The organism is Streptomyces alanosinicus (assembly GCF_014650595.1).
GTDB lineage: Bacteria > Actinomycetota > Actinomycetes > Streptomycetales > Streptomycetaceae > Streptomyces > Streptomyces alanosinicus.
The window spans coordinates 1-54,111 of the sequence record NZ_BMVG01000046.1 but is presented as its reverse complement, the minus strand read 5'-3'; the positions used below and the strand labels follow the sequence as shown (position 1 = coordinate 54,111).

Here is a 54,111-nt window from a genome sequence, read left to right as displayed (position 1 = left end):
CCGCCGACAATGTCCGCACCGTGGGTTTTCCCCCGCGAGAGCTCCACGACCTGCAACTTCGCGTCCGCACGGAACAACAGACGCCCGAGTGGAAGGCCCGCTACGCGGTCCGCTCAGGAGTGGAGAGCACGGTCAACGAGTTCGCCCACGGACACGGCATGCGCCGCTGCCGCGACCGAGGACAGGGAAGGGCCCACATCCAGCACGTCCTGACGGCCATCGCCGTGAACATCGAGCGCCTCAGCGGACTGTCACCGACCGAGGAACCCCCGACACCCCGCCGGCCGACTGCCTTCCAGGACTACCTCGACCAGCGTGAGATCCCCCGGCTGAAGTCCTGGCGAACCCTGGGCAGCCGACCCCGGCGACTCCAAGATCCCCGACAGAGTCAAGCTAGGGCATGTTGCGAAAGTCGATCTTGGTGATGGAGCTGCACTACTTCAGAGGTAATGGTCTCAGCCTGCCTGTGTCGGCAGGATTCGTGATCTCTCCGCGTCGACAGGATGCGGGCCAAACGGAGGGGTCAGCCATGTCCATAGCCGCACCTACGAACACGCGAACCGTGATTGAAGAGCTGCTGCGCAGGATCGGTGAGGGCGACCCCGAGCGCATTGCCGAGCTGTATGCCGAGCAGGGCGACTGGAAGCTGGACTGGCCGGAGGCCGAGCATGGTCGTGCTGCCACGCCGTGGATCCGTCACCGATCAACCCGGGCCGACGCGGCCGCTCACTATCGCGAGCTTGCCGAGCACCACATGCCGGAGCATGTGGCGACCGAGGTCGAGCGCATCCTCGTCGACGGAAACGACGCGGTCGTGCTCGGCGAGATCCGCCAGACCGCCCGGCCCACCAGACGTTCGTATCGCGCGCGGTTCGCCCTGCACCTCACCGTTGAAGACGGCCTTGTTACCCGGCACCATGTCTACGAGGACAGCCTCGCCGTCGCCCAGGCCTTCGAGGCGGAGGATCAGTGAAGGGTCACAGGCCGATCGCGAAGGTGCTGGTCACAGCCACTCGTCGATGGCTGCGATGAGGACGGTGGCTTCGTAGCGGACGGCGAGTTTGTCGGAGCGAGTGGCCACGGCCCGATGCTGCTTGAGGCCATTGATCCCGCACTCCACCGCGTGGCGCTCGCGGTAGTCGGTCTTGTCGAACTTCGGCGGCCGGCCGCCGCAGGAGCCGAGCTTCTTGCGGTTGCGGATCTGGTCCTTCTTCTCGGGGATCGTGCAGCGGATCCCGCGTCGGCGCAGGTAGGCGCGGTTCTTGCGGGAGCCGTACGCTTTGTCAGGCTCTGAACCTCGCCCACCGCGCCCGCCGGGTCCTCGGCAAACAGCGCCTGGCCGTCGCCGACGCATGGCTGTCCAGCGTCGAAGCCCTCGGGCATGCGGCAGCCGGGGACCAGCACAGAGCCGACCGGCCCTGACTACTTCCGGCACAGCAGCACAGGCGCTGACGGCCGACCAGGAACCGCCACCGTGGCCATGGGTGTTCTCCTTCACCCCGGACAAGGCGGCCGCCTGCCGCGTCACCTGTGGCGCACGCCTCGAACTGCCCGAGTGGGTGCTTGATCAGGACGTGGAGGCCTTGACCGGCTTTCGGCGCTGGTCGTCGAGGAGGTGACGGAAGACAGAGGCGAGGTCATCCGGGTCTCGGCCCGGACCCGGGACACGTCGGTGTCGTGCCCGGCGTGCGGGAAGCCGACGCAGCGGATACACGGCTTCCACCGGCGTGTGCTCGCGGACGTGCCTGCGGATGGTCGCCGGGTCGTGGTGTCGGTGCGGGTCCGGCGCCTGGTTTGCACAGTTCTTGGCTGCCCGCGGCAGACGTTCCGTGAACAGGTCCCCGGCCTGATCGAACGCTACCAGCGGCGGACGCGCCGACTTGCTGACCAGCTCGGCTCGGTAGTCAAGGAGTCAGCGGGCCGGGCGGGCGCCTCTCCCGCGCCCTGGCCGCGGGGATCTCCCGCTCGACCGCCCTGCGACTGCTGACCCGGCTACCGCTGCCCGCACCACGAGTACCAAAGATCCTCGGCGTCGACGACTTCGCGCTCAAGCGCCGCCACCGGTATGCCACCGTTCTGACGGATGCCGAGACCGGCGAGCGGATCGACGTGCTGCCCGGCCGGAGCGCGGACAAGCTCGAATGCCGGCTGCGCGAGCACCCCGGCGCTGAGATCGTCTGCCGGGATGGCTCAGGCGCCTACGGTGAGGCGGTCCGCCGGGCCCTGCCCGGCGCGGTGCAGGTCAGCGACCGCTGGCACCTGTGGAAGAACCTGTGCGACAAGACGCTGGCCGAGGTCCGCTCCCACAGCTCATGCCGGGCCACCGTAAACCCCTCCCGTCCCGCGCGCGCACGAGCAGACCACCCGCGAGCGCTGGCACCAGGTCCACGACCTCCTCGGCAAGGGCGTCGGCCTGCTCGAATGCGCCCGCCGCCTGAACCTGTCCCTCAACACCATCAGGCGGTATGCACGCACCCGCGAGCCCGAGGCCCTGCGCCGGGCACCACGCTACCGGCCCACCCTGGTCGACCCCAACCGCGACCACCTGCGCGAACGCCGGGCCGCCGACCCCGCGGTCCCTGTGCTCCAGCTCTTCCGCGAGATCAAGGAGCTGGGCCACAGCGGCAGCCTCAACCTCCTCTACCGCTACATCACGCACGGCAGGGCCGAGGGCGACCGCCCCGTGACCACCCCGCGCCGGCTCGCCCGCCTACTCCTCACCCGCCCCGACAACCTGCGGGACAAGGACAGCGCCCTCCTGCTGGAACTCACCGCCGTCTGCCCTGAAATGACCGAACTTGCAAGGCTGGTTCGGAAGTTCGCCGAACCACTCACTCCCGCCGTCGGCAACGACACCAGGCTCACAGAGTGGATCACAGCCGTCCTAAGCTCGGTCTTCCCCACCTGCACGCCTTCGTCAACGGCCTCGAACTCGACCGCGCCGCCGTCGAGGCCGGCCTCACCCTGCCCCACCACAACGGCCGCACCGAGGGTGTCAACACCCGAACCAAGAGGATCATGCGGCAGATGCATGACCGGGCCGGGTTCGCCCTGCTCCGCCACCGCATCCTCCTCCGATGACCACTCAGCTCCGATGACCACTCAGCGCTACCACCGAATACGTGACAGAGCCAAACGAGTGGTGTAACTGGGGTGGTTGGGCTACTGGCGGGCTGCTGAGAGCCGGCCGTCGAAGGTGATGTCGAAGGCGTTCAGTGCAGTCTTCCAACGCATGGTCCAGCGGGCCTGCCCCTTGCCAGTGGGATCGAGCGACATGATCGCCATGTAGACGCACTTCAGGGCGGCTTGCTCGTTCGGGAAGTGTCCCCGGGCCTTGACCGCTCGCCGGATCTGCGCGTTGACCGACTCGATCGCGTTGGTGGTGCAGACGATGCGGCGGATCTCAGTGTCGAACCGCAGGAACGGGGTGAACTCCTCCCACGCGTTCCAGGGCTGATGCGTTCTCAGTCGGCGAGATGAGCTGATCGCCTGCGTCATCTCCCCTGTTGGGTCGACGTGTGAAGCGGGGCGACCAGGGGTGGAGGCGTGCCGGGTTGGCGTACGTTCTGGGTGCCGGAGGATCGTCGGTTGGCGAAGACGGTGCCAGTTCTGGCCGGGTGGGAGGACCTGGCTGTTCGGCCGGGCTCTCTCCTGCGGCTTCGGCGGGTAGCTTCAGCGCACCAGGAGATCGATGGCGACCGACAGTCGTTCGAGGTAGAACTCCCGCGATGCGGCCTGATGTTTGAGGCCGATCGATGCGCTGATCATCGTCTGTGCGACAAGGGGGGCCGCGTCTTGTCCTGACTCGACGGCGATCGCTTCTGTGATCAGTTCCTCGAAACGTCGCGGCGTGGTCTCGGCGATCTCTCCGAGGAGGTCGGGGTTGTCCTCGATGACCGCCGTGATGTCGCGCGTCAGCGGGCCGATGTAGCGGCCCGCCCACTGGTCGAATGCTTCGACGAGGCGCTCTGGAAGTGGTCGGCTGGGGTCGGCCAGGACGTGTTCGACCGCTGTGATGTCCCGCTCCAGGGCCTGGGTGACCGCGGCACGGAACAGAGTCTCCTTCGAGGAGAAGAGAAAGTAGAGCCCGGGCCGGGAGATGTGCGCCGCCCGCGCCACCTCCTCCATCGAGGTCTTCCGGTAACCGAATCGCGCGAACGTGACCATGGCGGAGTCCAGAACCATGGTCCGACGGTCGGTATCGGCGACGGTCGACGGTGAGTGGCCGGCATCGGGACTGCTCATGGAACGAGCATACGATCGTGAGTCGCACTATACAAATTAAGTCTAGTGCGTATAGTCACCGCCATGGCTACCCGCGAACCCATCTCCACGCCCTTCACCTCTTCGAGTACCGCGGACGAGGTCCTGCGGGGCGTCGCCCTCACCGGCGTCCGCGCGATCGTGACAGGCGCTTCCTCCGGAATCGGGATCGAGACGGCTCGTGTGTTGACCGCTGCCGGGGCGGAGGTGACGCTCGCTGTCCGCAACACGACTGCGGGTGACGCCGTCGCTGAGGCGATCGCGAAGTCGACCGGAGGGATACGGCCCCGGGTCGTCCGGCTCGACCTTGCCGACAGGACCACTGTCACGCGATTCGTTGACGCGTGGGGCGGCCCGCTTCATCTGCTGATCAACAACGCAGGTGTGGTCACCGGTGGCCTCGAACGAACACGTGAGGGCTGGGAGCTGCAATTCGCGACGAATCATCTTGGCCACTTCGCGCTCGCCACCGGCCTCCATGACGCCCTGGCCCTGGGAGCGGCCGACCGCGGCGGAGCACGGATCGTCTCTGTCAGTTCGACGGCGCACATGCGTTCCGGCATCGTCTTCGACGACCTCCACTTCGAGCGTCGCAGCTACGACCCGCAGATTGCCTACGCCCAGTCGAAGACGGCGAACTCTCTCTTCGCCGTCGAGGCGACCCGCCTCTGGGCATCTGACGGCATCGTGGCCAATGCGGTGAACCCCGGCGGTGTCGCGACGGGACTGCAGCGGAACTTCACAACGCAACAGAAGGAGTCGCTCGACGCGGCCGAAGCCGCTGGAGTGTTCACGTACAAAACGGTCGAGCAGGGGGCTGCCACCAGCATCGTCGCGGCCGTCGCCCCGGAGTTCGCGCACTCCGGAGGCCACTACCTCGACGATTCACAAGAGGCCTACACCGTGCCGAACGACGCCGACCTCGCGCAGCACCCGCACGGGGTCAAGGAATGGGCGCTCGATCCCGCCACCGCCAAGCGCCTCTGGACGGTCTCGACCGACCTGCTCCGCGCCTGACCTCTCGACGCCACAGCAAGCGGCACCGCCGCCTTCTCGGTTGGTCACCGCATCGACCCACCAGGCCGGTAACACGTGGCCTGCGAAGACGGCCACGTCCGATGCGCCCAGCCAAAACCCGGTCGGTTCCTCTCCGAGAGCCCGGTGCGGGACCCCGCCTTCGACGCGACCGAGACGCTGATGAGCGCGGCTCAGCACACCGAACTTGGCAGAGAAGTAAGCGCAGGCGTGGTGGGTTCTTCACCCGGTTCGGCAACGAGAGACGCGACCCCTGATGATCAAGGTTGTCGAAGCCTTTGATCACGAACAGGGGTCGCGTTCGCGTGCCGTCCTCCCTGATCCATGTCCTGCAGCGCCACTGCGCGGACACTGATTCCACCTGCCCGGAACCGGAACCGTCACAGCTCGCCTGTTTGGCGGACGTGTTGGGCCCCGGCTACCCGATCCCCGCCGTGTCCCGGGCCGCCGCTACCGTCTGGGCTCCCTCCTCGCGCTGTGCCTGGTCGCCGTCCTCGGCGGAGCCACGTCCCTGGCCGCCATCGCCCGCTTCGCCGCCGATACCGACTCCGGCCTGCTCGAACAACTCGGACTGACCTCCAGTACACCCAACGCCTCCACGCTGGGAAGGCTCCTGGCCCGCCTGGACGGTGACGCCCTCGACGACGCCGTGGGTGCCTGGCTCGCCCGCTACGTCGCTGATCCGGTCGACGAACCCGGCGACACCCTGGTCGGTCTGGCCGTCGACGGCAAGACCATGCGCGGATCCCGCACCGACGGCACCGCTGTCCACCTGCTCGCCGCCGCGCTCCACGCATGCCAGGCCGTGATCGCCCAGCGTCAGATTGCCGCGAAGAGCAACGAAATCTCTGCCTTCGCCCCGCTGCTGAACCAGATAGACCTGCGCGGCGTCGTCGTCAACGCCGATGCGATGCACACGCAGCGCGCTCACGCGAGCACGTCATCACCGCTGGCGGCCACTACCTCCTGGTCGTGAAGGGCAACCAGAAGAACCTGAGCAAGCAGCTGCGGCGCCTGCCCTGGAAGCAGATTCCGCTGCAGGCCCGCACTACCGGGGCCGGACACGGCCGCCGTGAGATCCGCCGTCTGAAGGTCTGCACCGTCCGGCCAGGTCTGCTCTTCCCGCACGCGGTCCAGGCCATCGAGATCAAGCGCCGCCGCACCCATCGCAAGACCGGCAAGGTCGAGACGAAGACCGTCTACGCGATCACCAGCCTGCCGCCCGAGCAGGCCGGCCCGCCACAACTCGCCGAACTCGCCCAGAATCACTGGTCGGTTGAGGCCCTGCACCACATCCGAGACGTCACCTACGGCGAGGACGCCTCACGCATATGCACCGGCACCACACCCCGAGCCATGACCACCCTGCGCAACCTCGCCATCGGACTCATGCGCCAAGCAGGCTGGACCAACACTGCCGCCGCGGCCGATCGCTACGGGTCACGACCACAGCACGCTGCCGCCATGCTCCGACTCACAGCCTGAGAACACATCGCCCCTGCTCTCTAGGGCCGACCAGAAGAACCCCCTGACCAGGCCGATCAGCCATCACTGGCACGAACCGATGAATCGGCACTCGCCGATGACGGCTGTTCCGGCACACGTAACTGCAACCACAGCATGGCGTTGAACAGATCATGAAGAAGATGAACGTCTCATCGAACAGGAACATCGCAGTGATCACGAAGGCTCTGGTCGGCGCGGCTTTCGCGATTTCCGCCACGACGGCCGTCGCTGCACCCGCATCGGCCACGGACTTCGGAGCCGGCAACGGCGACACTGCCATCACGGGCGACGCAGGCGGCATCCTCAACGCCTATGGCGCTCCGCTCATCAACGTCGACCTCCGCTGCGCGGTGCCGCTGCCGGAGGGCGAGGGCATCGGGGGGCACGGCCTCGGCGGGCCCAAGGCCGCGTGCAACATCGCTCCCGTCGACCATTTCCAGGCACCGCAGAAGCTGCTCTGACAGCAGCACCACGGGCAACGCCTCCCGCGCCGGCCCAGCGGGTCTGCCAAGGTCGCAGGCGGCTTGGGTATGCCGCAATGGACCGGTCAACGGAGGCAACTCAGGGAATTCCCGGTGGACGGGCTTCCAACCGTCCACCGGGCCGTGAGTGACTCCCGAACTCGGTTCTGGCACAGATCTTGGGGAGCGATCGCGGAGGGTCGCTGAGGAGAGTGGGACCAATGCGGTTGGTGAGGATCTCACCGAAGTCGCGGATGTGCTGGGCGGTGGGGTCGAGTTCGGGACAGCGCGCCAGGACATCCTTCAAGGCGGCGCGTTCTTCGTCGCTCAGGGCACCGAGATCTCCGGCGAAGCGGACCGCCGACGCACCTGGGCGCTCCTCGGCGAACTCGCCGGCTGAGTGAGCCCATCGGGCCGTCGGCCCGGCGGGTGCCCCGCATCCCTGTGCGAGGCGGCGAGGCGCGAGCCTCGTGTGACGAAGAAGGGTATGGAACTCATGACCACAGAGGCGACCACAACAGACCTCCAGGCCTTCACCGAGAACGGGCTGGACTGGCACCGTGCTCAGGAGACCCGGCTCGCCGACCCGCACGGGTTCCTGGCGATCAGCGGCCTGCACTGGCTGGACGGCCGGCCGCAGCGTTTCCCCGACGCGCCGGGTGCAGGGCACACCGGCCCCGACGGGGTCGTCGTCATCCTCGACGACGGAGAGGAACTGGTCGTCGACGGAACGCCGGTGCGGGGTGAACACCGCTTCGGCGTCCTTCCCGAGCGCAGTGGCGTCGCCGCGGCCTGGGGAGGCGCCGTCATCGAGGTCGCCAAGCGCGGCGGCCACGGCATCGTGCGCCCCCGGCACCCGGACGCGCCGCTGCGCACCGCCTTCACCGGAACACCCGCCTACGCGCCCGATCCGCGCTGGGCGGTGACAGGCCGGTACGTCCCCTTCGACGAGCCGCGGCCGACCACCGTGGGCGCAGCCGTCGAGGGCCTTGAGCATGTCTACGACGCTCCGGGCAGGATCGAGTTCGAGCTGGACGGGCGCCGGCTGTCCCTGACCGCCTTCCCCGGACACGGTGAGGGCCGGTTGACGGTGCTCTTCACCGACGTGACCTCCGGGTCACCACCTACGCCGCCAACCGGGTCCGGCTCTCGAACCGCCCGCGGCCGACGGCACGGTCGTCCTGGACTTCAACCGCGCCGCGAACCTGCCGTGCGCCTACACGGACCTGGCCACCTGCCCGCTGCCACCAACCGAGAACCAGCTGCCCGTGGCGATCGTGGCGGGTCAGAAGATCCCCCACGAGCGCGGCGGGTCCTGAGCCAGGCTGTCGGCCGAGGGGACGGGTTCCCTCCTGTCCTTGTGCCTGCCGTACAGCTCTGTCCCGCGTGGTGGTTACTTCTCCCAACCGATCGTTTCCGGGAGCGGGTTGTAGAAGATGGTCGCGCCGACGTTGGCAAGGCCCTTCTTCACGCCGTAGGTCGAGGGGCCGCTGAACAGCGGGAGGAAGGCGTACTCCTGGAGCGCCTTCCGCTCGACCTCGTTGGCCGCCGTGACCTGCTTACCGAGATCCGCGATCTTGCTGGTGGCACGGATCTCCGTGTCCAGCGCGGGCGAACCCGCACCGGTGATATTGGAGTCGCGGTCGGAGCAGTAGAAGTCGCACAGGTAGCGGGCACCGAACGGGTCCATCGAGCGGTTTCCCGACAGGAACAGATCGAACTTGCGGTCGCTGAGGATCTTGGAGAAGTCCGCCTCGTCGGCCTTGTTGATGTCCAGGCGAATGCCCACCGATTTCAGCATCGCCGCGAAGGCGCCGGCGGTCGCCTTGTCCAGCGGGTCGTCGCCGAGAAGTGTGTATCCGACTTCGAGCTTCTTGCCGTTCCTGACCCGAATGCCGTCGCCCCCAGGCTTCCAGCCGGCCGCGTCGAGTGCCTTCCTGGCGTCGTCCGGCGCGTACTTCAGCACGGCTGAGAGGTTGTTCTCGTAGCCCTTCTGGAAGCTGTAGAGGATGGCGGAACCTGGCAGCGGCTCCTTGTAGTCCAGGCCCTGGAACCGGATCTTCGCGATCTGTGTGCGGTCGATGCTCTCCTCGAAGGCCTTGCGCACGGCTTTGTCGGCGAGGACGGAGGACTTGGTGTTGAAGTAGAGCGAGTACTCGAAGGGGCTTCCGCCACTGCGGATCTCCGTGCCCTTGAGCCCCTTGATCTGCTTGAGGCTCTCGGCGTCGACCGCGGAGACGTAGTCGAGCTGCCCGTTCTTGAAGGCGTTGACCGCCGCGGTCGATTCCAGGTTGACGTAGACGCGCTTGTCGAGCTTGCCCTGCCTGCCCCACCACTTCGGGTTGCGGACGAACGTGATGTCCCCCGAGTGGGCGTCCCACGTGCCGACGGTGTACGGCCCCGCCCCCCACTCCGGGTGCGCCTTCTTGACGTATGCCTTGTTGAAGTTCTCGACCGTCGCGGCCTTGGGGTGCAGGAAGGTAGTGAACAGGCTCGACCAGGAAGGGTTCACGCCCTTGAAGGTGATCACGGCCTGCTTGGCGTTCCTGCCCTTCTCGACCGAGGTGATCTGGTCGTAGCCGTCCGTGGAGGAGGCGGCGTACGCCTTGTCGGAACCGTTGTCGGCCTTCCACGTGGCCTTGATGGCGGTCCAGTCGATCGGTGTGCCGTCGTTGAAGACAGCCCTGGGGTTGATGGTGAGCGTGACCTTCTGGTTGCCGCCTTCCACGGAGACCTTCACGTCGCTGAAGTAGTCCGGGTTGTACTGCACCTCGCCGGTCGGCGAGTAGGTGATCGCGTCGGCGTTGTACCAGGCCCAGACACGGGACGCGGTCAGCGTGGCATTGACGTTGAACGGGTTGCCCTGGTCGTCGAAGGTCCCGACCGTGGTGTACGTGCCGCCCTCCTTGATCCGGTCGTACGGCGTGGGGTTGTAGTCGGCGACGGACGATGCGGTCGAAGGAGCGTTCTTCGCGTCCGGCTGCGCGGAGTCCTGCCCTGATGAGGACTGGCACGCGGTGGCGGTGACGGAGATGGCAGCGATCAGAGCGACGGGCAGGGCCAGTCTCGTGCGCATGGTGGAGGGTTCCTTAGAGGTCAGTGAGGGACAACATCGCCGGAATCGGTGTCAGACGCCGTGGCAGGCGTACTGATGGCCGGGGAGTTCGGCTGCTGACGTCGGCATGGGGGGCTGCGTGCGACAGCGGTGCCGCAGTTCCTCGTCGGCAAGGCGGTACAGCGGGCAGCGGTCGACGAAGACACATCCCGTGGGCATGCGCGCGGCGTTCGGCTGCTCGCCCTTCAGCACGACGCGTTCGCGGGTGCGTTCCCGCTCGGGGTCGGGTATCGGGATCGCCGACAGCAGCGCACGGGTGTAGGGGTGCTTGGGATCGGAGAAGATCGCCTCGGTGTCCCCGGTCTCGACGATGTGCCCCAGGTACATCACCGCGATGCGATCGGAGATGTACCGGACGACGGCCAGATCGTGGGCGACTACGAGATAGGCGAGTCCGAGTTCACGCTTGAGCCGTGCCAGCAGGTTGATGACTCCGGCCTGTACCGAGACGTCCAGGGCGGAGAGCGGTTCGTCGAGAGCGAGCAGCTTCGGCTCCGTCGCCAGGGCGCGGGCGATACCGACCCGTTGGCGTTGGCCTCCGGAGAGTGCGGCCGGGAAGCGGTCACTGACCGAGTCGTCCAGACCCACCAGGGTGAGCAGTTCGCGGACCCGTGCGCGGGTCGACTCGCGATCACGCCCGATCGCCCGTAGGGGTTCGGCCAGCAGGTGGAAGACGGTCATGCGGGGGTCGAGAGCGCCCAGGGGGTCCTGCATGACGAGCTGTACGTCCTGGCGCAGCTCGCGTACGCGCGCGCTGGACGCGATCGTGCCGACGTCGGTGCCGGAGATCTCTATCCGGCCGCCTTCGGGCTGTCTGAGCCGCAGTATCTCCAAAAGCGTCGTGGTCTTGCCACTGCCGGACTCGCCCACCAGGCCGAGCGTCTCACCGGCGCGCAGGTCGAAACTGACGCGGTTGACGGCGTGCAGCGTGCCGACCCGGCGCTTGAGAAGGGCGCCCTTGGTCAGCGGAAAGGTCTTGACGAGGTCCTCGACGCGGAGCACCACCTCGCCGGCCTCGGCCCGGCCCGAGGGCGCCGGTAGGCCGACGGGTGCGGCATCGCCCGTCGGGTCCAGGGATCCGTTGACGATCTCGGTGGCGCGCAGGCAGGCCACATGCCCGTGCCCGGTGAGGTGACGCGGCTCCGGTTCGTCCGAGCGACATGCGTCGAGGGCGACGGCACAGCGGGGTGCGAAGGGGCAGCCGTCCGGGAGTCCCACGAGGGCGGGTGGTTCGCCACCGATCGGGACCAGGGGACGGCGAGTTCCGCCGTCTACGGTCGGTACGACGGCGAGCAGCCGGGCGGTGTACGGCATCGTGGGTCGGTGAAAAAGTTCCTCGACGCCCGCGTGTTCCACGATCCGGCCTGCGTACATGACGGCAACGTCGTCCGCGTGGCCCGCGACGACCCCGAGGTCGTGCGTGATCAGGACGAGACCGGCGCCGGTCTCCTGCTGTGCCAGCCGCAGCACGTCGAGTATCTGGGCCTGCACGGTGACGTCGAGTGCGGTGGTGGGTTCGTCGGCCACGAGCACGGATGGTCTGTTGGCCATGGCCATGGCGATGACCACGCGCTGGCGCATGCCTCCGGAGAACTCGTGCGGGAAGGCGGTGGCCCGGCCGCGCGGGTCCGGGATGCCGACGAGATCGAGGAGTTCCACGGCTTGTTCCCAGGCCGCGCGCTTCGTCAGGTCCTGATGGACCCGCAGGGCGTCGGAGAGCAGCCTGCCCACCGAGAAGATCGGCGTGAGGGCGGACAAGGGGTCCTGGAAGACCATGCCGATGGAGTTGCCGCGGATCTTCGACAGCGCCCGGTCGTCGAGGCCGATGAGGCCCTGTCCGCCGAGCAGCACCTGGCCGCGCAGGTCGGCGGTGGGCGGCAGCAGGCCCATGATGCCCATCGCGGTGGCCGACTTGCCCGAGCCGGACTCGCCGACGATGCAGAGGGTCCGGCCGGGCAGCAGGTCGAAGCTCACGCCGCGCACCGCCTCGACGGTGCCTGCCTCGGAGGGGAAGGAGATCCGCAGGTCCCGCACGGAAAGGACAGGCTCGGCATCGGCGGGTGGTACCGGCACGGGCAGCGGGGTCGCCAGGGTCATCGTCGGCCTCCTGCCGAGCCTGTCGCCGACGTGGGGTCCAGGGCGTCGCGCAAACCGTCGCCGATGAAGGTCATCGACACGGTGAGCAGGACGACCAACCCGGCAGGGAAGGCGAAGAGCCAGGGAGCGCTCGTGACGGTGCTCGCGCCGTCCGCGAGCATCGTGCCGAGGGAGACGTCCGGGGTCTGCACGCCGAACCCCAGGAACGAAAGGGCGGTTTCGCTGAGCACGGTCGCCACGACTCCGAGCGTCAGGTTGACGATCAGCAGGGAGCCGAGGTTGGGGATGATGTGGCGGAAGATGATCCGCAGTGGACGGACTCCCATGAACTCGGCCGCCTTCACGTAGTCCCGCTCGCGCAGCGAGGTCGAGACGGACCAGATCACCCGCGCGGTGGACATCCAGCCGAACACGGTCAGCACGATGATGAGGACGCGCCAGTCGCCGGCCAGCCGGTGGGAGACCAGAGCGAGGATGAGGAACGAGGGGACGATCAGGAGGAAATGGATGGCGGCAAGGGTCACCCGCTCGACTCGGCCACCGAAGTACGCGGCGCCCGAGCCGATGATCGCGGCCAGGACGATCGTCAGTACCGACACGCTCACGGCGATCATCAGGGAGCGCTGGAGCCCGTGCACGGCACAGGCGTAGATGTCGTTGCCACCCTGGTTGGTGCCGAACCAGTGACGGCTGCTCGGCGGCTGGGTGAGTGCGGTGAAGTCGGCGTCGGTGTACGCGTAGGAGGTGAATCGGCCGCCGAAGGCGCCGAACAGCACCAGCAGTACGAAGATCACCACTCCGCCGACGGCGGGGTGGTTGCGCAGGAATCGCCGCAGATAGAGCCGGCCAAGGCCGAGGTTCGAGTGCGCCCTCGCGGTGCCCGCCGCTTCCGGCGCCTGCTCCGCGGTCGGGCTGGCGGGCGCGTCGGTCGTCGCGTCGGTGGTCATGTCAGCTCACCCGTACTCTCGGGTCGAGGAAGACCGTGGCGATGTCCGCGAGGATCGCGCCGATCGCGGTCAGAGCTGCGGCGAAGGCGGCCGTCGCGACCGCGCCGTGCACGTCGTTCTTGCTGATGGTCTGGATGAAGTAGCGACCCATGCCGTTCCAGCCGAAGATCGTCTCCGTGATGACGGCACCGGTGAAGACGGCCGGGACGCTGAACGCCACGGAAGCCGCCGTCGGGATGAGCGCGGCCCTGAGGGCGTGCCTGCGGATGGCCTGACTGCGGGTGAGCCCGGTGGCCTGGGCGGTTCGTACGAAGTCGGCGTGGAGCGTGTCGAGCAGCAGCGAACGCTGCGTCAGGTGGTAGCCGACGTAGCCCATCAGCGTGAGCGTCAGGGTCGGCAGGATCAGATGCAGAAGGCGGTCACCGATCATGGGGAGCAGCCCTTCGACGCCTGGCGAGTTCTCCCCGGCGACATAGAGGAAGTGCAGCCCGGCGTGCTGGTTCAGCCAGATGGCAACGAAGACCACCGCGAGGGCGGCGACGGACGTGGGGAGGTTGAACACCACGATGGACACGGCCTGTGACACCCGGTCGGCCCAGCCGTACTGCCGTGCGGCGGTGTAGACACCGAGCGCGACGCCGATCACGACGGACAGCACGGTCGCGACGACGACCAACTCCGCGCTGACCAAGGCCCGGTAGCCCACTTCGCCGTTGACGGAGACTCCGGTAGGGGACTTTCCCCAGTCGAAGTGCAGGGACACCGAGGTCAGCCAGTCCCACCAGCGGTGCACCAAGGGCACCCTGGGGTCCAGGTTGTACGGCGCGAGGGCCCGGTCGATCTGTGACTCGCTGCGGACGGGCCGCAGTTCCTTGAAGTTCGACCGCGGGTCCAGGAACCAACTGGCCAGGAAATAGGTCGCGTTCGTCGCGACCACGATCATCAGAAGCCAGCCGACAGCCTTGCGTGTCACATAGCGCACCACGCGCGGCACCCCCTCACCGCACACAAGATGTGCGCCTCTCGAGCACCGGGGAGACAGGTCGAATGCATGCGGGGGAAGCTTTCTGCGGGTACGGAACGGAGAGATTGAGATGCGCACGTCAGCCTGGTCCGAACTGTGCCGCGGCACCAGGTTTTGCCCGGCGGTGCCATGAGGTCGACATGTTGCCGTAGCACACGGTCCGGAATACCGTGCAATTCGGATGATCTTGGCGTGCCCGGCTGTCACGTTCTGGCCGGCTCGCGAAGGTACGTGAGGGTGCGCCGCCGCTCCGCTCCTGATCGCCACGCCACGTGAATCCACCTCCGTCGCCCCGGGGACGAGCAGCGCCAGTGGTCCCCCCGTCACCCCAGGACGCGGCAGGAGCAATGTGCGGGTCAGCCGTGGAACTGGCTCCATGCTGTCCCGCGCTCTCTCGCCCGCATCATGCGCCTGACTGGCGCCCGCGGCCTGTTCGCCGTCGAGCCCGCCCCACCGCCTCGAGCGGCACTGTCGGTGCGTCAGCTGGCTGGCTTCCTGTGGTGGGGGCGGTGAGCTGGGGCACGTGCACTTGTTCCCGAACCGGCACTCGTCGCGGGAGTCCCCGATCCCTGCCCGGGACGCCGTGCTGTGTGGGCGGAATCTTGGATTGACGCTCCGCCAGGCAGGCCGTTAGGTTCTCGGACATGCAGCAGCGACTTGCCCTGACGACTCGCGGTCACATTGACCACATGCGGGTGTGCTCTGCTGCCTGTCGCCCCTGTTGAGAGCTCCTAGCGCCTCCCAGGGCCTTCACCTCGTGTCCGACGCCTCTTTGGGCTGTTCGCGGACTTCTGTGTGAAGCTGACGCGTCTCCCTGCGCGCGGCGCCTTCCTGTAGTTGGCCTCCCCCGCTGCGTACGTCCAGCTGGCGTGCGCCTTCCGTGCATGCCCGGAGTCGACCCGTTCGGCTTCGGGCTGCCAGACAAGGACCCCTTGATGCGTAGGAACACCCTGCCCGCCCGCGCTGTGGCTGTTGCGGCGACTGCCGTGGTTGCCGGCCTGCCGCCCGTGACCAGCGCCGCAGCCGCAGACCCCGGAGCCGCGCCGCTGCCGCCGGTCACCGTCCTGATCGACAAGGCCGGAACCGGCAGCGGGGACATCTTCATCTCGCCGAACTCGGCGACCAGCCACTACTCCAGCGGCGTGGAGATCCTGAGCCGGGACGGCAAGCGAGTCGTCTGGTCACACAAGGTGCCCGCCGGGCAGGAAGCCGCCGACTTCCGCACCCAGACCTACCACGGCAGGCGAGTGCTGACCTGGTGGCAGGGCACCGGCCTCGGCTCCCTCGCGAGCGGCACCGACTACATCTACAACGACAACTACCAGAAGATCGCCGAGGTCAAGGCCGGGAACGGCTACACCGCCGACGGCCACGAGTTCCTGATCACCCCACGCGGAACGGCACTGATCCTGGCCTACAAGCAGACCACGGCAGACCTGACGTCCATAGGCGGCTCCGCGCACCAGAAGATCATCGACGGCGTGGCGCAGGAGATCGACATCCGCACCGGCCGGGTGCTGTTCCAGTGGAGCGCCGCCGACCACGTTTCCTACGCGCAGAGCGAGCAGTCGCTGCCATCCTCGCCGGACACCCCATGGGACTGGTTCCACATCAACGCCGTCAAGCTCGACACCGACAGCAACCTGCTCATCGACGCCCGCAACACCTGGACCACCTACAAGGTGAGCCACCGCAGCGGCAAGGTCCTCTGGCAGCTCGGCGGCAAGGCGAGCACCTTCAAGGAGCAGGCTGCGCCCGGCCAGTACCTGAACACAGCGGGGCGGATCTTCTCCTGGCAGCACGACCCCGAGCCGCTGGGCGGCGGCCTGTACCGGTGGTTCGACAACGAGTCCGCCGGTGCCGCCAACACCGGCACCGGCGCCGTGGAGGAGTTGCCGTTCAGCCGTGTGGTCACCGTCCGCCTGGACGAGCACACCCACACCGCGACCCTGGTCGGCTCCGTCGACCAGCCGGACTACCTCAGCGCATCCTCGCAGGGCAACGCGCAGACGCTCCCGGGCGGCAACACCTTCGTCGGGTGGGGCTCGCTTCCGTACGTCTCCGAGTTCAGCCCGTCCGGCAAGCTGCTGCTCAAGGCACAGCTCCCCGCCGGCGTGAACACCTACCGCGCCTACCGCTCCACCTGGAAGTAGCGCGAGACTGCCGACCGAGGACGAACGCCGCTGCACCCCGTCCCTGCCCGGCACCGGGGCCGGGGTGTGTCGCGAGCGCGCCTACGACCGGTTCCCATCGCCTCAGCACGAGGGATTCACACAGTGCGGTCAACGTTTAACCCGCATAGGCCACTCCTTTCGGATCACGACCGCTGCGGTCGCGGTAATGGTTCCGGGTGACTGGACGAACTCGGCAAGACGCAACCCGTGTGGGCCGATCCCCAGATCGGCGCCCTGAAGGGGCCCCAGGCCGACACCGCGTCCATGGCGCGCTCCGGCGGGGCGGCGTGCCGCCCTGCCCTTGGTGTGCAGCAGTGCGGAGCGGGTGAGCGTCACCGCGACCGCCATGAAGATCATGGTGTCGGTGAGTGACTATGACGTGACCTGATGGGTCGCCATCCAGCGACCCACTTGGGCGGCATACAGATGGACGCTGCCGTACGAGCACAGCATCCGTGCGGCGACCACGGTGATCCATCCCACGGCATATCACGCCCCGCGCGAGATGGCGCAGCGTCGCCCCTTGGCGTGTCCCGCCTGCACTGGCATCAGGGCGCTGGCCAGCAGGCCCAGCAGAAAGAAGTCCGGTGGCCGTGCCACCGATCTCCAGCATCAGCACGTAGCCGTGTGTGGCGCCCCGGCCGACGAAGAACGGCATCGCCGCTGCGGCGGTGACGACCGGGCGCAGCACGCGGAACCGGGTGACCCTGCGCCTTCCCAGGTCGGATTCCAGTACCACCGCCAACACGACGATGTTGACGATCCACACGCTCGCGTCCATGGCGTGGCCTGCCTCCTTGATCTCCTGTGCGCTTCCCGGCACACGCCGGGAGCGCCACCGACCGTAGGAAGGCGCCGCCTCCGCATGCGTCGGCCGGGGAGTGGGTCCGGGTGGAGACGGGCCCTCTCCACCCCGTCTCCACCCACGCGTTGTTCGGGGCGCTCACGGGTTGGTTCACGGGCTCCTACGATGGGCGCATGCCTCTGCATGACCTGCCGGTTCCACGTCGGATGGCATGGTTCGAGCTGGTGCAGGGGCTGGCGCTGACTGCTGCCACGGCCCCCGTACGGTCGGCCGACCTGATCGTCGCACCGGCCAACGGCCAGATCGCCGAACAGGGAACCCACAGGCAGCTGATGGCACAAGACGGCCGCTACGCCGAGCTGTACCAGCTCCAGCAGCATGCGCGCGGGCCCTGACGATTTCTGGGTCTGGGATCCGCGAGTTGGAATGCGTAATGTCGGCTGAAGATGCGCACTCGATGCGCAACCCGGGTTTGAGTGCGCAGTGGATCAGGCGACCTGCGGTGACCCCGAAGACGCTCCTTCTCGGAATCTCGTCGGGACGGAGGGAGCTCGCACTCCCGACCGGCCAGGCGACTGCATCAACGGGCACGAGCGTGAAACAGTCGAAAGGGCATCTGTCCAGGCCAACGCCCCGTGGCCGCTCATCGCCGCAGGTCGCGACGCTCAGCGGTCTCTTCCGGAACACCTGACCAGCAGGACTCAGTAGGTCCGCGCTCAGCATCGCCTGCCCTCGGTGCCTCAACGATGCTCGCCGCCTTGAAGGGGTCTGACCTGCCCGGACAGCTCGCCGGGCCGACGCGCGAGCGGACCGCCCAGCTCCTGGACGGAGTTGCCGTCTCGGCGAGATCGAGGCACTCACTCGCTCACGTCCACTACGTTTTCGATCACAACCGCTGACGATGGAGGACCGCATGGCCGACGAGACCACCAGGGGCACCGCCAGCTTCATCTCCGAGATGGGCGTGCTCAAGCGCGTCGCACGAACCGGCTGGTGGTTCACCGGCAACAAGGCTCCGGAGTCCGTCGCCGAGCACAGCTTCCGGGTGGGAGTGATCGGCTCGGTGCTCGCCATGATGGAAGGCGTCGACTCGGCCCGGGTCGCGCTGCTGTGCCTGTTCCACGACTCCCAGGAGACGCGGGTCGGGGACATCCCGCACATCGGCCGGAAGTACCTGCGCGCCGCGCCGAATGGCGAGGTGACCGCCGACCAGGTCGCCAACGCCCACCCGGCGGTGCGCGAGGGCGTGCAGGGTGCGGTCACGAGTACGAGGCTGGCGAAACTCAGGAGGCGATCGTCGCCCGCGACGCGGACAAGCTGGAGTGTCTGGTGCGGGCCGTCGAGTACCGGGAACAGGGTTACAGCCTCACCCAGAACTGGATCGACACCAGCCTCGCAGCACTGAAGACGCCCTCAGCGAAGGCCCTCGCCGACGCCGCGCTGTCGATGCCGTCCCTGGAATGGCAGAAGAACTTCCTGCCCTCCTGACCCCACGAACAACAGAGGCCCTTGGAATTCACCCACCTCAAGGGGCCTTGTTCATTCGCCTGCAGGCATACAGAGGGGGACCTGGAGGGTGACGACGCAATTGTCGGCGTCGCGGCCGGCGGTCGGACTCCGGACCCCCGTGTCTTTCGTGGCGACATGCGGGGCGAGCGTCGCAGCCATGGCGGATGTGGCTGTCGCCGACCCCGCCACCAGAGCCATGGCCATGGCGGCACTGACAGTGAATACCCTCAAAATAGCTCCCTTTGACTCATCCATCCATATATTCCAGGAATACCATAATTCAGAATTAAATGCAGTCAATCAGACGCAACACCAGGCCTGCGACGTCTCGCACCGCCTCATCGCCCGCAGATCCGCGCGGCAGTGCGCGCGGTGACGACCCAGTAGCCCGGTCCAAGATCTCCGCCGCAGCCAGCGGACCATCGCATCGCGGACAGGCACACGAGTACACGTCCACACCCGACCCACTCCCGGTGGGTCTTCCCGCCGAACGAGCTTGGAGGAGAGGAGTGCTGCCTCACGGGAGGCTGTCAGTCCTCCTTCATACGATCACGGCATGTCTGATGCCTTCACCGTCTTGTGGACCCATGACACGTGCCGCGCCCTGCGCAAAGCGGGTCGCGTAGGAGAGCGACCGCCGGTCGCCTTCAGCGGCGTCCATTCCTCCCTGCCCGCCTGGTCGGGGGCTCGAACCGGGGATGAGGTGTACGCACTGCACGTCAACCGGAACGTCGTGCACGTCGTGAGCCGGATGCGGGTGATCGACATGGAGCGGCGCGACTGCTGCGGCACCGCCCCCGCGACGTGGCAGGACCCAGCGTTCCCCGGGCACGGCGCCTGGTCGATGCTCGGTGCCGGCGGCTGCGGTGCTACGGCAGTGCACGTGGACGCGACGCCCGTACGCTTCGATGTGCCGATACCTAGTGATCTTTTGATGGGGCTTACCTGGCGTAATCGCCGAGGCCAGACCCGCGGTCTGAAGTACGTAGTGGATGGCCGCCTCGAGCGCTCGGTCAGCCTCCAGGGCTTCTACCGACTGACCTCCGAATCGGCCGACGACTTGTCGGATCTCGTCGGCAACACCGCCCCTTCGAGGGCAGAGAGCCTTGGCGGCTGCGGCTCACCAGCACGCCCCGCCAGCCGAGGTCCTGAGCCACTTAAAGAGTGAGCCTTTTCCAACCTGCCTGGCGGCAGGGCTTGATCAAATTCCGTGGGTGTCCAGGTCGTTCGCTCATGGTCAGGATGTGCTCGCGTGGTCGCAGCAGGAAGACGACGGGTCGAGGAGGACGACGGCGAGGGCGACACGGACCGGTGACCCGGATGGTGCTTGCGCAATTCACCGCACACCACGGCCGGCAAGCGGATCTCTGGTGGCGTCATATGACTTCGGTCCGTACCCACGATGAAAGTCCACGAAAGAAAGGAACCCCAGCCGACGCGCGGCTGGGGTTCCTCAAGGCGGTGAGTATCGGTCAGCAGGTGGAGTCACCCACGCCCCGAACCGCTCGCCTACGCGTCGGCGGACCGCACCACATCGCAATCACCGTGGATCAGGCAGGTCAGCGCTGCAGGGTGAGCAGGCCCGGCCGCCACGGCAGCAGGTTGTAGGGGGTGCCGTCCGAGCTGGGGGACCTGCCCTGGTAAAGGAGCTGCAGGTTGCAGGGGTCGATGGTCATGGTCTGGTCGGGGTTGTTGCGAACCAGGTCACCGTGGCTGATGTCGTTGGTCCAGGTGGCACCGCTGTTGGCCTTGCCCGCGAAGGGGTTGGACTCGGTGGCGGCCTGCGGGGTCCACGGACCGTTCAGGCTGGAGGCGGTGAACGAGCGGAAGAAGCGCTGCTCAGTCGCACCCCGAGCCTCGACGATCATGAGGTACTGGTTCTGCCCCTGGACCTTGTAGACCTGCGGCGCCTCGAACAGGTTCTTCACCGTGTCACTCATGACCGTGGTGTACGACGAGCCGAAGTTGCCCGGGAAGTTCCCGATCGGCATGGTCGACTTGTAGATGCTGCCGTTGTCACCGGCGAAGAACAGGTACATGTTCTGGCCGTCGGCGATCAGGGTCGGATCGATCGGGGCGGCGCCCGGGATGCTGCCGGTGAACAGCGGCTGCGGGTCGGACCAGCTGTTGGGGTTGGTGGGGTCGCTGGAGGTGCGGTAGAACAAGGGCCACTGCCCCCACTGGGACACCAGCACCCAGATGTTCTTGGGTGCGAAGTAGAACACTTGGGGCGCCACCGTGCCCTGGTTCATCCCTGTCTGGGCGGCCGTCGCCATGTCCGACCAGTTCGTGAAGGGAGCGAAGGCCATCGAGCCGTACGCCCCGGACTGGTTGACGGTCGAGCCGTAGACCAGGTGCTTGCCGTTGTACGTCACGGTGGTGAAGTCCTTCAGTGAGACCCAGCCGTTCGCCGGCTGCGCCAACGGACCCGTCGAGCTCCACCGGTACGTCGACGGAAGAGAACACGAGTTGGGCGTCCCGGAAAGGCCGGTCCACTTCTGGTTGTTGCCGCCGTTGCAGTTCCAGAGCTGCACCGCCGTGCCGTTGGCCGTAGCGCCGCCCGAGACGTCCAGGCATAGCCCGGCCTCCACGGCGACGATCGTGCCGTCGGCGTTCACCCGCCACTGCTGGTTCGTACCGCCGTTGCAGGCCCAGATCTGCACCTTGGTACCAGCCGTGGTGGCGTGGCCCGGGATGTCCAGGCACTTGTTGCCGTACACGGTCAGCTGGTTGCTGTCCGTCAACGTCCACTGCTGGTTGGTCCCGTCCGTGCAGTCCCAGATCTGCAGGAACGTGCCGACGGTCTGGCTGGCGCCCGGCACATCGAGACACCGGCTGGAACCGGCACCGCGTAAGGCGCCGCTGGTGGCCGCCTGAGCCGGACTGGCGACGAGCAACGCCGCGAACGAAACCAGGGCCGCAACCGCGGCGGCGAGCACCACAGACGGATGTCTGCGGCTGAAACGTCTTCTGCGCATGGAGACCTCGTCATCCTCGAGCAAGCGGTTCCGGTTGGCCCCGACGGGGGTGTGCGGACTGTCGATGCGGTGCGGACGTGCGCGTTCGCTATACCGAACAAGGATCGAAGTGTCGAGCAATCGGATCATAGGGAACCCCTGACCGGCGTCAATACCTCTCGCATGATTCGCGGGCCGAAAACATTCGCAGACTGAAACCAGGCGGCCTCAAGTTCCCTGGTTGTGCGGGTCTTCGACGTCAGGGACAGGTAGCAGCGCGGGGACGGACTCGGTGATCGTTGCGGGTGTCCTACGCCTGATGATCACGAGAGTGTCCCGTGCCTGATGCCGCTCGCGGCGGGGCCGGTGGTACTCGCTGACGGCGATCCTGCCGGCGTGTGCCTGCGCGGTCGTTTCCGGCGCAGGGGGGCCGACGAACTCGCCGAGTGGGGTGCGATACAGAGCCCGCATCGGTGACGCTAACGGCCAACTTGATTGTTTAATCCGCCAGTTGTTCTGCGCAAGGGATGAAGCTCCTGGTAGACGGGTTCACGACCAGGATCGCCCGTGTCGCCAGGAGCTTCATGTGCTTGTCTACCCGTCCGCGCAGCTCGCAGCCGGGTTCGAGGTGGGCGTGAGCACGGTGTACCGGTACATCATGGAAGCCGTCGAACTGCTCGCGGTGCAGGCGACCGACCTCGCCACGGCGGTGGCGGCCGCCTCAGCAAAGGCGTTCGTGATCCTCGACGGGACGCTGCCGCCGATCGACCGGATCGCCGCCGACCGGCCCTTCCACTCCGGCAAACACCAGAGACACGGTATGAACGTGCAGGTCATCGCCGATCCACATGGCAAACTGCTGTGGGCCTCGCCCGCCCTGCCCGGCGCCGTGCACGACATCAGGGCCGCCCGAACCCACGGCGTCATCGACGCCCTCAGCGAGGCGGGCCTGGCCTGCTGGGCAGACAAGGGCTACCAGGGCGCGGGCGGCGCCGTGCGGGTCCCCTTCCGCGGCCAGTGGGACCCGCTCTCGACAGGCCAACGCGCGGTCAACGCCGCGCACCCCCCGCATCCGCGCCCTCGGTGAGCAGGCCATGGCGACCTTGAAAACCTGGCGTCTGCTGCGGAAACTCCGCTGCAGCACCACCCGGATCACCAGCCACGTCCAAGCCGTCTTCACCCTCCACCTGACCTGCTCAAAATGAGGTTGGCAAAGGCTCAATGAGCCTCTTTCATCCTGTCCCGACCGGGCGAAATGGGCTGGTCAGGCGGGGTGACGTGGCGAAGCCCCTCGTTGCTGGTGCGGTGATCTCACTCGGCACGCCCCCAGGCGGGGGCGGCACAGGACGCAGAGCGGTGTAGACGACCATCCTTGTTACAGATAGTATTCACTCAAGCACGTGATGTGACTAGTTGGTAGATTCATAGACAGCGAAGGGGCGAGGGTTCCATGCGCAAGCTTCAGAAGGTCGTGATCGTCGTTGCGGCGGTCAGCGCCCTGACCGCCATCAGCGCTGGGGCTGGCGCTGCCTACGCCGACGACAACGGTTACCAGGAGTGCAGCCCACAGGTGGGGGCTGAGGCCAACACTCCTCTTGCCGTACTCGGCCTTAGCGACACCTTGGGCACCACCTGTGGTCAGTTCAATAACGCATTCACCAAGTGAACCTCTTTCATCCTGTGCTGCAAGGGTGAAATGGGCTGGTCAGCCGCGGCGGTGACATGGCGGAGCCTCTCGTCGTTGGCGTGGTGATCTCACTCATCACACCGGCGACCAAGGGGCTCCGTTGGTTCCGTATCCTTCCATGCTCGATGTCCCGTATGAGCTGGTTGAGCATGTCTCCTGGCTCATCTACGCCCGAAGGCGTGAACTGAACTCGCCGTTGCGGAAGCTGGGTCGCTTCAAGCAAGCCCTGCTGGTCCTGGCCCACCTGCGGAAGAACGAGACGTTCGCCCAGGTGGGAGCCGGGTTCGGAGTGTCGGAGGCGACGGCGTGGCGGTACGTGGACGAGACACTCGAGGTCCTGGGCGCCGGGCCTGCACGAGGCCCTGGTGGGCCTGGGCGAGGGCGACTTCGTCATCGTCGACGGGACGCTGATTCCCACCGACCGCATCCGGGCCGACGAGCCGTACTACTCCCAGAAACACAAGAAGCACGGCATGAACGTCCAGGTCATCACGACGCCGGACGGTACGCCGCTGTGGTTCTCACGGGCAACGCCGGGTCGGACCCACGACCTGACCGCAGCCCGCGCCCACGGCATCGTCCAAGCCTGCCTGACCCGCCAGATCCTCATCCTGGCCGACCGCGCCTATCAGGGTGCCGGCGCCACCGTCCGCACCCCCTACTACGGCCACCGCGAACTGCCCGAGCACTATCAGCAGTACAACCGCGACCACGCCCACCTGCGCGCATCCGGCGAACGCGCCTTCGCCCAACTCAAGTCCTGGCGCCTGCTCCGCAGAGCACGCTGTTCAACCAACCGCCTCGGCCTCATCGTCCGTGCCGTCCACACCCCTCTGATCTGCGCAAACACAGGATGAAAGAGGCTCCATGAGCTCTTTCAGCGTTGCCGCTCCAGGGTGAGGACGGCCGCGGCGATTGACGTCATTCGATTCGGGCTGCACCTTGATCTGCGGAAGATGCGCCAGGACTTCAGTCGTGCCACGCCGCGTTCGACCGGTGCCCGTGTGGCGGACAGCGCGCGGTTGACGGTTTGCCGGGTCGGTGTGAGCTCGCGGCCCGGTGGGCGTCTGAGCGGCGTTGCCACCCAAGGGCTGGCTCCCCTGTAGGCGCGGTCGGCGAGGATCGGGGCGCCCTGGCGCCCGCAGATCCGGATGATCCGGTGAGTGCGGGCAGCCGTCAGGTCGTGGGCGCGGCCGGGCAGTGCAGGCGAGATCCACAGCAGCCGCCCGGCTGGGTCGGTCACCACCTGCACGTTCACGCCGTGTCGGCGGTGCTTGTGGGAGTAGTCGGCCCGGCTGTCGCCGACCCGGTCGCACTCGGCAAGGGTGCCGTCCAACAGGACGTAGTCGGGGTTGGCTTCGCGCAGCGCGCGCAGCAGGCCGGGCGCTCGGTCGGCGAGCAGGTCGATCACCACGGCGGTGTAGGCGTGGGCGGTGCCGACGGAGATACCGAAGCCGGCGGCGAGCTGCGCGAGCGTGCCGTGCCGCCGCAGGTACACCAGACCGACCAGGGCACGCTGGTGCGGCGAGAGTGTGCAGTAGCGGTCACCCTCGCGGGTGACGATGAGCATGGTGACCCACTCGACCAGGGCATGGGCCAGGTCGAGTGCGGCAGGACAGGAAACCAACAAGGCTCCTGCGCCAGCGAGTTGAGACGTCGAACACCTCGCTCAACGGCACGGGAGCCTTGTCCGTTGCCGACGGCTACGTCGTCACCCGATCAGTGGCCACGCTGAAAGGGCTCAGTGGGTCGATCACTCGGGAAGGTACGCCCTTCGCGTCCAGCCCGAGGCCGATCCGCAGGGCTTGGGCATTGCTCCGTCTTCTGCTCGGGCGGTGTCAGGGTTGCACAGCCGGTGAGTCGGCGGAGGTAGGTCGTGTGGCGCTGCAGTAGGTGGAGATGCCCAGGGCCAGTATCCAGTAGCTGAAGATCGCGCCCATGAGGGCGGTGGTGCCCCAGCCGTTCGCCGCGTAGAAGTGCGCGGGGGTGTTGCCGAAGAACAGGGAGGGCACGAAGGCCAGGTTGAGCCATGCCAGGGCGAAAGCAGAGCGGGCGGTCCAGTGCGGCAGCAGGTTCGTACGGGAGATTCCGTAGCCCACGGTGGTCATGAACATCGCGAGCATGAGGCGGCTGATCGACCCGTAGAGGATGTAGGTGCCGCTGACCGTAATGGTCGGGTCGATCGGGTGGTCGGCGGCGATGACCGCGCCGGCTTCCAGCCCGCTGGAGACCAGGGTGATCGTCGCGTAGACCAGTCCGGTGGCGAAGGCCATCGTGCCGACCCATTCGTAGGCGGGGTTCGCCTCTTTGAGGAGTTCGCGGAAGGCCGTCACGAAGACGATCAGGAACGCCAGCGCGAGGATTCCGATCAGCAGCCTGGCGAGGACGTTCGAGTCCGGCGGGGGGCCGGAGTAGACGAAGTACAGGGGTACTTCGACGATGAAGGCGGCCGCGGTGGCGATGGCGGCAAGGCCCGTCAGGCGCCTGGCGGCGGTTTCGTTCATGGCTGTCCTCTCAGGGTCCGTGAGGTGGGTTCCTGCTTGGTTCGGCGCTGTGAATTCTCCCGATCCCAGTGCTCCTCGGCGCTGGGTCTGGACACCGGACGGGAGGCCTACCGACACCCCCTGCGGGGAAGGGATGGCCCAGGCGCTCACAGAGTGAGGGCGGCGGTTCCAGATCGCGTTTGCGGATCGGTGCGGGGCGGATCGGTGTGGACGTGGATGGCGGCGGTTGCGATGCCGGACGTTGTTCTACCCGTCGAGCGACATCGAGCTGGGCCGGCCCTGCAGGTGTGTGCCGTGAGCGTCCGCCGACCGAGCTGACGGGCCTTCACGGTGGTCGTCTCCGTGGTCACCCGAGACCGTTCCAGAACGCGCAGTGGTGGCGGATCCGCACCCTGCCCGCGGGGCCGATGTGGTCCGGTGCCAGGGACAGCACCGTCCGGCGGGACCAGTGCGGCGACGACGGGTTGTTCGGGTCGGCGGTGCGGGCGAAGCGGGTCCAGTAGTCGATCATGGTGTCGGCCAGCCGGTGCTGTGCCGCGGTCAGGTCGCGGGGGCGGCCCCCCAGGTCGAACAGGTAGGGCAGTTCGCTCGCGTGCGGCGCGCCGAGCGGGAACGGCGGCGTGCCCGAGGCGAGCGGCGGGGCGTGCTCGTCGGCGAACTCGTAGCGCCAGAGGGGCACTTGGGCGGCGAGCAGGCTGCCGGTGTGCGCCGTCGGGCAGGCGAAGTCGGCGTCGCCGATGACCGCGCCGAACACCGGGCCGCCGTCGGTGCGGTGCACCGGGTACTCCCGGACGATCGCCTTCGCCTGTCCCGGGGCGGGGAAGAAGGAGGCCACGACGTCGGGCCAGGTGTCGGGAGTGACGGGGTGGCCGGCCTGGACGATGCCGGCGGCCCAGCCGTTGCCCTCGTCGTGGTTGTTGCCGATGAGTACGGGGACCCGGTGGAAGCGGCCGGCGGCGATCGCGGCCGCAGGGTCGCCGGGAAGCAACGGGGTGGCATAGGCGGGCTGTTGATCGGTTTCCTGGGCCGCGAGCAGCCGGGAGACACGCACGCGCCGCAGGCAGGCCATCACGTCGCGGGCGGAGCCGCAGCCGACCTTTGCCGCGAAGTCCGCGCCCGCCCCGCGCGCCGTGGACAGAGGGACGGAGGACGGGGCGAACGGCCGGTCGGGGCGGCCCGTGCACGGACCGCTCTCGATGATCGCCCGGTCGAAGAGCCCTGTGGCGGCAGGTGAGGCGAGCTGGGCGCAGACGCTGTAGCCGCCCGCCGACTCGCCGGCCAGCGTCACGTTGTGCGGATCGCCGCCGAAGGCGCCGATCTCGGCGCGGACCCAGCGCAGCGCCGCCTGCTGGTCGGCAAGGCCGAACGTGCCGGAGCCGGGCAGCCCGCTGTGCGCGAGGAAACCGAGGGTGCCGAGGCGGTAGTCGACGGTGACGACCACGACGTCACCGCGGACGGCCATGCGATGGGCGTCGTACGAGCTGCCCGCTCCGGTGGTGAAGCCGCCGCCGTGCAGCCACACGATCACCGGCCGGGGATGTGCCGGTCGAGCGCCGTCGGGCGTCGTGATGTTCAGGTGGAGACAGTCCTCGTCGGTGCTGCCGCCGGGCACCTCGCCTGCCGGCTGCGGGCAGGCTCTCGCGGGCCGGGTCGCATCTCGTACCCCGGACCAGGGGGCCGCGGGGCGGGGCGGTGCCCAGCGCAGCCTGCCGATCGGGGGCGCCGCGTAGGGAATGCCCTCGAAGGTGCGGTAGCCGTCGTGGGCGGCGCCCCGCACCAGGCCGCCGTGGGTGCGTACCGTCGTGGCAGCGGCTTGCCGGGCGGGCCATGTCGGCGGCGCCGCGGACCAGGCCGTGGCGAGCACTGCGGTCAGGGCGCAGCCCAGGGCGGTCAAGAGGCGGTGCATGCTCATCATCTCCCCATCCGGTCAGCTGCCGCCCATGCCGCCCTGTGCGGCGATCATGGTCGTCGGCAGGGCGCGTATGGTTTTCTCCAGGCCGGGCGCGAGGGCGGCGAGACACTGCGTGCAGGCGTCGATACGGGCCCGGAAGGTCTTCTGGTCCTGCCGGGTGACGACCGGGCGGACGCCGCCCGCCGCGGCCAGCGCCAGCAGCGCGGCGTCGGCGGCGGGGATATCCTGCACGGGACCCTGTCCGTTCAGCGCCGCGGACACGCGGGCGCGGAGTGCGGCGGGCACGGTGGGGTCCGTCACTGTCAGCCGCCGTGTGCCGAAGGGGGCGCGGGGCGCCGTCACGGTGAGGAGTCCCGTCGCGGCGAGCCGGTCCTCCACCTGTGTCAGGGTCCGCTTGCGGTGGCGGCGCACGAGGCGCTTCCAGCCGTGCCCGGCGACGGCGTCGCGCAGAATGCCGTCCAGGACTGGGTCTCCGGTCGGTTCCGTGCCGGACACCGTGACCGTGCCGCCGTCCTCCCGCAGCCGGCCGCGCAACGCGAGGTCGACCAGGGCGGCGGCACGGACCAGCAGCTCCGTCCGGGAACGGTCATAGGGGCCTTCGGCCGCGTCGTCGTAGGCGAGCAGATACATGAGGCAGGGCAGGTCGTCGATCACACCTCGACGCTACGGCCGGGCACCCCAGCCAGGGATCGGCCGCGGGAACGGACCGGCGCTGGGAACACAGGAGGACCGCCTCTCCGTCTCCTCCTTGAGGAGGAGACGGCGGCCGTCAGGGGCGGCGCGGCCGTACCAGGCCGTGGTCGTAGGCGGCGACGACGGCCTGGACGCGGTCGCGCAGGCCCAGCTTGCGCAGCACCGCGGTGACATGGTTCTTGACGGTGGCCTCCGACAGGCGCAGCCGCCCGGCGATCTCCGCGTTCGACAGCGCCTGCCCGATCAGCGTGAGCACCTCGCGCTCGCGGCCGGAGAGGTCCTTGAGGGAGGGCGGCGGCGCGGGGTCGGGTGTGGTGCGCAGAAACCGGTCGAGGACGCGGCTCAGCACGGCCGGCGCCAGCAGCGCGTCGCCGCGCGCGGTGAGACGGATCGCGTCGACGAGTTCGGTGGGGCGCATGTCCTTCAGCAGGAAGCCGCTTGCCCCGGCCCGCAGGGCGGCGACCACGTGCGCGTCCACGTCCCAGGTGGTCAGCACGAGCACCCGGGCCCGACTGCCGCACTCCGCGATCTGCCGGGTCGCCTCGATGCCGTCCACGACGGGCATGCGTACGTCCATCAGCACCACGTCGGGCGCCAGTTCCCGCGTCAGCCGCACCGCCTCCCGGCCGTCGGACGCCTCACCGACCACCTCAAGATCGTCCCGGGCATCGATGATCATGCGGAATCCGGTACGGACCAGGGCCTGGTCATCGGCCACCACCACGCGCAGCGTCATGACGCACGCTCCACCGGCAGCCGCGCCACCACCTCGAACCCGCCTCCGGGCAGCGGACCAGCGCGCAGGCTCCCACCCACGAGCCGTGCGCGCTCCCTCATCCCCGCAAGACCGCGTCCCGCCCCCATAGTCGAACTTCCATGCGACGTACTCCCGTTGTCGACCACCCTGACGTTCACACAGTCCCCTTCGGCCGTCACACGCACGCTCACCTCGTCGGCGCCGGCCGCGTGGCGCAGCGTGTTGGTGAGGGCCTCCTGGACGATCCGGTACGCCGCCAGGTCCACCGCGGCCGGCAGCCCGTCGTAGGCGCCCTCGCGGTGCACGTTCACGGTCATCCCGGTCGCGCGCACGGTGTCGGCCAGCTCGTCCAGGCGCGCGAGCGAGGGCCCCGGCTCCCGCTGCTCCCCGGCCCCGTCATCCTCCATTTCCAACCGGAACGCACGCAGCAACAGACGCAGTTCGCCGAGCGCCGAGCGTGCGCCCGTTTCAATGGCTTGCAGCGCCTGACGAGCCTGTTCGGGTCGTTGGGCGAACACGTCGTCGGCAGCGCCCGCCTGAATGACCATCACTGACAGGGAGTGCGCCACGACGTCGTGCACCTCGCGCGCGATCCGCGCACGCTCCTCCACCACGGCCCGGCGCAGCTCCGCCCTCGTGCGTGCCTGCTGCGCCCCGCGCCACTGCCCCGCGGTCCACGCCAGGACCACCGCCAGCACATAGACCGTCAGACCCGAGCCGCCGCCCGCCCCGAACGCCAGCGGCGCGGGCAGGCACATCGCCGCGAGCGCCCGCACCGACTCCCGCCGCGGCCTGATGGCCGACACTACGCACAACCCGACCTGCGCCGCGATCAGCGCCCCGGTCAGGGTCACCGCGGGCAGCAGCGCCCACACCGCGAACCCCGTCGCTGCGTTCGCGGCCAGTACGGCGACCGGGGCGCGGGCCTGCCACCTCAGGGCGCAGGTCTGTGCGAGGACCAGGGCCACGGCCACGGGCAGCCGTCGGTGCTGCTCCGCGCCGGCGACGAGCACCGAGGTGCCGAGGACAGCGAGCACCACACCGGCCGACCCCCACCACAGCGCCCGGGCTGCCCGGGGCGACACCACGTCCCGACCCTCCCCGCCGAACGCGTCGTCCGGCTGCCTACTCCCGCGGTCCACGCCCTCGACCCTATCGGCACGGGATCTGTCTGTCGCCGAGCCAGCGCGTTCATGATCTGCCGGGAGGCAACCCTGAGGGTAAGGCCGCTGGGTTGCCCCCACCTGCCGGAGATCGGAGCGGCCAACCTGGGAACCGGCACCAGGCCGCTTGCCGAGACGGCGTTGGCACGTTGGTTGGGCGGGGTGGGCTGATCTTCGGGTTGATCATGTTGTTGACGGGATCGCCCGTGTCGTCCGCGTCGCCGTCGTACAGCCGTCGTACAAAGGCACCGGTACCCGGTCGAGATCATCTCGTACTGTGTGTGGCTGTACTTCCGCTTCCCGCTGTCCTACCGCGAGGTCGAGGAGCTGATGCTGGAGCGTGGCGTGATCGTCTCGTCTCGTACGAGCCATCCGCCGCTGGTGCGCCAAGTTCGGACAGGCCTACGCCACCTCCCTCTCCCTGCGCCGACGCCGGCCCGGGGACACGTGGGACGCCGGTCGGCCCACCTCAGCATGAGCACAGGCCAGCCCCGGGGCCCCGCTACGCCCGACACACCCACAGACACCCACAGACACCCACAGACACCCACGCACTCAACAAGGTGACAGAGCCCCCGCCCGCCCCGGACCCCGGACAGCCGCGTACGCCCGTGCGCGGCGGCGCGCACGGGCTGAGCCGCCGCTGCGAATCACCCTGCTCGCGCAGAACGCGGCAGGGTGGGCATGGCTGTGCCGCCGGGTGTCCGCCGCGCACGCCGAAGCCGACCGCGCGGCGCCGGTCGTGTCCTGGCCCGCCTTGCACGCGTACGCCGACCACGGCCTGGTGGTGCTGCTCGGCCTGGCCTCCGGACTGGTGCGGGCCCTGTCCGCCGGGCGCCCCGACGTTGCCGAGCAGCTGCTCGCGCCGTGGCGGGAGCTGGCCGGAGAGCGACTGCGGCTGGAAGCGGTCTACCTGGGGCGGCAGGGCACCGGCGCGGACTCACTGCGCCTGGCTGCGCGCACCGTGGGCCTGGCCGACCAGTTCGGCGTCCGTACGGTGCCGGCGAACGGGGCGCCGTAGCCGTGTCTGGTCCAGTGAGCGACGTGGTCATCACAGATGGACTTGGCCGCAGAACGACTGCCCGACCGACCGCCAGCCAACACATGACGGCGTCCTTCGGGATGTACGGGGACCAGGCGGTGGCCCGGGACCGACGACTTTCCGGCAGGGCTGGACGGCTGGACCGACCGTGACTGGGCGGACTACCGGGCCCGGGTCGAGGACGGTGAGAGCAGCGCGCGGGCGAATGACGCCGTGCAGTGTCGTCGCCGGACGCGGGCCGAGACGTCCCAGGACAGCACGCGGTGACCGGCGAGGCCGTGACACGTCGAACTGATCACCGAGCTCGAACCCCTCACCGCGACCCTGGTGGCCACAGGCTCGCAGTGACACGCAGAAATTGCTACAGATCTTCATGATCAGGGAAGCCACAGGACACCGACGACCCTGCGGAGGACGCGGGTGTCGTCACACGGGATCGGGTCGTACGACGGATTACGCGGCTCGAGCCACACCCGCCCGTCCTGCTGACGCAGCACTTGCACCGTGGCTTCGTCGTCCAGGAGCGCGGCGACGACGTCGCCGTGGTCGGCGCTGTCCATCTTGCGTACGGTGACGGTGTCGCCGTCACAAATCGCCGCATCGATCATGGAGCCGCCGACCACAACCGGCCCCTCGCTCCTGCCTCGCAGGCCGGGTACCCAATGGCGCCTGCGCCGCTGGGGCTAGGCGGTCCTACTGAGGGCGATGGCCTGGCGAGCCTGGTGGGAGAGGCCATTGACTTTCGGGTCACGGCGCCAGGGGGCCATGGCTCGGAAGACGCCGCCGAGGTAGTCGTACGACAACTGCATCGTGGCGCTATACCTCACCGAGCCGACCCTTCACACAGGCGCGGTCAGAACCATGGAATTCATTCCCCACCGTGGCGGTCACGTTTCCTCATGGGGACGGAGGTCGCGAACGGCGGACTCGGACTGCTCTGGAACCGCTCAATCGTGCAGCCAGATCCGCAGTGGACCGACCGGCTCGAAGCCGTGGCACACGGCGGCCTCCAAGCCATCACCGTGCTCGTAGCCGACCGCTGGCAAGGTCGGGAACAGGTGGTGCACCGCCTCCAGTACGACCGGCCAGGCCGCGTCAGGACCGCCGTCCGATGCGAAGACGTTGGAGATTCCGACCACGTGGTCGCTGCGGCTCGCCACCGCTCCGGCGACCACCCGGCCGCCCGGGGACCGTCCGGCGAGCACCAAGGTGGCAGGGTCGTCGAGCAGTTCGGGCCGGAACAGGTCCGCGTTGCCATCCCCGTCGTCCCAGGCCAGTGCCCAGGCACGCAGCGTGTCCGGGGTGCCCGCCACGTCCCAGGCAAGATCCGATGCGATGGCAGGTGCACTCGCTGGGCGATGGATCCACTGCGCCTCGAACAGGACGTGGAAGCCAGTCTCAGTCAGGTCGAGATCGGCGAAACTGTCCTTGACGGAGGCGCCAGGCGCGGTAGCGTCGATCCGCTTCACCAGCGTGGCCGGGTCGACACCCGGCACGAGGGTCACCGCGTCGGGGTAATACACCGGCGTGCGGGCAGGGGCGGCCCAAGCCTGCAGCTCGAACTCGCTCATCAGGCCGTGCGATCGGCTCATCGCTGCGCACCACTCGGCGTTGTTGCGGGCTGCAGCCCGGACCATGCACTGCTTCGGTGTCGTCACGAGCGGATCATGACCCCTTCCGGGCCCGGTGGTCGAACGCTTTTCCGTTGCCGGCAGGAGGGCCACCGCGCCCGAGGCCCGTCGCCCGATCACCCGTCACCCGGTCACCCGGCACTCGACGTGTTGCACAAGCAGGTGCCGGCATGCCCCTGCCGACGGGACACCGCACATCGGTTTTCGAGCCCTTTCGTGAGCCCCCATGCAGAGCTGGAGGCTCACCCCAACGGGGGGTAACGAGGAGGATGCCTGATCGTTCGTTCAGGCATGAAGACAATCAAGCAGGTACTTGTCACCGTGGTTCTCACCGGGGCGGCGGTCGTGTCGACTTCGCCCCTCGCCAGCGCTGATGTACAGAAACCGCTTCCGCCCGTCGGCGGCCCGATCGGGTTCGGACCAGCCCCATACCCCTATGCAGGGTTCGAGGCTCCCATCCCCCTCGCCATGCTCCCGGCCAACACCATCCCCACCAACCCCGTTAACCCCAACGAGGCAGCCCCCGGGCATCGGGCTCTACTCCCCCAGCTACTCCCTGTCACCCTTTAAAGTCCACGCCCAACGCCGGGAGTCGCATGCCTTCCTGCAGAGCCCGGGTGACGTCGCGTGTTCTCGTGTACTCCTTGGCCAGCGTTTCCGCGCCTCGCGTCGACGCACCTCTGCGCGAGGCATGATCCGGCTGGCAGCGGGTCGCCCGGACCTGGTCTTCTCTCATCGGATTACTCGGCATCGGCTCGCCAAAGCTGTAGGCGGACCGTCCTCGGGGCGCGTACCCGTCTTTGGCCTGGCTGTTCATGAGCTGTCCGAACGCGATCGCCAGGGTGCCCATAGCCTTCAGGAGGCTGCCCTCCGAGTTCAGCTGTGCAGCCGTCTTGAGGTGTACACGGGTCTGGTCGTGCTGGACGACTTCGGCCAGCACGGTTCACCAGCCCTTGCACTGACGAACACTGCCTCCGTCGCCAGAGCCACCCACAGAACCCAGCCCTCGGGCCAGATTCGCCGACGCATAACGTCTCCGGGTCGGAATCCCTGTCAAGGGGCTCGATTGGATGACAGGGGACAGTCACATCGAAACGGCTCCCGCAGTCACGCGCATAGCCAGCCGAGAGGCCATCCGGTCAGCAGGGCGATCCCCGTCTTCTGGGCGATCTCGCCCATCGGCGGCCGGTCATCTGCCTACGATGCCGTCCGCCGGGCAACGGGGAGGTCGCATAATGCACGGGCTCGAAGCGGTGGTCCTCCGGCTGGCGTCGACAGTGGCCCAGACGGTCGCGAAGATCGGTACTGATGCCGAAGCCGGGGACGGGTCTGGTGCCAGATCCAGTACGGCCGCTACCGAAGCCAGCGGGGCCGGAGAAGCTGGCGCGGGTCCTCGGGCAGCGCATCGCGGCCGCGTATGCCTCGGTGCCTGAGCACGAGAGGCTGGCGGCGGTGGCGGCGGTCCAGGACACGTTCGCCGCCGCGAGCCCCCTCGACATGGAGCGGTTGTTCGCCGCGGACCTCGATCCGGGACGCCTGGCCGACGAACTGCGGCGCCCCGTCACGGACCTGACGGAACGAGCCCACGACCTCTACGAGGAACTGCTTCGGCTGTGCTGCGCGCACCTGGTGGAACAGTCCACGGCCCATCCCACTTTCGCGGCGCGGGCGGCGGTGGAGCACACACGGCGGACCGGGGCGCTGTTACGAGAACGGGCCGTTACAGGCTCGGCTGCGGAGGCCGCACTCGGTTTCGAGCAGCGGTACGCAGACTTCGTCGCCGAGGCGCACTCGCGCCTGGAGCTGTTCGGGGTCACCCTGGGCGGCCGGCGCCGTGCTGAATGGCCGCTGGATGCCGCATACATCAGCCTTGCGGTGGACGACGAGCATGCCCATGAGCCGCACCACGAAGAGCTCGGTGTCCCGGGAACCACGCGAACCTCAGTGAAGGTGGAACAGGCACTCGCTGGCAGTGACCGGCTGGTGCTGCGCGGACCGGCCGGGTCGGGGAAGTCGACGCTGGTGCAGTGGCTGGCGCTGAACGCGGCGCACGGCAGAGCTTCGGGCCGGAGTGGGCGGATCTCAACCGCTGCGTGCCGTTCGTGTTGCGGCTGAGGTCCTTCAACACCCCCGAGGGCTTGCCCATGCCGGAGGACTTCCTGACAGCATCCGGCGTGCCGTTGCGCGCCCCTCAAAGCTGGGTCGAGGAACTCCTCGGCAGCGGCCGGGCGCTGGTTCTCGTGGACGGTGTCGATGAGGTGCCGCCCAGGCTGCGCAGCCGCACGGAGCAGTGGCTGAAGTCGCTGATCACGGCGTTTCCGCGGGCACGATTCATGGTGACCACGCGCCCGTCCGCGGTGCCGGAGGACTAGGGCGTGTTGCGAAAGTCCCGGCTGCCGCCCTCCGGGCGGACGACGGGACTTTCGCAACACGCCCTAGCTGGCGGCGCAAGGCTTCACGGTGCACACGCTGTGCCGATGGAACGGGACGACATCCGGGCGTTCATCCGGCACCGGCACGACGCGGTCCGCCGGGAGTGCGTCGCAGACACCGAACACGAGCCGCTGGAGCGGTACGAGGCGAGCCTGAACCAGACGGTGACCACGCGCCGAGACCTGGGCCGGCCGGCGACCAACCCGTTGACGTGCGCCCTGCTGTGCGCGCTCAACCGCGACCGCCGCATGCACCTGTCCAGGGCCCGCAAGGAGCTGTACGACGCCGCGTTGGACATGCTGCTGGTCCGTCGGGGACACGGAGCGGGAGATCACCCCCGGAGGGCGTGTCCCTCTCCCGGGACGAGCAGACAGTGTTGCTGCAGCGGCTGGCGTACTGGATGATCCGCAATGGCCAGGCGGAGGCGGCCCGCGACGAGGCCGTCGCGATGCTGGACGCGTGGCTGGCCGCCATGCCGCAGGTACGGGAGCAGGGCGACGCGGACCAGGCTTTCTCCCACCTGCTGATCCGCAGCGGTCTGCTGCGCGAACCGGCCCCTGGCTACGTCGACTTCGTGCACCGCACCTTCCAGGACTACTTGGGCGCGAAGGCGGCGGTCGAGGCCCGCGACTTCGGCGTCCTGGTCCGCAACGCCCACGACGACCAGTGGGACGACGTCGTACGCATGGCGGTCGGGCACACACGGATAGAGGAACGCGCAAGGCTGCTACGGCAGTTACTGCGGCGGGCGGACAAAACGCCACGCTATCGGCAACGGCTGGTACTCCTCGCCGTGGCAAGCCTCGAACATGCCCCCGAGCTCGACCCCGCAGTGCGGCAAGAAGTGCAGGACCGCGCCGCCGAGTTGGTCCCGCCACGATCGGCAGCGGAAGCCGAGCAGCTTGCCAAGGTGGGAGAACTGGTCCTGGAACTGCTTCCGGGCCCCGAGGGACTGGACAGCCGCACCGCGAGCGCGGTGGTGAAGACAGTGGCCCTGATCACAGGAGACGCCGCCCTCGGAGTGATCGCACGGTTCCGTACGGACACCCGACCGGAGGTGAGCGGGGAGCTTGGGGCAGCTTGGGCATCTTTCGATGCCGGGGAATACGCGGATCAGGTGCTGTCCGCCATCACACCAGAGGCCTACGTCCAGAGCACGCCGGGCTGGACTACCTGTGCCTGACCGGAGATCGTTCGCTGCGCGACCTGTCGCCCTTGGCGCAACTTCCCAGTCTCACAACCTTCGCCACGACCTGGCACAGGGCATGTCTCTCACCCCGTTCACTGACATGCCTGCTCTGGACCATCTGACGCTGGGCTTCCCCGCCGACGTCACCCGTGCCGGAGACATCCCCGCCGGCCCCGGCCTCGCCAGCCTGGTGTTCACCGAGAACAGCCAGGACATCACGCTCGACGGGCTGGAGCGCTGGCCCTACCTCAATTGGCCAGCCATCATGGGCGACGCCCAGGCCGCACAGCTGAGCCGCATGCGCCGTCCACTCCAGCTTCAAGGCCTCCACATCGTAAAGCAGCCGGCCCTCGACCTCACCACCGTGCAGCGTCACCACCAACTGACCAGCCTGACTCTGCGTGACTGCACGGTGTATTCAGACCTTTCCCCTCTCAAAGAGCTCCCGCACCTGGCCCGCCTGACCCTGTGGAACTGCAGAGGGCCCATCGACCTGGCACCGCTCGCAGACCTGGAGAACCTCACCGTCCACATCAGCGATAGCACCGACGCCACGGGCCGCGAACACCTCCCGCCCGAGCGGCTCAACCCTCCACAGTGACCAACACTCACTACAGATGAAAGGAATTGATCAACTGCAGGGGTGGTGCCGAGGGCGGTGTTCGCGGTCGCCCAGGCGGTGGTGTGCCAGTGGTGGGACATGGCCTTGGAATGGGAGGAAGAGCCGGTCTGGCCCGCACGGATGCGTCAACTGGCGGGGGATGCCGGACCGCAGTTCTGGTGGTGGCGGGCTACGGCCCGCGAATCGGCAGTTCTTCCCCGAGGCCGTCGCCCTGGCCGAGGATCAAGCGTGGTCCGCCAACCAGCTCACCTTCACAACATCAGCTCACAGCCCTACACACTGCGCAGAAAGTCCGGCCGCAGACATCTGTCGCAGCGGAAGTTGAGTGGACCACCGGAGCATGAGGGCGGGTCACCGGCTCCTTGCCGGGGCTGCGTTGTCAGTGGTGGGAGATACCTTCGAGGTCTTGGAACCGCTGTTGCACGACAGGAGTGGACGATGACCGAGAGCAGTGTGCTGCCCGCGCTCAGGGTGGTGCTGACGGACGTCAACGAGCGTGTGGTGGAGGCGTGGCGCGCCGCGTTCGCCGACACCCCCGGCATCGAGATCCGCAAGGGCTCGATCCTCGACGAGGACGTCGACGCCTGGGTCACCCCCACGAACTCCCGTGGCCGCATGGACGGCGGGGTCGACGCCGCCATCAAGCGGTACCTGGGGTCCGGCATCCAGGTGCGCGTCCAGCGGGCGATCCGCGACCGGTTCGCCGGACCCATGCCGGTGGGCAGCGCGGTCTGCGTCCCGTCCGGCGCAACTGTCCCCCGGTATCTGATATCGACGCCGACGATGGTGCGGTCCTCGCAGAACGTGAGCGCCACGCTGAACGTGGCGCTGGCGTGCGCGGCCGCTTTCCAGGCCGTCCACCGGCAGAACCGGAAGAAGCCGGGCAGTATCCGGTCCGTAGCGCTGGTCGGGATGGGAGCGCAGACCGGCCAGGTGCCGGCCCGGGTGTGCGCCAATCTGATGTGGACCGGCTACACGCTCTTCCACGACCACTGGTTCGAGGACGACGACGAGCTGCGGTCCACGATCATCTCCCAGCTCCACGGGATCGAGGACGCGCCCGTCGACCAGCGGGTGCGCATCGTGCCACCGGCGGCCGTCACGCCCGTCGCCCCCGCACTGGCGCCTGAAACTGCCGCTCCTGCTCCCTCCGCCGTCCCCTCCTCTCCTTCTGCCACGACGAGCGAAAGCGCCTCCACCATGACCGGATCGACGACCGGCGTCCCGGCTCCGGGCCAGCCGCTGCAGCCCCAGCCCGATGCGAACGACCCCCTCGCCCTGACCGAGCTCTTCGACGGCGGCGGGGAGGCCTGGCTCCCGCTGCTGAAGCCGGTCATCGAGGCACAGCCGGACGCCGCACGGTTCATCGGGAAGGACCGCAGCCACGAGGTGGTCCCGGTCCGCGAGCTGACGTTCCAGGCGCTCAAGCCGAACCCGCCGCACAAGTGGAAGGTCGTGGTCTTCGGCCAGAACCCGTACCCGCGGCCGGAGAGCGCCACCGGCATAGCCATGTTCGACAACACCTTCAGCGACTGGAAGGACAGCCAGTTCGGCCGGGTCGTCAGCATCCGGTGCCTCATCAAGGCGGCGGCGATGTGGAAGTACGGCATCGCCAAGAAGACCCCGATCGCCGACGTGCGGGCGCTGCTGAAGGAGCGGGACACGGTCCAGCCGCCGGAGTGGTTCCAGGCGATGCTGACGCAGGGCGTGCTCCTGCTGAACGCGTCGCTGACCGCGAGCGGCGACGGAGCGATGGGTGCCGACCAGCACACAGCGTTCTGGCGGCCGGTCGCCGAGCGGATCGTCGAGGAGATCCTCAAGGCCAAGCAGGACGCGACCGAGGAGGACCGCGGGGTCGTGTTCGCGTGGTGGGGGGCACACGCCCGCACCCTGAAGCAGGTCGTTCTGCGGCTCCAGCAGAAGTACCCGGACGTCGAGGTCCGGCACCTCGACCACGCGAACCCGGCGGCACAGGGCGACATCTTCTGCGAGGGCGACCACTTCGCCCAGGTCAACAGTGCCCTGACCTCGCTGGGCGCCGACCGCATCGACTGGCTGCCGAGCAAGGGGTGGAACGAGCCGGCGGCCGGCGTGGGTGGTGCGGACGGGGGTGTCTCGGCGCGCATGGGCGCTTTCATCGAGTCGACCATGAACCTGCACCAGCTGTACCTGGAGCGCCTCACCAGCGTCAAGGACGAGGGCCTGGTCCTGCCCACGCTCACCGGTGTCTTCGACACCCCGCTGATGGATTTCCAGGACGCCGTCGCCCCGGTCTGCGCGGCACTGTCCGGGCTCTCCGGTCACATCCGGCGCTCCCGCGACTTCGGCAAGCAGCGTGCGGACCAGGCGGCTGGCGGCGGCCTGTCCGCCGACGCCATCGCCGCGCTCCACCTCTACACCTGTGAGTCAGCCTTCTACCGCGAGATCAACAGCGTTCTGCGCTCCCCCGACCGCACCAGGGTCACGCCCTACCTGCCGTACCTGCGGCTGCTGTTCTCGGCGGTCTCCAAGCTGCCTGCCTACACACAGCCGTTGTGGCGCGGGGTGTCGCTGGACCTTCGGGCGCAGTACCCGGTGGGCCGCACGGTGACCTGGTGGGGCGTCTCCTCGTGTACCTCCGAGTTGAAGGTGGCCAGGACGTTCTTGGGCAGTCGCGGCAAGCGGACCCTCTTCGAGGTGACGCCGGCTCGGGCGGTCGGGATCAAGAGCTTCTCCGCCTTCACCGGCGAGGAGGAATACATCCTTACGCCCGGTACCCAGCTCAAGGTGACGGAGGTAAGGAGCGAGCCCCGCGGGCTGTGCACGGTCCGGCTGAGCGAGGTCACGGACGCCGCTCCCGTGGTGTCCTGAACCGTCCCCGTTCCACGGTGGCCACGGTCGTGGTTGCCGGACGCTCGCGCCCGGCAACCGCCACGACGCCCGTGCCTACCGGGAGTCCGGCGTCGACCGCGCGGTGAAGAACGCACCCGTTCTCGGCGACGGCGGCTATCGCGGCACCCCTGCCCTCATCCTGCACCGGGCGCGCAAAGACAGACCCCTCACATCCAAGGCTGCGGCGTAGTCGGATGATGTCCGGTTCGTGACGGTGTGTCGGGTGGGGGCGGATCGGGAACGGAAGCAGGCACGGATTCCAAGATCATGGAGTTGCCGAGCACCCCGTGATCCAACTGGAAGACCGCGCCTGCCCGCGTATCAGCTCCGATCCTTCCTGTTCTTGACCAGCTCCGTGATCAACCGCAGGCCGGCTCTGGGGAGGTGTCGGGCCTGTTGGAACAGTTGGCCGAGGTGCCGGACCCGCGCGAGCGGCTCCAGCCTGCTGGGCAAGTTCCCCGGCAGCGAGAGCTCAACCCGGCCCCCTTCACCAACGCCGCCGGCAGCACCAGCAGGGACCTCTGCCTCCGCGCGGACCGCTTCCGCGCCGTCTTGGCGGCCGACCTCCCGCTGAACGTCAGCCGCTTGACGTCCGCTGAGCAGCGCCCGTTCGCGGCCTCCTCCCTGACGGACGTCACCATGGCTGCAGCCTGGCACACCATTCCCTCCTGGGTCATCGTCGCCGAGTCCGGCAAAGCCCATCCCGCTGGCCCTGGAACGCTGGGAGTAGGCGCGCCCACTCCCACGTCGTCCAGGTCTCGGGCGCCTCCCACGTCGTGATGGTCAGCCACCCGGCCCTGGCCGCCGACGTCATCGAGGACGCGGCCCAGACCATCTCCTGACCGCCCCTTCGGTGTGCGTCAGCCCCAGAACTCGGCGAGTTGCCCGGCCAGGGCCAGGCCCTGGTTGTAACCGGCCCGAGCGGCGGGCTGACGGGTCGACAGATCCATCAGGTTGGTGCCGAAGTACACCCTGCGGGACTCGTCGTCCGGCAGGATGCATTCAACCCTGCTGCCGTCTGCACGCAGCTCCTCCGCCTGCGCGTCGAGCTGCATGCCCCACTCCAGCGGGTGCCGTGTCCTGCCGCCCAGGGGCGACAGCACCAGCACCCGCCCGTATCCGGCCGCGAGATCGGCGTTCTCGTTGCGCCGGTAGCCGCCGTCGATGTACCGGTTGTCGCCGATGGCGTAGGGAGGGACACCGAAGCCGTTGGCACAGCTGGCGGCGACGGCGTCCGCCAGGTCGACGCCGCTGTGGCGGTCGAACAGAACCGGCTCACCGGTGTGGGCGTCGACAGCCACGATCCCCAGCGTTCGCTCCGGCCAGTCCTGGCTGGGCAGCCGACCCGCGACGGTGGCCCGCCACTGGGCCTGCGCGGAGCCGTCCGACGCCGCATCCGCTTCGAGCGCCGCCGCACCCATCCGGCGGCGCATATCGGCCGCATCCTCGGCGGCGCCGATGATGGCGGCTGTCCGCTCCATATGGCCTGCGGCCGGCCCGATCGGAGGACGCCCATCCCCGGATCCGGCCGGACCGGGCCGGTGCTGGGGCGCAGCGGCCAGGACAGCGGAGAGTAGCTCGTTCGGAGACATGGCCGTCACCTGGGCGGCGGCCGTCGATCCGGCCGAAGTCCCAATGATCAGATCAGCCTGGGTCACATCCAACCCGGCCTCGAACAGACCGGCGATCACGCCGATCAACCACGCATTGCCTGCCGCCCCGCCACCACCGAGGACTACCGCCCGCTCACCTGCGGCACGCACCCGCACGGTGGCGTCGATTGTCGAAGTGGAGGGCATGCTTGAGGAAGAATCAATGTTCATGGGAGTCGCCTTTCGTGAAGTTCCTGGCGAGCGCTCCCGGTGGCGACTACCTAAGCCGCACGATCGTGGGCTGCAGGGGAGCACCCAATTACGGACACTGCGTTCATGGTGCTCACCTCCTGCTGCTAGATCACGATCGTCACGACGCTAACACGCCGGAGAAGCGACGTGTAATCGACACCACACCGGCCCAGGCGCGTTTCAGGGCACCGATGGCGAGGTTGCGGCAGGTGGCCATGGCGCGGGGTGCGTTGCCGGTCCGCAGCTGGGAGGCGTCCTCGGCGAAGGTGGTGTCGCGGACGAGGTGCAGGGCCTCGACCTGCCAGTGTTCCTTGACCGGCTGCGCGAGCCGGGCGGGCGCGGCCTGCTCGGCCGAGAGACTGGTGACCGCGTAGACGGTCTTGACCGTGGTCTTGCCGGTCTTACGGTCGGTGCGCCGCCTCTTGATCTGGATCGCCTGCTGAGCTCCGGGGAACAGCAGGTTTTTCAAGGTGCACCTTGATCCGGCGGATCTCCGAGCGGCCGTGGCCGACGCCCCGGGTCCGCCCTGCAGCGGGATGTCCTTCCAGGGAAGGGACTTGAGCTGCTTGCGGAGCTTCCTCGTGTTGCCCTTGACGATCACGATGTAGTGGGCCTGCCGCCCAAGCAGATAGGCGGCATGCTCGCGCTGGGTGTGCAGGGCGTCGGCGGCGACAACCATGCGGGCCAGGTCGGCGACGTCCTCCAGCAGTGGCCGAAAGCGCGTGATCTCGTTGGTCTTGTCGCCGACGTCGAGCTGGGCCAGGACCAGGCCGGTGGTGTGCTCTAGGGCGACGAGCAGGTGAATCTTCCGCCCGCCCGCTTTCGCGGCGCCCCGCAGGCTCTTGCCGTCCACGGCCAGCGCGCGCAGTCCGGCCGGCTTCAGGCGACGGTCCGCGAGCCAATGCGCGACCGCCCGGTGCAGGGCGTCGCCTTCGATTCGGGCCAGCAGCCGGCGCACAGCGGACTCCGAGGGCAGTTGCCGCGCGGGCAGCACCGGGTCGGGGCGGACGCCGAGCTGCCCGAGCACGTGAGCTGGCGCGTCGGCGATCCGCTCGCCCACTGCCGGCAGCGAGGTCGCCCCGGCCAGCACCGCGCACGCGGTCAGGGCCAGGACGACGGCCAGGCCGTGCCGCACGCCGCGCGGATCGCGCGGGTCCGGCACCTCGGCCAGCCGTTCCAACAGGCCCAACACCTCCCCAGAGCCGGCCTGCGGCTGATCACGAATCTGGTCAAGAACAGGAGGGATCGGAGCTGATACGCGGGCAGGCACGGTCTTCCAGGTGGATCACGGCGCGCTCGACAACTCCATGATCTTGGAATCCGTGCCTGCTTCCGTTCCCGATCCACCCCCACCCGACACACCGTCAGGAACCGGATACCATCCGACTACGCCGCAGCCCTGCTCTCACATCTGAACAGCAAGCCGAGAATGCCGTCCACCGCCGGGCCAGGGCCCGCGTCGAGCACGCCTTCTCCCGGATGAAGACCTGCAAGATCCTCCACGACTGCCGCTTGCACGGGGACGGCGTTCACCAAGCCGTCCTCGGCGTGGCCCGACTGCACAACCTGGCCCTCGCCGGACAGCCCCACCTCGACCAAGGACCAGGCCAGCCCTGCCCGATACCTGCCTACGGGACACCGCTTAGCTCGGGTTTCGGCTCCGATTGCCGAGTTGGTGTGGCCGCCGGTTCCCACAGCTTGGTGGTCCTTATGTAGCCGTAGACCACTGACCCCATCGCCAGAATGAGAAGTGGCCCGAACAGCCGTGGATGTCTGGCCATCTCCATCGGCAGATAGCGGTACGACACCAAGAGCGCAGCAAAGACCGTCGCGCCGTAGATGACCAGCTGGATTCCTGGCCGGTCCCAGCCACGGTCGTGCGAGCGCAGCGCTGCCTCGACGGTGAGCGCGAACACCGCACCGGCAACGAGATCCACACCGTAGTGGTAACCGAAGCCCAGCGTTGCGCTCAGCGTAGCAATCAGCCAGAACGTGCCCGCGAACCGTAGAACTCGTGAGCCCTTGCGGGAGTGAATAAAGATCGCGGTAGCCCACGCTGTGTGCAGGCTGGGCATGCAGTTTCGGGGGGTGATCTCATCGTAAGGCATCGGATGCGGGGTGCTGATCGGCGGTGGCGTGTCCGGCCATATGTTGGCGACCGCCCAATGCGCGCCGCCGGTGCCGGAGGCACCCGGACCGAATGCGAAGACCGGTCCGACCACTGGGAAGATCATGTAAATGGCAGGCCCGAGTAGACCGATCACCAGGAAGGTGCGCACCAGGTGATGGCGAGGGAAGCAGCGCTCGACCGCCACATTGCGTAGTTGGTACAACGCGACGACGATCGCGGCCACCGCGAGCTGCGCGTAGACGAAGTGGAGAAGATGGGTACCGATCGGGCCGGCGGCCCTGACCATCCGGCCCACCAGCCACGACGGGTTGCCCAGCGCGTGATCGGCGGTTGCCACGTAGCGGTCGAGTACCGCCGGGCGGGACTTCGACGTAATGAACAGCCAGGTATCGCCCGCCTTGCGGCCGGCCACCAAAAGCAGGCCCAGCCCGACGCCTTTCAGCAGCAGGACACGTTCCCGGCCGGTGTGGCGGGTGACTGCGATGACCGCACAGCCCAACATCACCCACAACGCGCCGTTGCCGAAGAAATGGCCGTCGGTCATCTTGGCGTCGACCGCCCACCGCACCAGCACGAAGACGACGTCGATGCCGATTGCAACGCCGGCCGCGATGAACCGTTGCCGCCAGGTGAGCACCACCATCATCAACGCCAGACCTCCGTAAAGCGGCCCCGGTTTCGGGGCGAATATCAACCCTTCAACCTGGTTGGTGATCGGCCCCGGCTGACCGTAGCGGCGTGCGGCGATCTCCAGTCCGACGAGGAAGCCAAAAGCCGCCACACCCACTGCAGCCCATAGCATCGCTCGCCGTTGACGCCTCGCGGCCGACGCAGTCCTGCTGTTTATTCGCGAAAAGACCCGCGACGCTCTAGACATCAATCCTTTGGCCGATTTATTCGATATGGGTTAAATGGGCGAGAAGCGATGGCAGCGGCCATCGCGAGTTCGAACATGATATCGGAGTGGTGCGACTCATTTCGCTGACACAGAGTGGCGCCATCGACTATCCAGAGGGATCCAAAGTATCCGAAACGCCATGCGTGTCCTGCGTGTAGCCGTCCAGTGAACCGGCGTCGAGGGCCGCCGGGACCGGAACCACGGCGCGGCGGCGCCACTTGCCATTGGCGAACAAGGGTGACTGCTCCGAAATTCGGGTGGGTATCGCCGCAGCCCGTCGGCGGCGAATACACGGTACGACGCGGAAACCCGCCCCCATGTCGTTCTGAAGTAGAGGCTGCTTCTCCTCTTATCCCTCGGAGGTATGACAACCGATGCCGCCACCCAGGCATCCGGGAGTCGCTCTTCGCAGCATGGCCCACCGCCAGCTCGGCTTCGATCGTCAGTGCGAAGATCCGTGAGTGATCAGCAACCAGCTCTCGTTTCAGCAGTACACCTCTCCGGCCCAGGTCACTCCCCGGCTCCACAAGGACCTGGCTCGGTGCTGGATCGAAGTCAGCAACGCCGGCGGAGCCGCGGGCTTCCCCTTCCCGTTCATCAGGGACGCGGCTTCGGAACTGCCCTGACGCACAAGGCCCACAGGGTGGCCCGTGAGGAGATGGGTCCGGAGCAGCTGCGCCTCGCTGCGCGAGGCGGGGCGGGCCTTGAGCAGTTCTACGGACGACTGGGCTGGAAGGAGATCGGGCGTTGGCCCGAGGCCCTCCGCTTGGCCGTGGGCGACGACCGCGACGAGGTGCTCATGGTCCTCAGTCTCCTGTGACCTGCCTCGCCGGGCGCCTGGACGGCCGGAGGTGACGAACGGCACGGGCCGACACCGGGTCTGCAATGCTCCGACTACCTGCCGTCCGCTGCCCTCGAGCCAGCCTCCGACTGACCCCGGTCCGCCGCGGCCACAGGTTCGCGCCTGGCATCGCCCCCTGCCGTGACCGGCTCCGGGTGCTCCCATGCCTCGGGCAGCAGCAGCACAGCCAGGTTCGCCGCTGCCACGAGCACCGCGCCTGCCAGCAGTGGTGCCGAGGTGCCGAGGAGGGTGGCAACCGGAACGGCCACGGCCAGGCCCAACGGGCGGGCGGCAAACGAGATCAGCGCGTCGAAGGAGCCCACCCGCCCGAGCACCTCCTGCGGGATGCGGAGCTGGATGGCGGTCTCCCACAACGGGCTGAGCACTCCTAGCCCGAACATCCCCAGGAAGTACGCAGACGCCGCCCAGGGCAGCGCCAGTCCCAGCCCGAAGGCCGCCAGCGGCAGCGCGAAGACGGCCGCGCCCACGGCCACGCCGACCAGCGGGCGGCGCATCGGCAGCCGTCCTGCGGCAAAAGCACCGACCAGCATGCCGACGGTCCCCAGCTGAGCCACCAGGACCCACGCACCGTCACCGCCCATGCTCCGGACAGCGATCAGCGGTCCCAGGGTGAGCAGGAAGCCAGCCACCAGATGCCATACTCCATGGCCCAGCACATTGGTGAGGAACCAGCGGTGGCGCCGGGTCTCGGTCCAGCCTTCGCGCAACTGCGCCCGGAACCCCGCGTGGCCGCCGTCGGCCGGCCTGGTGGCCCGGCGGGTGTGCAGACCGCCCAGGGTGGTCGCAGAGCCGATGAAGAGCGCGCCGGTCAGTAGCGAGGACCAGCCGGCGCCGAGCATCAGCATCATGCCGCCCGCCGTAGCAGGGCCGGCGGTCTGGGCCAGGCCGGTAGCGACGTCCAGCCGCGAGTTCAGCCGCAGCCGCTGGTCGGCGTCGACGGTCGCCGCGACCAGGGTGCGGACCGCTGGGGTGCCGAAGGCGACTGCGGCACCGGTGACCGCGGCGAGCACGGAGAGGTCGGGCACCCGGACCAGGCCGCAGAGCAGCTCCGCGCCGATCGCGGTCTGCGCCGCGCCCCTGAGTAGATCGGCAGCGAGCACGACCCGATGCGGCGGGAAGCGGTCCGCCAGCACGCCGGCGACCGGCAGCAGCACCAGCATGGGCAGCAGTTCACAAGCCAGCACCAGGCCCAGATCCCCTGCCGAACCCGTCGAGCCTGCGGCGTGTCCTCTCAGCAGCGCGAGCGTGAGCGTGGTGGGTATCAGCGCAGTGGCCAGCGCCGCGCAGGTGCGGCCGATCAGCAGTCGGCGCATGAGTTGCGTCATGCGTGCATAGTATTTCGACAGCTAATCGTTTAGCAACGAAATATAAGTTGGCGTACATACTGAGGGTATGGACACCGAGAGTCAGGGTCGGGAGCGGCCCGCAGAAGGGGACGACTCCGTCGACGTGCACCTTGCACGCTGGCGCGGCAAGGCCCCGTTCGACGCGCGGGTGGAGGGGATCGTCACCCGCATACAGTTCCTGGCCAAGCATGTCGGCCAAGCCAAAGACCGCGCCCTGGCCAAGGTTGGCCTGCAGGAGTTCGAGTTCGCCACGCTGCACCGGCTCGGCGCGCGCGAGGCCCCGGGGCGGGCCACCCCCTCCGAGCTGGCGGCTGAACTCATGCTCTCCCCTGCCGGCATGACGGGCCGTCTGGACGTCCTGGAACAGTCAGGGCTGGTGCGGCGTGTGCGCAGCAGTCAGGATCGACGCCGGGTGGACGTGGAGCTCACTGAGGCGGGGCGCACCCGCTGGCTGGCCGCGATGGAGCTGCGCGGGCAGGCGGAGGACTCGATGGTCGCCCCACTCGACCCGGCAGAGCAGGACACGCTCAGCGCCCTGCTCAAGCGGATGCTGATCCAGGCGGAGGCGGACAGCCGCCACCGGTGAAGCCCGAGTCGATGGTGTTGCTTCTCGCCGTCAGGTCTCAGTATCTCGCCGGCCGCCGCCGCGGCTGCCCAAGGCCACTCACGTTCGACCGACACCCGGCAAGATCGGATTGAAATCAGCGACTCAGGCGTACTTGTGAGGGTGACAAGGGCGACAACGCCGGTCACCCTGAGGGCCTCGTCGCCGGCATCAGTGATCAGGGCCCCGTCGAAGCGGTCGAGGATCAGGCCCCAGCGGCACGGTGACGCTTCCCTCCCCGCGGCTGACGCAATGCCGATTCCCGGCCTGCCACGGCCCGGCCAACTCCTTGATCAAACCACCGAGATGTGCACGGAAGACGCCTGCGAAGGCAGGACGGGGCAAAGCCGCACGGGCCCACTTCTTGGTCACACTCGAAGAACCCGCGCGGCCGTCCCCACGTCATGGCCTGTGACCGCTCTCATGCTTGACGGGCAGGATGGAAGTTTTCCTCCAGGAACGCCGAAACCGCCTCGGTGAACGCCTCCGGCGCTGCGTGATGGATCAGGTGTCCAACCGGGATGGGGATCACTCGCCCGCCAGGGATGCGGCGGGCGAGTTCGGCGACACCGTCCTGGGGAACATGGCTGTGTGGGCCGCCGGCGAGCACGAGGGTCTCTGCGGTGATCTGGCCGAGTCGCTCCAGCCACCTGGGATCGGGGGCGTCGATCTGCCGCCTGACGGCCAGCACCATCTCCCAGTCGAAGGTCAGGACGCCGTCCGGCCTTGCCGGGGTGCTCGGCTCCCGGGGACGGGGTACCGGCACATCCTCCAGGACGAGCCGGCTCACCCGCTGCGGATGGTCCTCCGCGAGCAGGTAGGCCACGATCCCGCCCATGGAGTGCCCGATCAGATCTACTGGTCCAAGTCCCAGTACGTTCATGAACCGGAGCACATCGGCTTGCATGAGTTCGAGTGAGTAGTCCCCCGGCCAGCCGCTTCGGCCATGACCGCGAAGATCGAGGGCGTACACCCTTCGGCTCCGGGCGAGGGCGGGCACAACCGCCTCCCAGTCGGTGGCATCCTCGCCCAGCGCGTGCAACAGGACGAGCGGCGGAGCATCCGGAGAACCCGACATCTGATAGGCCAGCCGGACCTCGCCAACGTCGACCGAGCGTTGATCAACCATGTCCGGAGGATATGCGGACGGATCCCTGCCGGAGATTGGCGTTCACCAGCAGCCGAACCACCATCCTCAGTCGGCAGCTCGGGTTCTCAGCCACACGGTTCTGGCCCCGATCCTCAATAGCCGACAACACAGTTAGACCTCGGCGAACGGGACAGCGACGGAGCCCACTGGTTCCCGCGAGGCTGCCGCCGCTGCACCCCGCAAGCCGTACACACGGCACACAGCGCCCACCCCGGCCAGTGCGAACAGTGCGTGGACGACCCAGCCCTGTGCCATCCCGGCCGCACCCTGCGTGCCCTGATGCTGGAGCTTCGCCGATGACACGCCAACCAGGCCAGACGACACCCAATGCCGGGCTCGACTCTTTCCGCGCGGCCGGCTGCTGCCGCGTCGCAGACCCAAACAGCCCGGGGATCTTGTGACGGTCAGGGCGCCGAAGCCCTACTGATTCACTTCGGTGTGGGCGCTGGCACCGACTTCGCGGAGTTCGGCCACCATGGCGGTGGCGACTTCTTCCGGCACGTTCTCGAGGATGTTCGTCGGAAGTTCGCTGATGAGGGACTTGCAGTGCCACGAACTCAGCCCGGTTTGCCTGTGCAGCAGCTTCACGATCTCGATAGCCCGGAGGCCAGAGTCAGTCAGAACTACTGTGTGCGGCGGGTCGTCGCAGACCAGCAAGAACGATTCGCTCACCGTATCCGATCCCTCCATCAGCCCGCAGCGTACGGCGAGGCTCGGCGATCATGCCAGGATGCGTCTGCGGAGCAGATCAAGGTTGGCCCGCCCGTAGCCCATGCGCTTGAGGAGCTTGACGCCGGTCACGTGGCCTTCGACCTGACCGGAGCTCCAAGGCGTGGACAGGCCGGCGGTGACCGCGTCCAGGTCCCTCTTCATGCCGTTGACCAGGGAATGCAGGGCGGGAAGGTCGTCTGCGAGGACGTGGTCCATCCATGCGGGCAGTTTCTCGCCGCGCAGATCGCGCATCATGTCGGCGAAGTCGCGGACGCGGTGTGTGGTGGCGTCGAGGTGTGGGCAGGCGGCCCGGATCTCTTTGAGCTCGGCCGCGTCGGTCTCGGCGAGGCGTCCGGGGTTGGCAATGATCCAGCGGACGACACTCCGGGGTTTCGGGGCGGGCCTCGGCTCGGGAGCCGACGCCGGCGAATTCTTCGGCTTGGGGCTGTGCGGCCTTTTGAAGGGGCGGAAGTACCGGCGGACGCACTGGATGTCTCCGGTGAAGCCGCGTGCGCGCAGTTCGCGGTGCAGCTGCGGGATGTCGTGACAGCCCTCGCGCCAGCGTTGGCGCAGGTAGGACTTGTGTTCGTCCAGGATCGAGGCCTGGTTGGTGGCCTTGACCAGCAATTCGTCGAGACTCTGGGCGCGAGCGAAGCGCCGTTGCCGTCACTCGCCGACGCCGAACTCACCGACGCCGAACTCACCGAGCGCACCCGGGAGGACCTGCGCGAGGCGTCAGATGCTCATCGAGAGCGACGACAGTTGTAACGGACCCCGCTCTTCAGCCTGACGACCCCGTTCGTCACACTGACGCCGTGCCTCGAATAGCCACCGCCACCTCGTCCCGGCAGGTCCGCCGCCTCACCACGATGGCGTTTTTCGGTCCGCCGGTGATCGTCGGGCTGTCGTTGCTGGCCGCCAATCCGGACTGGAGCGGGCTCGGACTGGTGCTCGGGACCTTCGTGCTGATCGCGACTCTCACGCTGATGATCATCGCCGCGCCGAACGGGTGGCTGATCGTCGGCGGGGTGATCGTGGGGATCGCCGCGCTGTCCGGGCCGGGGCCGGTGCTGCAGGCGGAGGTGATGGCGCACCAAGGGCAGCGGGTGGAAGTGCGGGTCACCGCAGTGAAGACGTACCAGGGCAAGCACGGGCCGGAGTACACCTGCCTTCTGGGGCGGGTGGACGGCAAGCCCCTCAAACACGCCGAGCTGGGCAACGACTCCTGCGACGGGCCGATGGAAGTCGGGCAGACCGAGGACGTGCTCGTCGACCCGCACGGCTGGACGGCGCCGGAGCCGGCCGAGACGGACTACAGCGGGATCGACATCGCCGCGTGGGCCCTGCCGTTGGTACTGGTGCTCTTCGAGCTACTGGTCTGGCTGTCCCGGCGGGTCGGGCTGCGCCGGTTCGAGGGCCGCTGATGGCACCCGGGTCCCGGAAGAACGTGGCCTATGGCCCCATAGGCCTTCCGCGGATTTTCCCTCGGCTACCGGCACGTTCGGACACGGTCGCCGCGCCAAAGCGGATCGCCGGACCAGCCGGCAGGCCGCTACGGAGGACGCGGCTAGCCGGGAGGATCGATGGTTTTGGCCCATCCGACCGAGAGTCCCCAGGATCCTTTTGTCTTGGCGTCAACCGAAACAGCAACGTTCTTGTGGCTGCGCCTTAGACCTACCTCGTTGAACTGACCAGGCTTGCCGTCTGCGCAGATGACGGTGTAACTCACGAGAGAACCGATGTTGACATCGATGGTGCCAGAACCCGAGCAGATCACTGCGACTTCCAGAGTTCCCGGCTGGACCTGACGGATCGTTGAAAACGAGTGGGGTCCGGTCTTCCCGCCTGCCTTGATGAACGTCTTCTGCGCGTCTGGAAGCTGGGGCGGAATGCGGGGGTCCGCGTTGGTGCCAGGCGCGGCTGAAGACGCACTGGGCGAAGCCGTTTCATGCGGCGTCCCGCTTGTGGTTGCTCGATGACCGGTTGACGTCGCACTGCACGCGGTCAACGCGAGCAGGGCCACAGGAACGAGTAGGCCTATTCGCCCCACGTGTATCACCCCACATACATGGGGCCATAACCGGTCACGTTGTTCTTCGTCAGGTAGCAGGTGTGGTGCTCGTAGTAGGCAGTGCCCGTGAACTTGCGGCGCCACACACCGTATTGCGCATGGACGGTCTTGTGCGGAGGAACGTTCTTGACGTGAACCACGTTGCCGAGTTCGGCGGTTACCGATGCATGCAACGTGACGCTGTACTGGGTGCTGACTTCGGCCAGTACCGCACTGACCTTGGTCGTGATCTGGCCACTGAAGCTGGCGCCGACGGTCCCGGACACCTTGGCAGTGAAGTCCATGTCTTCTTTTTCGCTGGTGCCGTTGTAGTTCGACTGCGAGGGGCCAACGGCCTGGTGATACTTGCCGCCAAGGGAACTCGCCTTGAACCACCGACTCTCGTCGCAGTCACCAGCTGCGGGGCACTTCTGTCCGGGTGCGCACGTGCCGCCCGGGATGTCGGGGTCACGATCAAGCGCAGGATCGGTGGGGGCGTCGGTCAGAGATTCTGCAGGAGTGGCCGGCGGCGCCGTGTTGAGAAGTCCCGGGGTGTCATCGTTACCGTCTTGAGGCGTTGCCGTGGCAGATGTCGGGGATGCGATCGCCTGCGCCCCGCTCACGTGCGGCCCCCTCACATGTTAATGCTCGAACGGTCCGGCGATTCAGCCTCAAATCCCCAATGGCCGTGTGGAGTTCCCGCACTATCGCGGAGTTTCCACCAAGATGACACATAGTCAATTCCGGGAATCAACGTCCGTATCGCCCGACCCCGACGAAGCCATCTCGGGTAGACCGAATTTCCTCCATCGCGGAGCCCACTCCGGCCGCGGCCGCATTGGTCACTACGACCGACTGCCTCCGCTTGTATTCATACATACTAAAGAGACTGATCCGTCCTTTTGACCCTCTTCTCCCGGATGGCGTGACGAATGCTGCGGTCTCACAGATGGCCCAGGTGGATGGAGCAGTACCAGGCCGAGGTGCGTCATCACCGCGAACCAGAGGCCAGCCCGCCGCACCGAGGCCCGCTCCCGCTGCTCGGTGCTGTCAGCAGTCCCACCGCCGGCACACGCAGTCGGCACGGCAGTGGAACTCCGGCCAGCGCGCCCGCGCCGCCCAGACCGGTGGCCGTCGCCAGGGCGGTCGGGATCAGGCTCACCGTCCGGTCACCCTCCGCGGTGCCGCCACGATCGCTTCGGCTCTGGCGGGCACCCCGGCACCTGAAGGTCCACCGGCACGACGTCAGAGACGGCCCCTTCCACGCCGTACCCGCCCGCGAATTTCCCGCAGTTGATCGCGCAGTCCCCGACCGCGACCACCAGGCGCGGCTTGCCCATCGCGGCGACGGTGCGGCGCAGTGGCTCGGCCATGTTCCGTGTCACGGGGCCGGTCACCAGTGCCACGTCCGCCTGCCGGGGCGAGGCCACCAGTCGGGCGCCGTACCGCTCGATGTCGTACACCGGGTTGAACGCGGCGGCGATCTCGATCTCACACCCGTTGCAGGAGCCCGCGTCCACACAGCGCACCTGCACCGAACCGCTCAGCTGCCGCGCCTTCTCCGGCACGTCGCCCTCCGGGCGCGGCGGCGCGGGCTCGGCGACCCGCCCGGTCGTCCGGGTCTTGCGCGACAAGCCCATGAACCTCTACCGACTGGTGGTGAGGACTTCCGCCAGTAACCGCAAGATCCCCAGCGGCTGGAGTGACGACACGTTCCCCGTGCTTTGCGTGATCTCAGAAGACTTTGCTTCCTGCTATGCGGTCTGCCCCTGGAACGAAGCGGGTCCACGCAGCAGGAAGAGGAGGCGGCCACCGCCCGGAATCGCCTCCCGCGCGGTGACCGCCGTCCGACTGCCGTCTCCACGACGGCGGTTTTCGAGGCGGCCGCCTCCCGGCACCACAGAGCGCTGTCAACTCTCTCTCGGGAGACGGCCGCCGATCATGGGCTGTCGCTACGACGGCGGCTTTCCTGCTGACTGAGCCGCTTTCAGGTCGGCGAGCAGTTCGGCCTGCCCTGCCAGCACGCCGGACAGGATCGAGCGCGCCACCCGCAGCAGCTCCGCCACTTCCGGGCTGGCCAGGGAGTAGTACACGTTCGAACCTTCCTTGCGGGTGCGC

45 protein-coding genes and 12 pseudogenes are annotated in these 54,111 nt (G+C 68.1%); 29 read left to right on the top strand and 28 right to left on the bottom strand.

Features of this window, described 5'->3' with window-relative positions:
- The first annotated feature begins 20 nt into the window (after positions 1 to 20).
- Together IE277_RS40790 and IE277_RS40785 are read left to right on the top strand one after the other, a co-directional pair.
- Positions 21 to 425 (top strand): transposase, encoded by a 405-nt coding sequence (locus IE277_RS40790; protein ID WP_229882371.1) that lies wholly within the window; start codon positions 21 to 23, stop codon positions 423 to 425.
- A gap of 104 nt (positions 426 to 529) precedes the next feature.
- Positions 530 to 973, top strand: coding sequence for a nuclear transport factor 2 family protein (locus IE277_RS40785; RefSeq protein WP_189958770.1), 444 nt, complete (start codon positions 530 to 532; stop codon positions 971 to 973).
- 30 nt (positions 974 to 1,003) lie between these two features.
- On the opposite strand, the pseudogene IE277_RS40780 reads toward IE277_RS40785, so the two are convergent.
- A pseudogene (locus IE277_RS40780) lies at positions 1,004 to 1,285 on the bottom strand (IS5 family transposase); the annotation flags it as partial.
- 199 nt (positions 1,286 to 1,484) lie between these two features.
- Here IE277_RS40780 and IE277_RS49040 point away from each other — a divergent pair.
- Together IE277_RS49040 and IE277_RS40770 are read left to right on the top strand one after the other, a co-directional pair.
- Positions 1,485 to 1,619, top strand: a complete 135-nt coding sequence (locus IE277_RS49040) for a hypothetical protein (RefSeq protein WP_268252717.1) — start codon at positions 1,485 to 1,487, stop codon at positions 1,617 to 1,619.
- A pseudogene (locus tag IE277_RS40770) lies at positions 1,601 to 3,081 on the top strand (ISL3 family transposase). The gene IE277_RS49040 and the pseudogene IE277_RS40770 overlap by 19 nt, the downstream one beginning before the upstream one ends.
- An 81-nt stretch (positions 3,082 to 3,162) precedes the next feature.
- Here IE277_RS40770 and IE277_RS40765 read toward each other — a convergent pair.
- A pseudogene (locus IE277_RS40765) lies at positions 3,163 to 3,447 on the bottom strand (transposase); the annotation flags it as partial.
- A 225-nt stretch (positions 3,448 to 3,672) separates the two neighbouring features.
- Positions 3,673 to 4,245: a TetR/AcrR family transcriptional regulator gene (locus IE277_RS40760; RefSeq protein ID WP_373310993.1), complete on the bottom strand. Its 573-nt coding sequence runs from the start codon at positions 4,243 to 4,245 to the stop codon at positions 3,673 to 3,675.
- Positions 4,246 to 4,308: 63 nt separating this feature from the next.
- On the opposite strand from IE277_RS40760, the gene IE277_RS40755 reads away from it, so the two are divergent.
- From IE277_RS40755 to IE277_RS40735, 5 genes and pseudogenes are all read left to right on the top strand, one after another.
- A complete protein-coding gene (locus tag IE277_RS40755; protein WP_189958769.1) occupies positions 4,309 to 5,280 on the top strand; it encodes an SDR family NAD(P)-dependent oxidoreductase in 972 nt (323 codons plus the stop codon).
- A gap of 379 nt (positions 5,281 to 5,659) precedes the next feature.
- Positions 5,660 to 6,783, top strand: a pseudogene (locus IE277_RS49900) (ISAs1 family transposase).
- 152 nt (positions 6,784 to 6,935) lie between these two features.
- The gene (locus IE277_RS40740; protein ID WP_229882369.1) at positions 6,936 to 7,265 is read left to right on the top strand and encodes a hypothetical protein; all 330 of its coding nucleotides are present in this window, start codon (positions 6,936 to 6,938) and stop codon (positions 7,263 to 7,265) included.
- Between the two features lie 256 nt (positions 7,266 to 7,521).
- On the top strand, positions 7,522 to 7,665 hold the full coding sequence (locus IE277_RS48215; RefSeq protein WP_229882368.1) for a hypothetical protein: 144 nt from the start codon (positions 7,522 to 7,524) through the stop codon (positions 7,663 to 7,665).
- Positions 7,666 to 7,761: 96 nt separating this feature from the next.
- Positions 7,762 to 8,584, top strand: a pseudogene (locus IE277_RS40735) (DUF1684 domain-containing protein).
- A gap of 74 nt (positions 8,585 to 8,658) precedes the next feature.
- Here the strand turns inward: IE277_RS40735 and IE277_RS40730 are convergent.
- The 4 genes from IE277_RS40730 to IE277_RS40715 are packed head-to-tail and all read right to left on the bottom strand — an operon-like array spanning position 8,659 to position 14,409.
- Entirely contained in the window at positions 8,659 to 10,341 is a 1,683-nt protein-coding gene (locus tag IE277_RS40730; protein WP_189958767.1) for an ABC transporter family substrate-binding protein, read from the bottom strand.
- Positions 10,342 to 10,392: 51 nt separating this feature from the next.
- Positions 10,393 to 12,477 carry a dipeptide ABC transporter ATP-binding protein gene (locus tag IE277_RS40725; RefSeq protein ID WP_189958766.1) on the bottom strand — a complete coding sequence of 695 codons (2,085 nt, stop codon included), beginning with the start codon at positions 12,475 to 12,477 and terminating at the stop codon, positions 10,393 to 10,395.
- Positions 12,474 to 13,424 carry an ABC transporter permease gene (locus IE277_RS40720; protein WP_189958765.1) on the bottom strand — a complete coding sequence of 317 codons (951 nt, stop codon included), beginning with the start codon at positions 13,422 to 13,424 and terminating at the stop codon, positions 12,474 to 12,476. The genes IE277_RS40725 and IE277_RS40720 overlap by 4 nt, the downstream gene beginning before the upstream one ends.
- Before the next feature lies 1 nt (position 13,425).
- Positions 13,426 to 14,409, bottom strand: coding sequence for an ABC transporter permease (locus IE277_RS40715; RefSeq protein ID WP_189958775.1), 984 nt, complete (start codon positions 14,407 to 14,409; stop codon positions 13,426 to 13,428).
- A 974-nt stretch (positions 14,410 to 15,383) separates the two neighbouring features.
- Between IE277_RS40715 and IE277_RS40710 the strand changes: the two genes are divergently transcribed.
- The 4 genes and pseudogenes from IE277_RS40710 (at position 15,384) to IE277_RS40695 (ending at position 20,104) form a co-directional block, all read left to right on the top strand.
- A complete protein-coding gene (locus IE277_RS40710; protein ID WP_189958764.1) occupies positions 15,384 to 16,601 on the top strand; it encodes an arylsulfotransferase family protein in 1,218 nt (405 codons plus the stop codon).
- A 999-nt stretch (positions 16,602 to 17,600) separates the two neighbouring features.
- Positions 17,601 to 17,822 (top strand): hypothetical protein, encoded by a 222-nt coding sequence (locus IE277_RS40705; RefSeq protein ID WP_189958763.1) that lies wholly within the window; start codon positions 17,601 to 17,603, stop codon positions 17,820 to 17,822.
- A gap of 518 nt (positions 17,823 to 18,340) precedes the next feature.
- Positions 18,341 to 18,915: pseudogene (locus IE277_RS40700) on the top strand (HD domain-containing protein).
- 577 nt (positions 18,916 to 19,492) lie between these two features.
- The gene (locus tag IE277_RS40695; RefSeq protein ID WP_229882366.1) at positions 19,493 to 20,104 is read left to right on the top strand and encodes a hypothetical protein; all 612 of its coding nucleotides are present in this window, start codon (positions 19,493 to 19,495) and stop codon (positions 20,102 to 20,104) included.
- A gap of 391 nt (positions 20,105 to 20,495) precedes the next feature.
- Here IE277_RS40695 and IE277_RS40690 read toward each other — a convergent pair whose 3' ends face one another.
- The gene (locus IE277_RS40690; RefSeq protein ID WP_189958762.1) at positions 20,496 to 21,914 is read right to left on the bottom strand and encodes a non-reducing end alpha-L-arabinofuranosidase family hydrolase; all 1,419 of its coding nucleotides are present in this window, start codon (positions 21,912 to 21,914) and stop codon (positions 20,496 to 20,498) included.
- 577 nt (positions 21,915 to 22,491) lie between these two features.
- On the opposite strand from IE277_RS40690, the pseudogene IE277_RS40685 reads away from it, so the two are divergent.
- The 3 genes and pseudogenes from IE277_RS40685 to IE277_RS40675 all read left to right on the top strand — a co-directional run.
- Positions 22,492 to 23,098: pseudogene (locus IE277_RS40685) on the top strand (transposase family protein); the annotation flags it as partial.
- 245 nt (positions 23,099 to 23,343) lie between these two features.
- Positions 23,344 to 23,559 (top strand): hypothetical protein, encoded by a 216-nt coding sequence (locus tag IE277_RS40680; protein ID WP_189958761.1) that lies wholly within the window; start codon positions 23,344 to 23,346, stop codon positions 23,557 to 23,559.
- A gap of 80 nt (positions 23,560 to 23,639) precedes the next feature.
- Positions 23,640 to 24,437 (top strand): annotated as a pseudogene (locus IE277_RS40675) (transposase family protein).
- Positions 24,438 to 24,457: 20 nt separating this feature from the next.
- Here the strand turns inward: IE277_RS40675 and IE277_RS40670 are convergent.
- The 6 genes from IE277_RS40670 to IE277_RS40645 form a co-directional block, all read right to left on the bottom strand.
- Positions 24,458 to 25,207 carry a transposase family protein gene (locus IE277_RS40670; protein ID WP_189958760.1) on the bottom strand — a complete coding sequence of 250 codons (750 nt, stop codon included), beginning with the start codon at positions 25,205 to 25,207 and terminating at the stop codon, positions 24,458 to 24,460.
- Between the two features lie 211 nt (positions 25,208 to 25,418).
- The gene (locus IE277_RS40665) at positions 25,419 to 26,084 is read right to left on the bottom strand and encodes a hypothetical protein (protein WP_189958759.1); all 666 of its coding nucleotides are present in this window, start codon (positions 26,082 to 26,084) and stop codon (positions 25,419 to 25,421) included.
- A gap of 346 nt (positions 26,085 to 26,430) precedes the next feature.
- Positions 26,431 to 27,996: a carboxylesterase/lipase family protein gene (locus tag IE277_RS40660; RefSeq protein WP_189958774.1), complete on the bottom strand. Its 1,566-nt coding sequence runs from the start codon at positions 27,994 to 27,996 to the stop codon at positions 26,431 to 26,433.
- Positions 27,997 to 28,011: 15 nt separating this feature from the next.
- The gene (locus IE277_RS40655; RefSeq protein WP_189958758.1) at positions 28,012 to 28,650 is read right to left on the bottom strand and encodes a GOLPH3/VPS74 family protein; all 639 of its coding nucleotides are present in this window, start codon (positions 28,648 to 28,650) and stop codon (positions 28,012 to 28,014) included.
- 115 nt (positions 28,651 to 28,765) lie between these two features.
- Positions 28,766 to 29,425 (bottom strand): response regulator, encoded by a 660-nt coding sequence (locus IE277_RS40650; protein WP_189958757.1) that lies wholly within the window; start codon positions 29,423 to 29,425, stop codon positions 28,766 to 28,768.
- The gene (locus IE277_RS40645) at positions 29,422 to 30,588 is read right to left on the bottom strand and encodes a sensor histidine kinase (RefSeq protein ID WP_189958756.1); all 1,167 of its coding nucleotides are present in this window, start codon (positions 30,586 to 30,588) and stop codon (positions 29,422 to 29,424) included. Before IE277_RS40645 ends, IE277_RS40650 begins: the two co-directional genes overlap by 4 nt.
- Positions 30,589 to 30,873: 285 nt before the next feature.
- Here IE277_RS40645 and IE277_RS48210 point away from each other — a divergent pair.
- Together IE277_RS48210 and IE277_RS40640 are read left to right on the top strand one after the other, a co-directional pair.
- Positions 30,874 to 31,060, top strand: a pseudogene (locus tag IE277_RS48210) (IS6 family transposase); the annotation flags it as partial.
- Positions 31,061 to 31,309: 249 nt separating this feature from the next.
- Complete coding sequence (locus IE277_RS40640; protein WP_373310992.1) at positions 31,310 to 31,630, top strand: hypothetical protein; 321 nt, start codon at positions 31,310 to 31,312, stop codon at positions 31,628 to 31,630.
- A 398-nt stretch (positions 31,631 to 32,028) separates the two neighbouring features.
- Here IE277_RS40640 and IE277_RS40635 read toward each other — a convergent pair.
- The 3 genes and pseudogenes from IE277_RS40635 to IE277_RS40625 form a co-directional block, all read right to left on the bottom strand.
- Positions 32,029 to 32,274, bottom strand: a pseudogene (locus IE277_RS40635) (LexA family protein); the annotation flags it as partial.
- A gap of 324 nt (positions 32,275 to 32,598) precedes the next feature.
- Positions 32,599 to 33,309, bottom strand: a complete 711-nt coding sequence (locus IE277_RS40630; RefSeq protein ID WP_189958755.1) for a hypothetical protein — start codon at positions 33,307 to 33,309, stop codon at positions 32,599 to 32,601.
- Between the two features lie 532 nt (positions 33,310 to 33,841).
- On the bottom strand, positions 33,842 to 34,222 hold the full coding sequence (locus IE277_RS40625) for a hypothetical protein (RefSeq protein ID WP_189958754.1): 381 nt from the start codon (positions 34,220 to 34,222) through the stop codon (positions 33,842 to 33,844).
- 392 nt (positions 34,223 to 34,614) lie between these two features.
- On the opposite strand from IE277_RS40625, the gene IE277_RS48205 reads away from it, so the two are divergent.
- The 6 genes from IE277_RS48205 to IE277_RS40605 all read left to right on the top strand — a co-directional run bounded on the left by IE277_RS48205 (position 34,615) and on the right by IE277_RS40605 (position 40,376).
- Positions 34,615 to 35,397 carry an NACHT N-terminal Helical domain 1-containing protein gene (locus IE277_RS48205; protein ID WP_229882364.1) on the top strand — a complete coding sequence of 261 codons (783 nt, stop codon included), beginning with the start codon at positions 34,615 to 34,617 and terminating at the stop codon, positions 35,395 to 35,397.
- Between the two features lie 29 nt (positions 35,398 to 35,426).
- Positions 35,427 to 35,654: an NACHT domain-containing protein gene (locus IE277_RS48200; protein WP_229882363.1), complete on the top strand. Its 228-nt coding sequence runs from the start codon at positions 35,427 to 35,429 to the stop codon at positions 35,652 to 35,654.
- A gap of 105 nt (positions 35,655 to 35,759) precedes the next feature.
- On the top strand, positions 35,760 to 36,119 hold the full coding sequence (locus IE277_RS48195; RefSeq protein WP_229882362.1) for a hypothetical protein: 360 nt from the start codon (positions 35,760 to 35,762) through the stop codon (positions 36,117 to 36,119).
- Positions 36,089 to 36,898, top strand: a complete 810-nt coding sequence (locus IE277_RS48190; protein WP_229882361.1) for an NACHT domain-containing protein — start codon at positions 36,089 to 36,091, stop codon at positions 36,896 to 36,898. Before IE277_RS48195 ends, IE277_RS48190 begins: the two co-directional genes overlap by 31 nt.
- Before the next feature lie 106 nt (positions 36,899 to 37,004).
- Positions 37,005 to 37,505, top strand: coding sequence for a hypothetical protein (locus IE277_RS40615; protein WP_189958753.1), 501 nt, complete (start codon positions 37,005 to 37,007; stop codon positions 37,503 to 37,505).
- 459 nt (positions 37,506 to 37,964) lie between these two features.
- Positions 37,965 to 40,376 carry an ADP-ribosyltransferase domain-containing protein gene (locus IE277_RS40605; RefSeq protein ID WP_229882360.1) on the top strand — a complete coding sequence of 804 codons (2,412 nt, stop codon included), beginning with the start codon at positions 37,965 to 37,967 and terminating at the stop codon, positions 40,374 to 40,376.
- 881 nt (positions 40,377 to 41,257) lie between these two features.
- On the opposite strand, the gene IE277_RS40600 is transcribed toward IE277_RS40605, so the two are convergent.
- Positions 41,258 to 42,166 (bottom strand): patatin-like phospholipase family protein, encoded by a 909-nt coding sequence (locus tag IE277_RS40600; RefSeq protein WP_229882359.1) that lies wholly within the window; start codon positions 42,164 to 42,166, stop codon positions 41,258 to 41,260.
- A gap of 193 nt (positions 42,167 to 42,359) precedes the next feature.
- Positions 42,360 to 43,433, bottom strand: coding sequence for an ISAs1 family transposase (locus tag IE277_RS40595; RefSeq protein WP_373310991.1), 1,074 nt, complete (start codon positions 43,431 to 43,433; stop codon positions 42,360 to 42,362).
- A gap of 134 nt (positions 43,434 to 43,567) precedes the next feature.
- On the opposite strand from IE277_RS40595, the pseudogene IE277_RS49895 reads away from it, so the two are divergent.
- Positions 43,568 to 43,822: pseudogene (locus IE277_RS49895) on the top strand (transposase); the annotation flags it as partial.
- A 47-nt stretch (positions 43,823 to 43,869) separates the two neighbouring features.
- On the opposite strand, the gene IE277_RS40585 reads toward IE277_RS49895, so the two are convergent.
- Positions 43,870 to 45,174 (bottom strand): phosphatase PAP2 family protein, encoded by a 1,305-nt coding sequence (locus IE277_RS40585; protein ID WP_229882357.1) that lies wholly within the window; start codon positions 45,172 to 45,174, stop codon positions 43,870 to 43,872.
- 557 nt (positions 45,175 to 45,731) lie between these two features.
- Between IE277_RS40585 and IE277_RS49890 the strand changes: the two genes are divergently transcribed.
- Both IE277_RS49890 and IE277_RS49885 read left to right on the top strand, forming a co-directional pair.
- The gene (locus IE277_RS49890; RefSeq protein WP_373310990.1) at positions 45,732 to 45,896 is read left to right on the top strand and encodes a hypothetical protein; all 165 of its coding nucleotides are present in this window, start codon (positions 45,732 to 45,734) and stop codon (positions 45,894 to 45,896) included.
- 32 nt (positions 45,897 to 45,928) lie between these two features.
- On the top strand, positions 45,929 to 46,090 hold the full coding sequence (locus IE277_RS49885; RefSeq protein ID WP_373310989.1) for a hypothetical protein: 162 nt from the start codon (positions 45,929 to 45,931) through the stop codon (positions 46,088 to 46,090).
- Between the two features lie 74 nt (positions 46,091 to 46,164).
- Here IE277_RS49885 and IE277_RS40575 read toward each other — a convergent pair whose 3' ends face one another.
- A complete protein-coding gene (locus IE277_RS40575) occupies positions 46,165 to 47,457 on the bottom strand; it encodes an MFS transporter (protein WP_229882356.1) in 1,293 nt (430 codons plus the stop codon).
- Between the two features lie 67 nt (positions 47,458 to 47,524).
- Here IE277_RS40575 and IE277_RS40570 point away from each other — a divergent pair, with 67 nt between their 5' ends.
- Positions 47,525 to 48,064: a MarR family winged helix-turn-helix transcriptional regulator gene (locus tag IE277_RS40570; RefSeq protein ID WP_189958750.1), complete on the top strand. Its 540-nt coding sequence runs from the start codon at positions 47,525 to 47,527 to the stop codon at positions 48,062 to 48,064.
- 439 nt (positions 48,065 to 48,503) lie between these two features.
- Here the strand turns inward: IE277_RS40570 and IE277_RS40565 are convergent, their stop codons facing one another.
- From IE277_RS40565 to IE277_RS40555, 3 genes are all read right to left on the bottom strand, one after another.
- On the bottom strand, positions 48,504 to 49,211 hold the full coding sequence (locus tag IE277_RS40565; protein WP_189958749.1) for an alpha/beta fold hydrolase: 708 nt from the start codon (positions 49,209 to 49,211) through the stop codon (positions 48,504 to 48,506).
- Positions 49,212 to 49,652: 441 nt separating this feature from the next.
- Positions 49,653 to 49,904: a ribosomal protein L7/L12 gene (locus IE277_RS40560; protein ID WP_229882355.1), complete on the bottom strand. Its 252-nt coding sequence runs from the start codon at positions 49,902 to 49,904 to the stop codon at positions 49,653 to 49,655.
- Positions 49,905 to 49,952: 48 nt separating this feature from the next.
- Complete coding sequence (locus tag IE277_RS40555) at positions 49,953 to 50,570, bottom strand: transposase (protein WP_189958747.1); 618 nt, start codon at positions 50,568 to 50,570, stop codon at positions 49,953 to 49,955.
- Between the two features lie 188 nt (positions 50,571 to 50,758).
- On the opposite strand from IE277_RS40555, the gene IE277_RS40550 reads away from it, so the two are divergent.
- The gene (locus tag IE277_RS40550) at positions 50,759 to 51,367 is read left to right on the top strand and encodes a hypothetical protein (RefSeq protein WP_189958746.1); all 609 of its coding nucleotides are present in this window, start codon (positions 50,759 to 50,761) and stop codon (positions 51,365 to 51,367) included.
- A gap of 143 nt (positions 51,368 to 51,510) precedes the next feature.
- On the opposite strand, the gene IE277_RS40545 is transcribed toward IE277_RS40550, so the two are convergent.
- The 4 genes and pseudogenes from IE277_RS40545 to IE277_RS40530 form a co-directional block, all read right to left on the bottom strand.
- Positions 51,511 to 51,966 (bottom strand): hypothetical protein, encoded by a 456-nt coding sequence (locus IE277_RS40545; protein ID WP_189958745.1) that lies wholly within the window; start codon positions 51,964 to 51,966, stop codon positions 51,511 to 51,513.
- Positions 51,967 to 51,998: 32 nt separating this feature from the next.
- Positions 51,999 to 52,616: a hypothetical protein gene (locus IE277_RS40540; protein ID WP_189958744.1), complete on the bottom strand. Its 618-nt coding sequence runs from the start codon at positions 52,614 to 52,616 to the stop codon at positions 51,999 to 52,001.
- Between the two features lie 546 nt (positions 52,617 to 53,162).
- Complete coding sequence (locus tag IE277_RS40535; protein ID WP_229882354.1) at positions 53,163 to 53,627, bottom strand: NADH-quinone oxidoreductase subunit B family protein; 465 nt, start codon at positions 53,625 to 53,627, stop codon at positions 53,163 to 53,165.
- Between the two features lie 318 nt (positions 53,628 to 53,945).
- Positions 53,946 to 54,111: pseudogene (locus tag IE277_RS40530) on the bottom strand (transcriptional regulator); the annotation flags it as partial.

Excerpts from the sequence above, each read along its gene's own strand:
- IE277_RS40785 (WP_189958770.1), top strand. The coding sequence starts at position 530 with ATGTCCATAGCCGCACCTACGAACACGCGAACCGTGATTGAAGAGCTG.
- IE277_RS40760 (WP_373310993.1), bottom strand. The coding sequence starts at position 4,245 with ATGAGCAGTCCCGATGCCGGCCACTCACCGTCGACCGTCGCCGATACC.
- IE277_RS40755 (WP_189958769.1), top strand. The coding sequence starts at position 4,309 with ATGGCTACCCGCGAACCCATCTCCACGCCCTTCACCTCTTCGAGTACC.
- IE277_RS40740 (WP_229882369.1), top strand. The coding sequence starts at position 6,936 with ATGAAGAAGATGAACGTCTCATCGAACAGGAACATCGCAGTGATCACG.
- IE277_RS40730 (WP_189958767.1), bottom strand. The coding sequence starts at position 10,341 with ATGCGCACGAGACTGGCCCTGCCCGTCGCTCTGATCGCTGCCATCTCC.
- IE277_RS40725 (WP_189958766.1), bottom strand. The coding sequence starts at position 12,477 with ATGACCCTGGCGACCCCGCTGCCCGTGCCGGTACCACCCGCCGATGCC.
- IE277_RS40720 (WP_189958765.1), bottom strand. The coding sequence starts at position 13,424 with ATGACCACCGACGCGACGACCGACGCGCCCGCCAGCCCGACCGCGGAG.
- IE277_RS40710 (WP_189958764.1), top strand. The coding sequence starts at position 15,384 with ATGCGTAGGAACACCCTGCCCGCCCGCGCTGTGGCTGTTGCGGCGACT.
- IE277_RS40705 (WP_189958763.1), top strand. The coding sequence starts at position 17,601 with ATGCCTCTGCATGACCTGCCGGTTCCACGTCGGATGGCATGGTTCGAG.
- IE277_RS40695 (WP_229882366.1), top strand. The coding sequence starts at position 19,493 with ATGTCTGATGCCTTCACCGTCTTGTGGACCCATGACACGTGCCGCGCC.
- IE277_RS40690 (WP_189958762.1), bottom strand. The coding sequence starts at position 21,914 with ATGCGCAGAAGACGTTTCAGCCGCAGACATCCGTCTGTGGTGCTCGCC.
- IE277_RS40680 (WP_189958761.1), top strand. The coding sequence starts at position 23,344 with ATGCGCAAGCTTCAGAAGGTCGTGATCGTCGTTGCGGCGGTCAGCGCC.
- IE277_RS40665 (WP_189958759.1), bottom strand. The coding sequence starts at position 26,084 with ATGAACGAAACCGCCGCCAGGCGCCTGACGGGCCTTGCCGCCATCGCC.
- IE277_RS40660 (WP_189958774.1), bottom strand. The coding sequence starts at position 27,996 with ATGAGCATGCACCGCCTCTTGACCGCCCTGGGCTGCGCCCTGACCGCA.
- IE277_RS40650 (WP_189958757.1), bottom strand. The coding sequence starts at position 29,425 with ATGACGCTGCGCGTGGTGGTGGCCGATGACCAGGCCCTGGTCCGTACC.
- IE277_RS48200 (WP_229882363.1), top strand. The coding sequence starts at position 35,427 with ATGCCGGAGGACTTCCTGACAGCATCCGGCGTGCCGTTGCGCGCCCCT.
- IE277_RS48195 (WP_229882362.1), top strand. The coding sequence starts at position 35,760 with ATGGAACGGGACGACATCCGGGCGTTCATCCGGCACCGGCACGACGCG.
- IE277_RS40615 (WP_189958753.1), top strand. The coding sequence starts at position 37,005 with ATGCCTGCTCTGGACCATCTGACGCTGGGCTTCCCCGCCGACGTCACC.
- IE277_RS40605 (WP_229882360.1), top strand. The coding sequence starts at position 37,965 with ATGACCGAGAGCAGTGTGCTGCCCGCGCTCAGGGTGGTGCTGACGGAC.
- IE277_RS40585 (WP_229882357.1), bottom strand. The coding sequence starts at position 45,174 with ATGCTATGGGCTGCAGTGGGTGTGGCGGCTTTTGGCTTCCTCGTCGGA.
- IE277_RS49885 (WP_373310989.1), top strand. The coding sequence starts at position 45,929 with ATGGGTCCGGAGCAGCTGCGCCTCGCTGCGCGAGGCGGGGCGGGCCTT.
- IE277_RS40575 (WP_229882356.1), bottom strand. The coding sequence starts at position 47,457 with ATGACGCAACTCATGCGCCGACTGCTGATCGGCCGCACCTGCGCGGCG.
- IE277_RS40570 (WP_189958750.1), top strand. The coding sequence starts at position 47,525 with ATGGACACCGAGAGTCAGGGTCGGGAGCGGCCCGCAGAAGGGGACGAC.
- IE277_RS40565 (WP_189958749.1), bottom strand. The coding sequence starts at position 49,211 with ATGGTTGATCAACGCTCGGTCGACGTTGGCGAGGTCCGGCTGGCCTAT.